This is a genomic window from Sphingomonas sp. CFBP 13603, assembly GCF_014892665.1.
GTDB lineage: Bacteria > Pseudomonadota > Alphaproteobacteria > Sphingomonadales > Sphingomonadaceae > Sphingomonas.
Genome location: NZ_JADBIA010000007.1, coordinates 168,512 through 223,098, shown reverse-complemented (window position 1 = coordinate 223,098; position 54,587 = coordinate 168,512). Strand labels below are relative to the sequence as shown.

General features: G+C 65.2%; 46 protein-coding genes (1 of these 46 cut by a window edge). 19 read left to right on the top strand and 27 right to left on the bottom strand.

Features of this window, described 5'->3' with window-relative positions:
- Positions 1–117: 117 nt before the first annotated feature.
- The 4 genes from IFR23_RS13015 to IFR23_RS13000 all read right to left on the bottom strand — a co-directional run bounded on the left by IFR23_RS13015 (position 118) and on the right by IFR23_RS13000 (position 5,913).
- Positions 118–1,107, bottom strand: coding sequence for a nuclease (locus IFR23_RS13015; RefSeq protein WP_192976271.1), 990 nt, complete (start codon positions 1,105–1,107; stop codon positions 118–120).
- A gap of 17 nt (positions 1,108–1,124) precedes the next feature.
- Entirely contained in the window at positions 1,125–2,306 is a 1,182-nt protein-coding gene (locus IFR23_RS20555) for a YdcF family protein (RefSeq protein WP_342344955.1), read from the bottom strand.
- The gene (locus tag IFR23_RS13005) at positions 2,303–4,822 is read right to left on the bottom strand and encodes a TonB-dependent receptor (protein ID WP_192976270.1); all 2,520 of its coding nucleotides are present in this window, start codon (positions 4,820–4,822) and stop codon (positions 2,303–2,305) included. The genes IFR23_RS20555 and IFR23_RS13005 overlap by 4 nt, the downstream gene beginning before the upstream one ends.
- 287 nt (positions 4,823–5,109) lie before the next feature.
- Positions 5,110–5,913 (bottom strand): LysR substrate-binding domain-containing protein, encoded by an 804-nt coding sequence (locus tag IFR23_RS13000; RefSeq protein WP_192976269.1) that lies wholly within the window; start codon positions 5,911–5,913, stop codon positions 5,110–5,112.
- 146 nt (positions 5,914–6,059) lie between these two features.
- Between IFR23_RS13000 and IFR23_RS12995 the strand changes: the two genes are divergently transcribed.
- A complete protein-coding gene (locus IFR23_RS12995) occupies positions 6,060–6,371 on the top strand; it encodes a TetR/AcrR family transcriptional regulator (protein WP_446740908.1) in 312 nt (103 codons plus the stop codon).
- A gap of 207 nt (positions 6,372–6,578) precedes the next feature.
- Here the strand turns inward: IFR23_RS12995 and IFR23_RS12990 are convergent, their stop codons facing one another.
- Positions 6,579–7,064: a hypothetical protein gene (locus IFR23_RS12990; RefSeq protein ID WP_192976267.1), complete on the bottom strand. Its 486-nt coding sequence runs from the start codon at positions 7,062–7,064 to the stop codon at positions 6,579–6,581.
- A gap of 20 nt (positions 7,065–7,084) precedes the next feature.
- Positions 7,085–7,879: a DUF4198 domain-containing protein gene (locus IFR23_RS12985; RefSeq protein WP_192976266.1), complete on the bottom strand. Its 795-nt coding sequence runs from the start codon at positions 7,877–7,879 to the stop codon at positions 7,085–7,087.
- A gap of 135 nt (positions 7,880–8,014) precedes the next feature.
- Here IFR23_RS12985 and IFR23_RS12980 point away from each other — a divergent pair, with 135 nt between their 5' ends.
- Together IFR23_RS12980 and IFR23_RS12975 are read left to right on the top strand one after the other, a co-directional pair.
- The gene (locus IFR23_RS12980) at positions 8,015–10,099 is read left to right on the top strand and encodes a TonB-dependent receptor domain-containing protein (RefSeq protein WP_192976265.1); all 2,085 of its coding nucleotides are present in this window, start codon (positions 8,015–8,017) and stop codon (positions 10,097–10,099) included.
- A 33-nt stretch (positions 10,100–10,132) separates the two neighbouring features.
- Positions 10,133–10,870, top strand: a complete 738-nt coding sequence (locus tag IFR23_RS12975) for an energy transducer TonB (protein ID WP_192976264.1) — start codon at positions 10,133–10,135, stop codon at positions 10,868–10,870.
- A 229-nt stretch (positions 10,871–11,099) separates the two neighbouring features.
- Here IFR23_RS12975 and IFR23_RS12970 read toward each other — a convergent pair whose 3' ends face one another.
- Both IFR23_RS12970 and IFR23_RS12965 read right to left on the bottom strand, forming a co-directional pair.
- Positions 11,100–11,783, bottom strand: a complete 684-nt coding sequence (locus IFR23_RS12970) for an HD domain-containing protein (RefSeq protein WP_197978424.1) — start codon at positions 11,781–11,783, stop codon at positions 11,100–11,102.
- A gap of 112 nt (positions 11,784–11,895) precedes the next feature.
- Positions 11,896–12,723, bottom strand: a complete 828-nt coding sequence (locus IFR23_RS12965; RefSeq protein ID WP_197978423.1) for an alpha/beta fold hydrolase — start codon at positions 12,721–12,723, stop codon at positions 11,896–11,898.
- Between the two features lie 265 nt (positions 12,724–12,988).
- Here IFR23_RS12965 and IFR23_RS12960 point away from each other — a divergent pair, with 265 nt between their 5' ends.
- Positions 12,989–14,005, top strand: coding sequence for a GlxA family transcriptional regulator (locus IFR23_RS12960; RefSeq protein WP_192976262.1), 1,017 nt, complete (start codon positions 12,989–12,991; stop codon positions 14,003–14,005).
- Positions 14,006–14,146: 141 nt separating this feature from the next.
- Here IFR23_RS12960 and IFR23_RS12955 read toward each other — a convergent pair whose 3' ends face one another.
- Complete coding sequence (locus tag IFR23_RS12955; RefSeq protein ID WP_192976261.1) at positions 14,147–15,091, bottom strand: NAD(P)/FAD-dependent oxidoreductase; 945 nt, start codon at positions 15,089–15,091, stop codon at positions 14,147–14,149.
- Positions 15,092–15,219: 128 nt separating this feature from the next.
- The gene (locus IFR23_RS12950; RefSeq protein ID WP_192976260.1) at positions 15,220–16,323 is read right to left on the bottom strand and encodes an aldo/keto reductase; all 1,104 of its coding nucleotides are present in this window, start codon (positions 16,321–16,323) and stop codon (positions 15,220–15,222) included.
- 95 nt (positions 16,324–16,418) lie between these two features.
- Between IFR23_RS12950 and IFR23_RS12945 the strand changes: the two genes are divergently transcribed.
- The 3 genes from IFR23_RS12945 (at position 16,419) to IFR23_RS12935 (ending at position 19,586) form a co-directional block, all read left to right on the top strand.
- Complete coding sequence (locus tag IFR23_RS12945; RefSeq protein WP_192976259.1) at positions 16,419–17,306, top strand: LysR family transcriptional regulator; 888 nt, start codon at positions 16,419–16,421, stop codon at positions 17,304–17,306.
- 247 nt (positions 17,307–17,553) lie between these two features.
- Entirely contained in the window at positions 17,554–18,171 is a 618-nt protein-coding gene (locus IFR23_RS12940) for a hypothetical protein (protein WP_192976258.1), read from the top strand.
- Positions 18,168–19,586 carry a hypothetical protein gene (locus IFR23_RS12935; RefSeq protein ID WP_192976289.1) on the top strand — a complete coding sequence of 473 codons (1,419 nt, stop codon included), beginning with the start codon at positions 18,168–18,170 and terminating at the stop codon, positions 19,584–19,586. The genes IFR23_RS12940 and IFR23_RS12935 overlap by 4 nt, the downstream gene beginning before the upstream one ends.
- Positions 19,587–19,677: 91 nt before the next feature.
- On the opposite strand, the gene IFR23_RS12930 is transcribed toward IFR23_RS12935, so the two are convergent.
- A complete protein-coding gene (locus tag IFR23_RS12930) occupies positions 19,678–20,571 on the bottom strand; it encodes a LysR family transcriptional regulator (RefSeq protein WP_192976257.1) in 894 nt (297 codons plus the stop codon).
- 100 nt (positions 20,572–20,671) lie between these two features.
- On the opposite strand from IFR23_RS12930, the gene IFR23_RS12925 reads away from it, so the two are divergent.
- The 3 genes from IFR23_RS12925 to IFR23_RS12915 all read left to right on the top strand — a co-directional run bounded on the left by IFR23_RS12925 (position 20,672) and on the right by IFR23_RS12915 (position 23,933).
- Entirely contained in the window at positions 20,672–21,541 is an 870-nt protein-coding gene (locus IFR23_RS12925) for an SDR family oxidoreductase (RefSeq protein ID WP_192976256.1), read from the top strand.
- Between the two features lie 695 nt (positions 21,542–22,236).
- A complete protein-coding gene (locus tag IFR23_RS12920; RefSeq protein WP_197978422.1) occupies positions 22,237–22,461 on the top strand; it encodes a hypothetical protein in 225 nt (74 codons plus the stop codon).
- A complete protein-coding gene (locus IFR23_RS12915; RefSeq protein ID WP_192976255.1) occupies positions 22,458–23,933 on the top strand; it encodes an MFS transporter in 1,476 nt (491 codons plus the stop codon). Before IFR23_RS12920 ends, IFR23_RS12915 begins: the two co-directional genes overlap by 4 nt.
- A 289-nt stretch (positions 23,934–24,222) precedes the next feature.
- Here the strand turns inward: IFR23_RS12915 and IFR23_RS12910 are convergent, their stop codons facing one another.
- Positions 24,223–27,057 (bottom strand): TonB-dependent receptor, encoded by a 2,835-nt coding sequence (locus IFR23_RS12910; RefSeq protein ID WP_192976254.1) that lies wholly within the window; start codon positions 27,055–27,057, stop codon positions 24,223–24,225.
- 637 nt (positions 27,058–27,694) lie between these two features.
- On the opposite strand from IFR23_RS12910, the gene IFR23_RS12905 reads away from it, so the two are divergent.
- The 7 genes from IFR23_RS12905 (at position 27,695) to IFR23_RS12875 (ending at position 35,589) form a co-directional block, all read left to right on the top strand.
- Positions 27,695–28,669, top strand: a complete 975-nt coding sequence (locus IFR23_RS12905; protein WP_342344954.1) for a CobW family GTP-binding protein — start codon at positions 27,695–27,697, stop codon at positions 28,667–28,669.
- Positions 28,666–29,694, top strand: a complete 1,029-nt coding sequence (locus IFR23_RS12900; protein ID WP_192976252.1) for a WD40 repeat domain-containing protein — start codon at positions 28,666–28,668, stop codon at positions 29,692–29,694. Before IFR23_RS12905 ends, IFR23_RS12900 begins: the two co-directional genes overlap by 4 nt.
- Positions 29,691–29,900: a DUF1289 domain-containing protein gene (locus IFR23_RS12895; protein WP_107963680.1), complete on the top strand. Its 210-nt coding sequence runs from the start codon at positions 29,691–29,693 to the stop codon at positions 29,898–29,900. The genes IFR23_RS12900 and IFR23_RS12895 overlap by 4 nt, the downstream gene beginning before the upstream one ends.
- Positions 29,897–30,736 carry a HoxN/HupN/NixA family nickel/cobalt transporter gene (locus tag IFR23_RS12890; protein WP_244655654.1) on the top strand — a complete coding sequence of 280 codons (840 nt, stop codon included), beginning with the start codon at positions 29,897–29,899 and terminating at the stop codon, positions 30,734–30,736. Before IFR23_RS12895 ends, IFR23_RS12890 begins: the two co-directional genes overlap by 4 nt.
- Positions 30,733–31,866, top strand: a complete 1,134-nt coding sequence (locus IFR23_RS12885) for a CobW family GTP-binding protein (RefSeq protein ID WP_192976251.1) — start codon at positions 30,733–30,735, stop codon at positions 31,864–31,866. The genes IFR23_RS12890 and IFR23_RS12885 overlap by 4 nt, the downstream gene beginning before the upstream one ends.
- 62 nt (positions 31,867–31,928) lie before the next feature.
- Positions 31,929–34,136 carry a TonB-dependent receptor gene (locus IFR23_RS12880; protein ID WP_192976250.1) on the top strand — a complete coding sequence of 736 codons (2,208 nt, stop codon included), beginning with the start codon at positions 31,929–31,931 and terminating at the stop codon, positions 34,134–34,136.
- Positions 34,123–35,589, top strand: a complete 1,467-nt coding sequence (locus tag IFR23_RS12875) for a PepSY-associated TM helix domain-containing protein (protein WP_244655653.1) — start codon at positions 34,123–34,125, stop codon at positions 35,587–35,589. The genes IFR23_RS12880 and IFR23_RS12875 overlap by 14 nt, the downstream gene beginning before the upstream one ends.
- A 162-nt stretch (positions 35,590–35,751) precedes the next feature.
- On the opposite strand, the gene IFR23_RS12870 is transcribed toward IFR23_RS12875, so the two are convergent.
- Positions 35,752–36,312: an FMN-dependent NADH-azoreductase gene (locus tag IFR23_RS12870; RefSeq protein WP_192976249.1), complete on the bottom strand. Its 561-nt coding sequence runs from the start codon at positions 36,310–36,312 to the stop codon at positions 35,752–35,754.
- A gap of 88 nt (positions 36,313–36,400) precedes the next feature.
- On the opposite strand from IFR23_RS12870, the gene IFR23_RS12865 reads away from it, so the two are divergent.
- On the top strand, positions 36,401–36,775 hold the full coding sequence (locus IFR23_RS12865; RefSeq protein WP_192976248.1) for a winged helix-turn-helix transcriptional regulator: 375 nt from the start codon (positions 36,401–36,403) through the stop codon (positions 36,773–36,775).
- A gap of 102 nt (positions 36,776–36,877) precedes the next feature.
- On the opposite strand, the gene IFR23_RS12860 is transcribed toward IFR23_RS12865, so the two are convergent.
- The 7 genes from IFR23_RS12860 to IFR23_RS12835 all read right to left on the bottom strand — a co-directional run bounded on the left by IFR23_RS12860 (position 36,878) and on the right by IFR23_RS12835 (position 47,226).
- On the bottom strand, positions 36,878–37,516 hold the full coding sequence (locus IFR23_RS12860; RefSeq protein WP_192976247.1) for a DsbA family protein: 639 nt from the start codon (positions 37,514–37,516) through the stop codon (positions 36,878–36,880).
- 296 nt (positions 37,517–37,812) lie between these two features.
- On the bottom strand, positions 37,813–38,013 hold the full coding sequence (rpsU, locus tag IFR23_RS12855) for a 30S ribosomal protein S21 (protein WP_031393196.1): 201 nt from the start codon (positions 38,011–38,013) through the stop codon (positions 37,813–37,815).
- Between the two features lie 253 nt (positions 38,014–38,266).
- Positions 38,267–40,516, bottom strand: a complete 2,250-nt coding sequence (locus tag IFR23_RS12850; protein ID WP_192976246.1) for a glycosyltransferase family 4 protein — start codon at positions 40,514–40,516, stop codon at positions 38,267–38,269.
- Entirely contained in the window at positions 40,513–41,613 is a 1,101-nt protein-coding gene (locus IFR23_RS20030; RefSeq protein ID WP_197978421.1) for a zinc-dependent alcohol dehydrogenase, read from the bottom strand. Before IFR23_RS20030 ends, IFR23_RS12850 begins: the two co-directional genes overlap by 4 nt.
- The gene (locus IFR23_RS12845; RefSeq protein ID WP_197978420.1) at positions 41,606–43,669 is read right to left on the bottom strand and encodes a glycosyltransferase; all 2,064 of its coding nucleotides are present in this window, start codon (positions 43,667–43,669) and stop codon (positions 41,606–41,608) included. The genes IFR23_RS20030 and IFR23_RS12845 overlap by 8 nt, the downstream gene beginning before the upstream one ends.
- Positions 43,666–45,867: a UDP-galactopyranose mutase gene (gene glf, locus IFR23_RS12840; RefSeq protein ID WP_192976283.1), complete on the bottom strand. Its 2,202-nt coding sequence runs from the start codon at positions 45,865–45,867 to the stop codon at positions 43,666–43,668. Before glf ends, IFR23_RS12845 begins: the two co-directional genes overlap by 4 nt.
- Positions 45,868–46,065: 198 nt before the next feature.
- A complete protein-coding gene (locus tag IFR23_RS12835; RefSeq protein ID WP_244655652.1) occupies positions 46,066–47,226 on the bottom strand; it encodes a glycosyltransferase family 4 protein in 1,161 nt (386 codons plus the stop codon).
- Here IFR23_RS12835 and IFR23_RS12830 point away from each other — a divergent pair.
- A complete protein-coding gene (locus IFR23_RS12830) occupies positions 47,186–47,473 on the top strand; it encodes a hypothetical protein (RefSeq protein WP_192976245.1) in 288 nt (95 codons plus the stop codon). The genes IFR23_RS12835 and IFR23_RS12830 overlap by 41 nt on opposite strands.
- Before the next feature lie 113 nt (positions 47,474–47,586).
- On the opposite strand, the gene katG is transcribed toward IFR23_RS12830, so the two are convergent.
- The 7 genes from katG to IFR23_RS12795 all read right to left on the bottom strand — a co-directional run.
- The gene (katG, locus tag IFR23_RS12825) at positions 47,587–49,812 is read right to left on the bottom strand and encodes a catalase/peroxidase HPI (RefSeq protein WP_192976244.1); all 2,226 of its coding nucleotides are present in this window, start codon (positions 49,810–49,812) and stop codon (positions 47,587–47,589) included.
- Between the two features lie 129 nt (positions 49,813–49,941).
- Positions 49,942–50,349: a hypothetical protein gene (locus tag IFR23_RS12820; protein ID WP_192976243.1), complete on the bottom strand. Its 408-nt coding sequence runs from the start codon at positions 50,347–50,349 to the stop codon at positions 49,942–49,944.
- Entirely contained in the window at positions 50,288–50,440 is a 153-nt protein-coding gene (locus IFR23_RS12815) for a hypothetical protein (RefSeq protein ID WP_192976288.1), read from the bottom strand. Before IFR23_RS12815 ends, IFR23_RS12820 begins: the two co-directional genes overlap by 62 nt.
- A 140-nt stretch (positions 50,441–50,580) precedes the next feature.
- On the bottom strand, positions 50,581–50,826 hold the full coding sequence (locus IFR23_RS12810) for a hypothetical protein (protein ID WP_192976242.1): 246 nt from the start codon (positions 50,824–50,826) through the stop codon (positions 50,581–50,583).
- A gap of 239 nt (positions 50,827–51,065) precedes the next feature.
- Complete coding sequence (locus IFR23_RS12805) at positions 51,066–52,820, bottom strand: tannase/feruloyl esterase family alpha/beta hydrolase (RefSeq protein ID WP_192976241.1); 1,755 nt, start codon at positions 52,818–52,820, stop codon at positions 51,066–51,068.
- A gap of 110 nt (positions 52,821–52,930) precedes the next feature.
- Complete coding sequence (locus tag IFR23_RS12800; RefSeq protein WP_192976240.1) at positions 52,931–53,440, bottom strand: SRPBCC domain-containing protein; 510 nt, start codon at positions 53,438–53,440, stop codon at positions 52,931–52,933.
- Between the two features lie 30 nt (positions 53,441–53,470).
- On the bottom strand, positions 53,471–54,587 hold the 3' portion of the coding sequence (locus IFR23_RS12795; protein ID WP_192976239.1) for an NADH:flavin oxidoreductase/NADH oxidase. 2 nt of this gene lie beyond the right edge of the window; the window shows 1,117 of its 1,119 coding nt (coding positions 3–1,119); only part of the start codon is in view: it crosses the right edge, with 1 base visible at position 54,587; the stop codon is at positions 53,471–53,473.

Below are 54,587 nucleotides of genomic sequence, written 5' to 3'. Positions count from 1 at the left end.
GAAAGACCTTGATGTATCAGACACCGGCTGAAATGTTCGCCCAGCGTGTTGCAGCCACCCGTTGAACCCACCCCGGATAGCGGACGTTGGCAGGTCGATCATTTTCGCTTGCTGCAGTCAGTCAGATGCCGAGCCCGTTTCGGTGTTGAAGCGAGGGTTTTCGAAATCGATCGGTGAGGGACGTGTTTCGGCGGGCGCGGTCGCACTCTCGGACCACGCACGGCAGAGCATGTCACGAAGCATTGCCGCCCCCGCAGTCGTTTGATCGTAAACGAGCGCACGTACGTCCCCATCGGCGAAATTGGAAAAGCCGTCCCGCTTTTCCAATTTATAGACGCGCTCCATCTTGTCGCCGGAGTCGTCGAGAAAGGCGAGTATCCCATCGAACATGTCGCCTTTGCGATGACCGGGCATGCCTATCCGTGGTGCAATGTCCGACGCGGTCAGCTTCATTCCATCGACGAAGCGGCTTTCGAACCGGCCGTGGATCGATCGGTCAGTCGTGTAGCCTTTCGGATTTGGCCCGCGCCAGCCGTCGCTGTTGACCGAGTCATGCAAAGGTTGCGCGCCGTCGCCGATATAGTGACCGAGGCGGATGACGTCGAAGGCGCAGTGCTGTTCGGCGAATGCGGCGTCCCGGCCCGCCGCCTGCGCGGCGCGGACGTCGCGCATGCAGACCACGATTCTCTCATAGGCTTCGATCGCGGCATAGGGGAGCGTGCCGGTCCAGCGCACGTTGGTACGTGCGGCGGTTGCGGGATCGGTGCGCTTGATCTTCTCGTGCTGTTTGAACACCGCGATGACGAACTCATAGCGTGAGCGTGGGATCGGTTTCAGGAAGGTGAACTGCTCGCGGAACCAGCCGTGATTGGGATCCTCCTCGATCTTCGAGAAGTTCTCGGACGAACCGCGCCACGTGTCCGGCAGCGAAGCCGATGCTGCGATGTAGTCGACATGGCGTCGCAGGAAGACCGGGCCGTCATTGGGGATTGCGTCGATCGCCGCGCGGTCGATGACGGCGTGCGCGGTGCCGCCCCAGGCCTGCGCCGAGGAGGGCATCCATGACACGGCAAGTGCGGCGATCGTGGTCAACAGGGCAGGGCGCATCACAGGTTCCAGACGGGTCAGGGATCGAGGGGATCGCGCGGATCGACCCGCAGGGATAGCGGCGAAGGCCGGAACTCCAGTTCAGTCGGCGATAGTCGCCCTCCGACCTGCCCGGGAACGTAGCCGAGTTCTGTAAGGTTTCGCTGCGCGAACGCGGCGCCGGCGATCGTCTCGCTCTGGCCCGGATTGCAGACGATCAGCGCGTCCTTGTCGAGCGGCGCGCCGAGAGCGGCAAGCAAACCGGTCGCGTTGCGTAAGTTGGTCGTGGTGTGCCGCGCATAGGGTTCGATGACGATTGCGTCCGCCGGTATGCCGTAGCGCTCGATCAGCGCGGCGCGCATCTGCTCGGCCTCGGTGAACCGGGTGGCGCGGGGATGGGCGCGTCCGCCGGTCACGATGATCAGCGCGATGTCGCCGCGCGCAAAGCGATCCGCGGCAAGGCGGATGTGATATTTACCGAACGGGCTGAGCGTGGTGTCGGGTGTCTCGGGGCCGACACCGGTAACGATCATTGCTGTGTAATGCCACCGCTTCCAGTCGAGCGACCGCGCGCGGTTTACGGCGGCGGCGTTCAAGCCTCCGGTCAGTGGATCGAAGCCGATCGCGTCGGTGCGGTCGCTGACGTCGAGCAGGGACAATGCGAAGTCCATACTTGGGTCGAGTGCCTGTGCCGATCGCGCACGGGGCGTGCGCGACAGCCAGTCGGCGGCCTGCAATCGCGCGCGCGTTTCCGACGGATCGATCGGGCCGGTGCCATCGATCTGTGGGTAACGTGGTAGCTGGCCAAGACCGAAAGTGCGAAGGACGACGTTGATCCCCTCGATCTCGCGCCTGGTCTGCGCCGCGGCGCCGTCATCGGCGGACGACATGTGCTCCGGCATTCCGGCGGCGAGAGTTGCGGACTCGGACGGCGTCCAGACCAGTGCCTGCGTGATGCAGGTCAAGTCGTCGGCACAGGCGGTCCGCCGCCCGGCGCGCGTCGCCAACATTGCCGCGACGGCAGGGTTCGCTTTCAGCCTGTCGAGCGCCGCCGGATCTGCGCCGATCGCGTCGAACAGCGGGAACAGCCGGCGCGATAATGTGCCGATCAAGCGGTCGCCGACCGGCTTGGCCACCGTTTGCGCAACCACCGGCTCGGCGTCAGCAGGTACGCACGCAAAGCCGACGATCGCCGCGGCAAGCGCCGAGCCGTATCTCACCAGGATTTGCCGACGACGAGCCGGACGTTGCGACCGAAGATCGGACGGCCGTAAATCGCTTCCGAACTACCCTGGCCGCTCAACTGATCGGTACGCGTGTTGCCTTCGGTCAGCCCGTGCGCGTTGAACAGATTGTCGCCGACGACCTGCACCTGCCACGTGCCATGCCGCACGGTCACGCCCGCGCCGGTCGTGCCGTACGCCGGCAGCGCGGTGTTGTTGTACAGATCGACGAAGCGCTTCCCCATATAGGTGTAGCGACCATAGACCGACACCGCGTTGTCGCCGAGATCGAAGTCAAAGCTCGGGCGGATGTTGCCGTAGATCTTCGGCTGGCGGACGATCTGCTTGCCCTCGGCCTGGACGGGATCGGCGCCGGTCGAACTCTGGAAGTTCTTGTATTTGGGGTCGCTGATCGTCAGCGCGCCGTTGAGCGAGAACCATGACGTCAGCGCGAGCGATCCGTCGAACTCGATGCCCTTGACCTGCGCTGCGCCGATGAAGGGGATGTTGACGTCATTGCGCCCCGTGCTCGGGTCGAACGCCAGGAAGGAGGCGTTGAGTGGATCGAAGTTGGTATAGAAACCGGTGACGTACAGGTACGAACGGCCCGCCGCCAGCTTCAGTCCGGCTTCGTACTGATCGGCGATCGTGGTGAGGATGGTCGGGTTGATGCTCATCACCGTCTGCACGCTCGGTGGCGTCTCGAGATGCGAGGCGCGACCGTACACGCCGATATGCCGGTTGAAGTCGTAGTTGGCGCCTGCTGTCCAGTTGGTGACGTGCGGCTTGCCCGTCTGGTTGATGATGTCGCCGGTAAAGGCACGCGTGGTGTCGTCTGCTAATGTCGTCGCGTCGCCAAGATTTGCTTGTCCCGTCAGCGCGGCATAGCCCTTGTAGCTGTAGCGTTCGTGACGGATACCGGCGTCGAACCGGAGCCCGGGGAGTATCTCCCAGGTGTCGTTGGCGAACAGCGCGATCATCTTCGCATCGGAATTGCCGCGGGTCAGCGTCGCGGCGTAGTTGAGTACGCCGTTATCCGTAACGGAGCCGATCCGCGTTCCGGCGGCGTTGTAGGCGATCAGGTCGAGCGTCCGTGGCTTGCCCGCCACCTCGATCAGGTAGTTCTGATAGATCGTCCGGCTGTCCTCGCCGTAGAGGCTGCCGTACACGCCGAGCTTCAGGTCGTGGCTGCCGAAGCCGGTCTCGAACTTCTTGGCGACCGACAGGTTGACCTGGTTCGAATAGAATTTCGAATGAATATCTCGGTACTGGCCCTGCACGACCAAACCGGAGGCGGCGTAGGGATCGTAGACCGTGCTGGTGCCGGCCAACACATAACCGAGCGACGCAACCGGACCGAACGCGGTCGTCGTGCGGGCGCGATAGCCGCTTGCAAAGCTGTTCGCATCGACCGGGTTGGTGGTCGAGTAGAACGCGTTGAAATCGAGCTTGCCCATCGTGAAGCCCGCCTTGGCGGAGACCAGCCAGCCATCGAAATCGGCATCATATTGCGTACCGATGTTGATCATTCGCATATGGCGACCGTCGGCGAGGTCGCTCGACTCGTTCTGGACCACGCCCGCCCCGTCGCGGTAGCGCAAATTGACGTTGCGCAGCGCCGGCGAGTTCATCGTGCCGGAGAAATAGTCGATATATCGATCGAGCGAGACCGCCGGATTGCGCGGATCTGCGGTCGGGATCGGCAGATAGAACACGTTGTGATCGTTGACGTAGTTGACGCTGAGCCGGAGCGAGCCGTTGTCGAGGTCATGCTTGATGTTGGCGCGGAACTGCCCGCCCTTGTCGTTGGGAAAGCCATTGTCGCGGTAACCGTCGTGATAGCGAACGAACCCGCCGACCGCGTAATAGGTCTTTCCGCCGAGGGGCCCCGACTGGACGATGTCTGCGCGGTAGAGGCCGGTGTCGCCGACCGTGACCTGCGCCTTGCCGCGCACCTCGTCGCGTCCCGTCACCTCGATCGCGTTGACGATCGCGCCCGAATAGCTCGCGTAGACGGGGGCGGGACCGCCGCGGACGACTTCGACTCGCTCGGTCATCAGATCGGGCTTCAGGATCGCGTCGCCGCGGAAGAACACGCCGTCATTCTCGTGGAACAGCGGCAGGCCGTCCTGCTGGAAACTGACGAAGCCACCGTCGTTCGGCAGGCCGCGGATACGGTAGATGTTCTGGACTTCGCCGCCGGTGATCTCGGTCTGGAAGCCCGGCAACTGTCCGATCAGGTCTGCGAAGTTTACGGGTGCGATCTTCTCGATGTCAGCCTGCGAGACGACGTTGATCGCATAGGACGCGTCGAAGCGGCGTTGCGCGCGCGTCGAACCGGTGACGATAATGTCGCTCTTGGTGTTCTGCGAGTCCGCGGCGGAGTCACTTGCCTCGACCGGATTGGCTTCGGTCGCTGCGACGGGGTCAGTCGTCTGAGCACATGCCGGCGTGGCGGTTGCGGTGCTCATCGCGATAAACGCGGCACCACATGCGAGAACGGATTTGAGCATGAACCCCCCACAGGAACTCTGATTTGGCAAAATGCCGACCCGGTTCCGTTGGGGGGGAATTGTTACATCTTGAATTAAATGACCAAAAAAAGACCAATTCTACTACGTTCGGCACTCGGGCAGCCGGTCCCCTCGTTATCGGTGCTCGGTCCCGCCGCGGAAATATTGGTTGTCGCTCCGCATTGCTATGCCGGTAACAGCCACCAAACCGCTTCAACCGGTGATGGGATGGAGAGCGCGTTCGCTGCTTGGCCGGTGCTGCACCCGCGACGCTCGGGATCGAGAGGTCACCGCGGCGCAGTGATGATGTGGGGGAGGGGGACGGCGGAGCTTCCCTTTGCACCACCGGGTCCGCAGGCGGATGCCCACAGCGCCTCCGATACCTTCGACAACGCTATCGCCGGCCGGACGAGGGCGATCGCAATCTTGGTCGAATATGTGTCATCGGCTGCCAGTATGACCTTGCCCGCTGCAAGCGCCGACTGGGCTAGTGAGAGCGGCACCCAGGCGACACCGCGCCCGTCGATCGCCATCGATAGCAGCGCGGCCGCAAGCCTCGACTGCAGCACCATTTCGGGAGGGGGGGCGAGGCCGCGGGACGCCCAATCGGCTTTCAGGATTCCCCCCAGGCCGGATTCCGAACTGTAGGCCAGGTATGGCACCACGGGGGCGTCCAGTGTCCATCTTGGTGCGCCGGCCTCATCCGGCTGGCACAGCGGCACGAGCAGATCCTCGCCCACTTCGACGCGCAGGAAATCCTGCGTGTCGAGCGACGTCGGCAGGAGTGGATGATGATGCGAGAGCAGGAAGGAGGCTTCCCCACGCTGCATCATCCGCTCGCACGCCTGCATGCTGTCGGACTTCAGGTTGATCGGCTCGTGCGGCGCGTGCTCGACGATCCAATGCGGGAAGAACGTGAACGATAGTGCATGGGTCGCGGCGACCGTGAGGACCGACGCCGCTTGATCCACGGCCTCCAGCGCTGCGGCACGTGGCCGATACAGGTCGCGTACCGAGACCTGGAACGTCGGTTCGCCGTCGGGCACGCTTTCGAACACGTTGCTGGTCCAGCAGGCCTTCGTCGATGGCACGTGGCAGGTCGGGCAAGTCGACGTCGGCGCCCGCGTCGGTCGGTAGGTCTTTATCGAGGGATCGAACCTGCTGTTGGCGAACCGCGACAACAACGCGGTGCAGACCAGTCTGACCGGCGTGCATCGCCGAAAGCGGCGTGGCGAAGATGATTTTTTACAAGCACTTCCCGTCCAAGGCGCGACTGATCGCCGAGTATCTACGGCACAAGACCGTCGTCCGGTTGGAGATGCTTGCGATCGCGACGGAACGCCCCGGGCTGTCCCCCGTCGAGCGCATCTTGGCGATCTTCGACGCGCTGGACGTATCGTTCCAGAAGCCACCGTTCCGCGGATGTCCGTTCGTGAAAGGGCTCGCCGAGTTCGGTCCGGATGCGGACTCGCCCGAAGTCCACGCCACGATCGCCGCCCATTTCCAGAGCCTGTATGAGCTGGTCGCCGATATCGTCGCTCCCCTATAACCGACGCGATCCCGCTCGTCCTTCCGGCTTGGCCTTATGACGGAATCTCCAACTGGCGTGGGCCAACCATGAACCAGGGCTGCGTAGCTGGAAACGGTGATCGAGCCGCGTCGCGTACGCTTCGGCGCAGCAGATGGGAGCGCTTCGTCGTGCCGAAGCGCTATCCCGCCCGCTTATCGATGCTGGTTGAGGATATTGAGCTCGCGCTCAACTCCCTTCGGCGTTGCGCGCCTTGCGGCGTGCTTCGGTCGCGGCTGTATCGCTTGCGGTGATCACGCCATTCTTGTCGGCATCGTTCATCGCAAAGGCGCGCGCGCCCGATACGTCGTATTCCGCCTTTTCCATGCGCAGGTTCTTGTTCGTGTCGAGTACCCCGAAGCGGACGTGCGTCTGGCGCACCTGGCGTTGGCGTTCCTCCGTCTTCTTCTCGTCGGTCATGTCGGAATGCGCGAGATCGGCTTCGAGCCGCGCCTGATATTCGGAGAGATATTCGGCATCGGAGACCCAGCCGTCGCCGTTCGCGTCGGTCGCCTTGAACCGCGCGTCGCGTGCGGCGTCGAATTCCGCGCGGGGCACCTGTCCGTCATGGTTGGTATCGTGCTCCTGCAGGAACGTCTTGGGGTCGTGCGAGGCGGCGAGGGCGGGGGCGGCAAGCGTGACGGCGCAGGCGACGGCGAGAAGGCGTAAGGTCATCATGGTCTCCGTGGAAAGGCTCACGCCGCGTCGAACGCGAGCGTGTAGGTGTAGCTGCGGTATGGCGTCTCGGCACCCGTCGGCGCGGTCGTCCGGTGGCGGACGAGGATGAGGTAATCGCCGGCGTCGTCGGGTTTCAGCGTGAACTTGCCCGCGGCGTCGGACTTCAGTTGCGCCGCGACCTTGCGGCCGTCGTGGTTGCCCGCGGCGCGGAACAGCGTGACGTCGGTGCCGCCGAGCGGCTTGCCGTCGAACAGCAGCACGAACGCCGCGTTCGACCCGGCGGCAATGCTGCTGGGATGCGTGATCGGCTGTATCTCGAGGCCTTGGTTGCGCGGTTTCAGCGCGGCGTTGCTGGGTTGGCCACGCGTGACATAGGCGTCGGCCAGTGTCGTGCTCTGAACCGCGACGGGCGTGGCGCCGGCGGGTGGCTTGCCGTCTTCGCCGCCCATAACCCACTTGCCGTCCACCTGAAGCATCGTGCCCTTGCGGCCAAGTCGCTGGCCGCTGGTGATCCGATAGGTGCCGGGCGTCTTCAGATCGGCCTCGAAAATCGCGAGATCACGCAGGTAGGTGATCGGGCCGACCGGGCCTGCGCTGCCATCGGGCAGCACGAGCGCGAACGCCGCATCGCGCATGGCGATTTCGGGAACGAACGCATCTTCGCCGAACGTCGCCTGCACCGTGACGTGATCGCGCTGGCCCGTGTCGAACGCGCTCGGCAGCAACTGCGGCATGTGCGCGCCCGCACCGGTCGTGCTGCCAAGCAGCATGACGGCGCCCAACGCTGCGATGCGGTTTCTGATGGTTTTCATGTGATCGCCCCTCTGTTCTGCTGCTCCAATATCGCTAATGAGAATCTGTTGCAATATCAATTTCGGCCGCTATTGAAGCCGCCATCGTTACGGGGGCAGCGAATTCGCTGGCCACCACCACCGGGGGTTATCACCATGCGTCGTCTCACCAGCCTGCTACTCGCCAGCGCGACCCTGCTCACGCTGCCATTGTCTGCCACTGCGCAGACCACGCAGGCCGAGGGCACGCCTGCGGAAGAAACCACGCAGCTATCGCTCGATCGCCTCGTGATCTCGGCCGGTGCGGAGAAGGTCGCGATCGACACTCCGCAGGCGGTGACGGTGCTCGACCAGGACGATATCGACCAGCTTCAGGCCACCACGATCGGCGACATGCTCGAGGGCATTCCGGGCGTGAGCGTGCAGGGGGGCGCGAGTGCACTCGGCCAGGGGTTCAACATCCGCGGCCTTGGCACCGGACTCGCCGATTCCGACAGCCGCATCCTGATGACGGTCGACGGCGTGACCAAATTCTTCGAGCAATACCGGATGGGCGCGTTCTTCAGCGAGCCCGAGCTCTACAAGCGCGTAGAGGTGCTCCGTGGACCCGCCTCGTCGACGCTGTACGGCGCGGGCGCACTAGCCGGCGTCGTCAACTTCACGACCAAGGACGCGTCGGACTTTCTAAGCAACGGTGAGAAGGTCGCGGTCCGCCTCAAGGCCGGCACCGAAACCAACGCCGAAGCCACCGTACTGTCGGGGATCGTCGCGTTCCAGCCGGTCGAGGCGGTCGAACTGCTCGGCACCTACAACCGTCGTCGCGCCGGCAATTACGAGGACGGCAATGGCAATCTGGTGATTCCGTCAAACGCGACATCGGACTCGTGGCTGGTCAAGGCACGCGTGGCGATCGGCGGCAATCGCAAGCACGCCTTCTGGGCGTCGTACCAGGATTGGGTGAGCGACAGCACGCAGATCTACGACCAGTCCGAAGCGCTCGCCACCACACCGGTGCGCCGCGACGTCCACGACAAGACCGCGGTCGTCGGCTATGAAAACGACTTCAACGGCAGCACCTTGTTCAACGTCGAGGCGCAGGCGTCCTACGCGGATTCCAACATCCATCAGACCGAGACGACTTTCCTCGGCGCGCTCGACTATTCCGAATTCTCCTACGCGACCAAGCAGGCCAAGCTGCAGAACCGGTCGAGCTTCGATCTCGGCGGCGACTGGAACGCGTTCCTGTTCCTCGGCGGCCAGTGGAGCGAGCAGAAACGCCGCAATCCCCGGAAAAGCTCGGTGACGGGGATCATCACCCCAGGTGGCCCGACGCATCCCGAAGGCGACATGAGCAAATATGGAGTGTTCGGCCAACTCGAGGTCTTGTGGTCCGACAAGCTGACGATCATCCCCGGCGTGCGCGTCGACTGGACCGACCTGAAACCCGGACAGACGCTGGCGAATGGGGTGCTCGTGCCGATCCCAGGCACTGAACGCGTGAAGGATAGCGGCGTCTCGCCGAAACTCGCGGGGATCTATGCGCTGACCGACTGGTTCTCGCTGTTCGGCTCGGTTGCGCATACCGTGCGCATGCCCGTCCTCGACGAACTCTACAGCCGCACCAGTGCAACCGCGACCAATACCAGCCTCAACCTGCGCCCCGAGGAATCGAACAATTACGAGGGCGGCTTCACCTTGTCGTTCAACGGCGTGCTCGGCGAGCGCGACAAGCTCCGCATCAAGACGACCGCGTTCCAGAACGATATCAAGAACCTGATCACGCGCGGGACGGCCAATTCCGCCTATTTCGTCAATGTCGGACGATCGCGTTTCAAGGGTGTCGAGGTCGAGGCCGAATATGGTGCGGGCGGCTTCTTCGCGCGCGGCAACCTGGCGATCATCGATGGCAAGGACCGGCTCAACGACGTGTATCTGAACACCGTGCCGGCGAACGAATATCGCCTGACGCTCGGTTATGCCGATCCCGTCTCGGGCTTGTCGGGCGGCTGGACCGGCGAGTTCGCGGAGAAGCAGACCAAGGTCTCTAGCGTGGCGCTCGCGACGCCGGGCTATGCGGTGCAGAACCTGTTCTTGGCGTTCAAGCCGCGCATCGGCGACGCGAAAGACTTCGAGTTCCGTATCGGCATCGACAACGTGTTCGACAAATATTTCCAGCGGCATTTGTCGTCGCTGCAGGCCGAAGGGCGGACGTTCAAATTCTCCGTCGCCAATACCTTCTAGGCGACGGAGGTGCGCGCGTCGTTCCGTATCGGTATGCCTGCGCTTGCGGCCTTGCTCGTCAACGGAGCATTGCTCGCCGCGCTGCTGACGCTCGGCGTGGGGCAACGCGCACCACGCAAGGAACGGGCGACGCTCACCGTGATGGACCTTGCCGTGCTGCAGGGGACGGAAGGCGGCGCGGACGAGGCCGAAGCAGCCGATCCGCCGGCCGCGGCAAGCGCGATGAAGCCTGCGCCACACGTCCCGGCGCCTGCGGTCGTCGTGCCGCCGCCGGTATCGGCACCCGCGGCGACCCCGGCGCCGACAGCACCGCCGTCGGCATCGGTGCCGTCGACCGCGCCCTCGACCGCGCCGGCGGCTTCGCCGGCCGATCGCGCGGCAGCCCCCGCGAACTCGGCCGCAAATGCCGCCGCTGCTCCCGCCTCTGCGCCGGCCCGTCGCGGCGCGCGCGACGGGCTCGATGCGAACGCGCCGCCGGGCACCAGCCGTTCCTATGCGGCCAAGGTACGATCCTGGCTGCTCGCGCACAAAACCTATCCCAAACACGCACGGATGCGGCGCGAGGAGGGGGTGGTGCGCGTGTTTTTCGTGATCGATCGTACAGGACGGCTGATCGAGGGCAGGGTGCTTGCCGCCTGCGGGCGGGCGGCGCTAGACGACGAGGCGGCGGCGATGTTGCGTCGCGCGTCGCCCTATCCTCCTGCGCCAAGCGACCTGCCCGGCGAGCGATTCGAAATCACCGCGCCGGTCGACTTCGTCCTGCCGGGTTGAACGACCGATGCGCAAATTGGTGGATCATGGTCGTACCCAGCATTCTCCAGCGTACGTCTCGCGGTTTTCGGCACCGAGATCGCGGTAATCCGGCGCGCCAGCACGCTGTCACGCTTTCCCTGTCACGCTGGAATATGGGTCGGTCCGAAAATGCTCCGGATGCCGTTCACTATCGGCAATTATTCCGTGCTTCGTAGCTGATCGAAAAGATCCCGTTTCCAGGAGCCAGTCATTCCGCGAACGGGCCGGCGGCGATCGCATCGACCCAGGAGGGGGCGCGGTAGCCGGGGACGTAGCGCTCGCCGAAATCGCGGATGAAGGTGTCGTAGGTGGACTCGGGTTGGCGCGTGGCCATAGCGATCGCGCAACCTGCGAATTCGCGCTTGAAATCGAGCCGGGGGACCGCGTCGATGACCGCGGCGATCTCGGCCGGGTCGAGCATCGCATAGCCGCCGACCCCGAAATCCACGCCGATCCCGCGCGAGGACAACGCGACCTCGGTTTCCTTGAACAGGCTGATCGAGTGCGTGACGTGCAGCGCGATACCGTCCCACACGAGTTGCGCGCGGCGATCGTCGAAGCCGAGATCGCGGACGAAGGCGCGCGCGACGTTGGCGCCGTTGACCTCGAACCGGTGCAGTCCTTCGCCGTGCGCCGTGAATCCCATGTCGTGCAGCAACGTCGTCACCGCGACGATTTCCGCATCGAACGGCTCGGCACGCCGCGCGCCGATCTTGGCGGCGAATATCCACGAGCGCGTCACGTGGTTGAACAGGACCGGCGACATCCGCGTGCGGGCGAACTCGAACGCCTTCAGGATCGCCGGCGTTTCGGCAAGGTCGGCGAAGCGATCACGCAACTGCCCGTAGGACAGAGTGACGGATCCGGGCGCGATGACGTCTGCGATGGACATGGCGGATCTCCCGCGCGCTCGCGTATCGCGGCAGCGCGATGGAAGGGTGATGGAAAAGGGGGGAGATGGCGGGCGGACGATCACCGCCCGCCATACTCGTCCGGGGTTCGGTTCAGCTGCGGATGAATGCCAGGATATCGGGATTCAGCACGTCGCCGTGGATCGTCGCCATCCCGTGCGGATAGCCCGGATAGGTCTTGATCGAGCCGTTCTTGAGCAGCTTGACCGCCAGCCGGCCGGTCGTGTCGATCGGACAGACCTGGTCGTCCTCGCCGTGCAGGATCAGCACGGGCTGGTCGATCGATTGCAGGTCGGCGGTGAAATCGGTGTCCGCGAATGCGGTGATGCAGTCATATTGCGCCTTGATGTCGCCGACCATCGCCTGCCGCATCCAGTTGGCCGAGACCGCGGGCATCACCTTGGCGTCGGGGCGGTTGAAGCCGTAGAACGGACCGGTCGCAAAGCCGTTGTAGAAGTCCGCGCGATTGGCGGCGACACCGACGCGGATGCCGTCGATGGCTTCGGGCGGCACGCCGTTGGGATTGTTCGGCGAACGCCCCAGTCGCGGTGGGATCGCGCCGATCAGCACCGCCTTGGCGACGCGACCGTTGCTGCCGTATTTCGCGACGTAGCGGATCGCTTCGCCGCCGCCGGTCGAGTGGCCGATATGGATGGCATTGCGAAGCCCGAGATGCGCGGTGACCGCGGCGACGTCGGCGGCATAGGTGTCCATGTCGTTGCCCTTTGAGGCAGGGCTCGACCGGCCGTGTCCGCGACGATCATGCGCCACGACTCGGTAGCCGCGCTCGGCGAAATACATCATCTGTGCATCCCAATCGTCACCACTCAGCGGCCAGCCGTGATGGAACACGATAGGCTGACCGACGCCCCACTCCTTGTAGAAGATTTCGGTGCCATCCTTGACGGTTATCGTGCTCATGGTCTTGACTCCTGAGTCGTGTTGGACGTTTTTCGGTGAGCCAGCCAAGCTTTCGCCACTAAGCGCGAGTGCGGATATGATCGCGGTTCCCAAGATCATGTCGCGCCGTGAGCCACTGATTAGTGGTTGTATTTCGCAATTCTTGGGCGTTGGCATGGTGTGATCCCCGAATAGTGTCGGCCTTGTTGCCTCCAACGATGTATTAACTTGCATCTAGTGATGCCGTGATCGGCCGATCCGACAAAATGCGAGGGATAAACGACAAATGGTGGCGACCCCCACTCACGCTCCCCCACCCATCGAGATCGCCATCGTCCTGCGTGAAAAGGTGATGCTCGGGATCGTGCACGGTCTGACCGACCTGTTTCGCATTACCGACGACTTGAGCCGGATACGTCTGGCCAGCGACATGCCGGTGATCCGGCTCAGCCATTTTTCCGATACCGGCGGCTCCGGAATCGTGCGGACGTTCGACACGGTTCCGGATGCGACTCCGATGGAGGGGCATGCCGGCCCGGATGTCATCATCATTCCACCCTGCGAAACCGCAGCGCTGGGCATCGAGCACGACAGCAAATGGTCGGACTGGCTGACCGCGCGCCACGCCGAAGGCGCAGTGCTGGGATCGATCTGCGGCGGTACGTTCCTGCTTGCGCAAACCGGCTTGCTCGATGGGCGTCGGGCGACGACCCATCTGATTTGCGCTCCCGATCTGGCGACGATGTTTCCCGCCGTTCACGTCGATTTCGACGCGTTGCTGACCGAGGAGGACGATCTGATCACGGTGGGCGGGGTCATGGCCTGGACGGATCTCGGGCTCGTCGTGGTTCGACGATTGTTAGGCGCTGTTGCGATGATGGAGACCGCGCGCTTCATGATGATCGATCCGCCGGGACGTGAGCAACGCTTCTACAAGACCTTTTCGCCACAGATGGATCACGGCGATGCGGCGATCCTGAAGGCGCAAAATCAGCTTCACGCGTGCGGACCGACCAAGGCAAGCGTCACCGAGATGGCCAATTGGTCGGGACTGGAAATGCGGACGTTCGCGCGCCGCTTTCGTGGCGCGACAGGATTGCGGCCCAGCGAATATCATCAACATCTACGCATCGAAAAAGCGCGCGAGCTTCTCGAGACCTCGAAAACGTCGATAAGCCAGATTGGACAGGATGTCGGCTATGGCGACCCTGCCTCCTTCAGGCTGATCTTTTTCAAGATAACCGGGCTCAGTCCCAGCGACTACAGAAAGAGGTTCGGGCATCACCTGGTTTCGACGGACTGATACCCGAAGCGGCGGTTACGGAGCGCCGGCACGTCGCGCATCCGTTTTAACGCTCGGGATTGGGTAGACCCGTTCGGGGGGCCGACGCGTGGTTGTAGCCTGGTCCTCGGCATCGCGGCGGCGGCGCAACGGATCTCAGCGTCAGCGAGGTTCTTCGGTATCCGCCGATAGTGTACGAATTGCGAGTTCCGCGAGGTGCTGTCCCGACAGCCAGGCGGCCTCGATCCGTGGTCCGAGAAGCCAGTCGCCGCAGGCGCCTAGCCGGATATCCGCGTTCCAGATCGCGCCGTGGTTCAACGCCTCGACTTTCGCATACCGCCAGCGATGGACGCTGGTCGCGATGACGGCAGGCGACCCGGCGCCGATATGCTCCGCGAACGCCGCGAGAAGCGCGCGTTGGACCGTGTCCGGAGCGTCTTCGAGATGCGCTCGCGACCAATCGGCACTGGCCTGGAGTACCCAGGCCTCCGGTCCGGTTCGCGCTGGCTTGGCCGAGTTGCGGGCGGCAGATCCGATGATGCCGAGATCCGTGAGCCGATCGCGATCGATCGGTACGGGGCCGTCGAATGCTGCCATGACGGTCCAGCACGGATCGGAGACGGCAGAGCGGGCTGCATCGGCCAGCGCGACATCGTGGGCGGCGACCAAGGGCGCGACCTGTTCGGCGGGCACCGCGACGATCGCCGCGTCAAACCGTTCGTTGCCGATCCGCCATTCACCGTCATAAGTCAGGGCGTCGATGGCCGTGTTCCAGCGGACGTCGCCGTCGCTCGCCATCGCGCGGATCGGCGCGTTCATCGCCGGCGTCCCGACCCACGCATCGGCGCCGGCGGGCGACCAGCGTGCGACGTGGCCGTCTTTCGCCCAGTGGTCGACCTGCGCCACGAACGCGGGGTCGCGTGCCGTGAGATATTGCGCGCCGTGATCGAACGCGGCTTCACCCAGCGGGGTGTCAATGCGGCGGGTCGACATGCGGCCACCCGGCCCGCGGCCCTTGTCGAACAGGACGACGGTGTGACCCTGATGGCGAAGCGCCTGCGCACAGGACAGGCCCGCCATTCCCGCCCCGATGATTCCGATCCGCATGACTACCCCCGTGCCGGCGTGCAGCAAACGAACGTGCTGCCGACCGGACAGCTTCAAACGCGGAGTTTGTCGATTGGAGCCGACCACGCGTAGATTTCGTCTCGGGCGGGCGGCTCCAGGATGACGCGTCAGCTTCGGACATCTCCGCCGCCGAAGACGACCTGGTTGCGCACGGCAGGGGCGAACAGGCCGTAGAGAAACGGCAGGTGGCCACCGCTCACCGCATCGAGCGCAGCACGGTGCTCCGCCGACAGGGTGAGGCTGAGCGCGGCGACATTGTCGGTTACCTGCCCCGCCCGGCTCACGCCCATCAGCGTCGATGCGACGCCGGGCTGCCCGACCACCCAGGACAGCGCGACGCGCGCCGGCGTCTCGTTCATCTCCGCTGCGACTCGCTTCAGTTCGTCGAGGATCTGCCAGTTGCGCTCGGTGAACAGCGTGTCGCCGAACGGATTGTCGCCATCGAGCCGCTTGTCGTCGACGGGCCGCGCCGCGTAGTCCTGCCCGGCTTGGTTGGGGACGCCGCCCGCGCGCTTCGGACCCGCCTCGACGGTCGCGCGGTCGTATTTGCCGGTGAGCAGGCCATAGGCGAGGGGGCTCCAGGGCACGAGACCCATGCCCGCCGATCGCGCGAGCGGCAGGTGCTCGGCTTCGACCCCGCGTTCGACGAGCGAATAGAAATATTGCAGGCCGATCGGCGCCGGATCGCCCTGGACCCGCGCCAGCGTCGCGAGTTCGGCGACGTACCAGGCCGGGGTATTGGATATGCCCCAGTAGCGTATCTTGCCCGCTGCGACGAGCGCGGTCATCGTCCGCAGAAGTTCCTCGGGCGGCGTGATGCCGTCCCAGACATGCACCCAGTACAGGTCGATGAAGTCCGTCCGGAGTCGGCGGAGCGATCCCTCGACGGACGCCAGGATATGGCGCGCGCCGTTGCCGCCTGCGTGATAGCCGCGGCCGGTCGCAAACCCCGATTTCGTCGCAATGACGATCCGATCGCGCGACGATTGCGCGGCGACGAAACTGCCGACCATCTCTTCCGATCGCCCGCCCGCATAGACGTCGGCGGTGTCGATGAAATTGCCGCCCAGATCGGTGTAGCGATCGAACACCGCGCGGCTGCCGCTTTCATCCAGCCCCCATCGCGGTGTGCCGAAGGTCATCGTGCCGAGCGCCAGCGGGCTGACGAGAAGGCCGGAGCGGCCGAGCGGGCGATAGGTGTCGAGGGTCATGGTGGCGTCCTGCGTTGTGTCGCCTCCAGATGGACGCCGGACCGCCCGAGGATTAGATCATCTGCGGCGCATGGGTTGCTGAAGGAAGTTCAGGAATGGATCGTGATCTCTGGTCCGGTCTCGCGGTGTTCGAAACGATCGTCGAGGCTGGCAGCTTCGCGCGAGCGGCGACGCGGCTTGGATTGTCCGCCTCCGCCTTGAGCCATGCGATGCGGTCGCTGGAGACGAAACTGGGCGTCAGGCTGCTCGACCGTACCACCCGGTCGCTGGCGCCGACGCCCGCAGGCGAGGAACTGCTCGCGCAGTTGAGACCGGCGATCGCTTCGGTCGCCGGCGCGCTGGCTGACTTGGATAACGCCCGCGAACGACCGGCGGGGCGGATTCGGGTCAGCGCGCACCGGGTCGCGGCGATCTACGCCATCCTGCCGCGGCTGGCCGACTTTGCGCGCGCCTATCCCGACATCGCCGTCGAACTGGTGGTCGACGACGGATTCGTCGACATCGTCGCGGACCGTTTCGACTGCGGGGTCCGGCACGCGCAGACGCTGCAGGCCGACATGATATCGGTCCGCATCAGCGCACCGGTGCCGCTCGTCTTCGTCGCCGCCCCGGCCTACCTCGCCGATCATCCCGCTCCGCTCGATCCCGACGATCTCGTCGCGCATCGATGCCTGTGTTACCGGTACACGTCGTCTGGCGTCGTACATCGCTGGGAATTCGAGCGGGACGGCCGGACGGTGGAACGGTCGGTCCGCGGCGGCTTCATCACCAACGACATCGACGTGATGCGCGACGCCGCGGTGGCAGGGCTGGGCGTAACTTGCCTGCCGCTGCCGCACGCCGCGGAGCAACTGGCCGCCGGTACGCTGGTCGAAGTGCTCGCCGGCTGGGCCCCCATACTGGCCCCGAACCACCTCTATTATCCCAGCCGCCGCCAACCGACTGCCGCTTTCCAGGCCTTCGTGGCGGCGATGCGCGTCTGATCGTACGGGAGCGTTCGCCGGCGTAGGAACGGCTTAGCCTAGGTCCCAGGCACGGCTGACTTGCCGCATTCGCCGAGGTTTCGCGTAGTGATGTGCGATCCGACGGCTACGGCATGGGGGTGTGAACAGGACCGGCAGGGGGGCCTGATCACGATGGTAGCGCAGTTCGAACCCTTGTCTTGCGCGTTCCAAGATGTCGCGCGCGGCTGCTGCTGGCAAAAGCCTTCTGCAAGTTTATGACGGGCGGATGGTCATTTTCTACGCCCTGGCGCTGGCGTCACTGCTTCAGCTCGCCGATACTCCGAATATCGGGCCTGCGGAGACTTCGGAAGTCGACGCGATAGACTGCCGCCTCGACGTGCCCAGCTACACGCAGTTCGCCATGGCAATCGACGGCGAAGAGAACGTCGCGCGAAAACGACGCTGGAAGCGGGTCGCCTCGCGCAATGCGTTCATAGCGGAATATGAACTGCCACACGCGATCACCGTCGTCGGCGCGTACAGCACGCGCCGGATCGCCTTCACGAGCAACGCGGTCGTCGCCATCCTCGATCTTCCAGACCCGACGACGCTTGCGCGCTCCGAGCAGGTCGAAAACGCCATGTCCGCCGAACCGATGATCGACGCGCTCGGCGAAACCGGCAGGATGCCCCCCGCGCAGGCGAAGGCCTCGGTCCCGTTCCGCAAGTTCATAGGCGAGCGCATTCTGAAGGACGTCACCGAGCACGCGGGACAGGGAGAAAGCTACGGCAGCCATTTTGTCGTCGCGCGAACCGTCTCCAACGCGACGACGCATCCCGGCAAGACCTTCTACGGCTGCACCTACCGGTTCGAGATGCTCGACAAGGACGGGGCGCCGCTTTGAGCCTGCGCGTGCATCGCATCGCCGCCGCGTTGCTGATGGTCGTCGCGCCGTCGGTCACGGTCGCGGAGGACACCGGGCTGGACAGCTTCACAGGGACGCTGTCGATCGAGAAGGATGAGGTCATCCTCACGCGTTGCGATCTAGCCAGCTCGCGCTATCTGCTCCGCGACGCGGCGGGCGCGACGGCGGTGGCGCGCTATCGTAAGGACGGTACGCCAGCCTATGCGGACGTCATCGCCCGCTTCAGCGAAGAGGGCAGCCGCAATGTTCTAACGGTGACCGGCTTTGCCGACCTCACGCCCGGCAAGAGTTGCCATCTTCTCGACGCGCTGGACGCGCCAAGTCAGCCCGGGGCGCCCAAGCTAAAGGATGCGCCCGCCAATCGACGGATCGAGGGAAGCATGGCGACGCAGGGCTCGCTGGTCGGGCATTATTATCTCATGGGCGTGATGGAAACCGGATCTGAGCTTCTGCTGCGACCTGACGGGCTGTTCGTCTGGTCGTTGAGCTACGGTGCGCTGGATCAGGATGCGCAGGGCGCGTGGCACGTCGAGCATGACGAGGTCGTGCTCGTCACGGCCGCGCCGATCGTGCGAAAGCCGCTGTTTTCCTATCTCTCGACCGGGCCGTGGACGGACGAAGCCGAGCAGGAACGCCGCACACGCAAGCGCAGCGCGATCGAGGCCGCCATCCGCGCGCGCTGCCCCATCTTTCCCGCACCGGAAGTCATGGCGACATCCGGGGAGGCCGGCGTCCCGGCTTTGCGCGTTCGCCGGGAGCGCGCCGCCACGGCCTTGCGCACGGCGATCGCTGCGAGGTCGACCGTCGAAACGCTTGCGGCGAGCTTGATGGCGAAGCCCGCGGCGACGGGCGCGGGTACCGATCGGCCGGGTGCGGACCGCGTGCGACAGGCTGTGCACGACTGGCTGAATGCCCGGCAGGCGGCGCTCGACGCGGCGCACGCCGCTGGTTTACCGGAGCCTGCGCTCGCCGATCCCACACTGCCGGCGGTGTGCACGATGCCGCCTGACGAGCCCGCCGGAAACACGCCCGGCTCGCCCCCCGGGCTTGGTATCCAGATCCTCGACCCGGAGTCCGATACGCCGGCTCGCGGCATTACCGTAGCGCTGCAGTTCGCCGATGGTACCGAGCAACAGCTGGTTACCGATAGGAATGGCTTGGCCCTCGTTCCCGGCGAGGTGTCTGCAAACGCAGTCGGTGCGATGATCCACGCCAAGACAAAGGCGGGCGCCGTCGCGGTCAGCTTTGCACCCGTGCGCAGCGGGATCATCCGCGTCGGCATGGACATGCGACAGTTGATGGCGCGACCATTCGATACGCTGCGCCTGCGCATCGTCGGCGGCGCGCTGGTTCCGGATACCTTCGACAACGGGAGATACGAGCGGCAGCCATAGCTACGACGGGAGCGTGTAGTTGGGGCGGGGGCACGGGAGGAGGGGGGCGCCATCTATTAGAGGGCTGGGGTTTCCGACTGGAGCAGCCGTTTCATAGCTCGATGAACGCGGCAAGCTCGTCTGGCGTCCCTTTGGGGAAAGCTCGTTTCAGATGATCGAGAAACGCTGAAACGCGAGCGTTTAGCAGACGCCGTGAAGGGTAGAGCGCCCACAACGCCGTGTCCGGCGCGTCCACGTCGCCCCAATGCACCAGTCTGCCCGCCGCCAGATCGCGGCTGACCAGCGATACCGGCAGGCGCGCGGCGCCGGCACCCACGAGGACGGCATCGCGGACCATCACGAGCGACGACAGGTTGAGCACCGGGGCGAACGCGATCGTCTTCGGGCCAGCCTCCGACTTCACGATCCACGACGAGCGTCCCTTGTCCAATCCGTGCCCAACCGCAGGCGCCGCATCGCCGTCCTGCGGTCTTGCCACGCCAGGCCCTGCTACGACGACAAGCCGGTCGTGCAGGAAGGCGCGCCCGACGAGGCTTTCGTCGGCATGCGGATTGACGCGGATCGCCAGGTCATAGCCTTCCTCGACCATGTCGACGGAGCGGTCTTCGCTCGTGACCTCCAGGATCATGTCGGGATATTGGAGCGAGAATCCCGCTGCCAGCTTGCCCATCGCGATCTGCGAGAACAGCAGCGGTGCGCTGATCCGCAGCTTTCCGCGCGGTTCGCCCCCGCCCGATGCGATCGCAGCGGTCGTTTCCTCAAGCTCCGTCAGCAGCGCGGCGGAGCGGGCGTGGAGGGTTTTGCCCTCTTGTGTGAGCTTCAGCGTCCGCGCGCCGCGCTCGAACAGGCGCAGGCCTAGCGCAGCCTCGAGCTCGGTGACACGCCGCGACAGTGTCGCCTTGGGCCGGCCGGTCGCCCGTGCGGCCTTGCCGACGCCGCCATGGCGGGCGACCAGGTTGAAATCGGCAAGGGCGAGAAGGTCCATATGATCCACCAGTGAGACGGGGTGTCTAGTATTGGCAGCTATCGGCGCGAATGTGGATCACTAAATAGGAGGTGTCCCAAGCCACTCAGGAGCGTTTCCCATGACCATTCTCGTTACCGGTGCAACCGGCACCGTCGGCCGCAACGTCGTCGATCAGCTTCTCGCGCGCGGCGCCGACGTCCGTGCGCTCGTCCGCGAACCGGCGAAGGCCGATCTTCCGGCGGGCGTTGCCGTCGTCAAGGGCGACCTGCTCGACGTCGATGCGATGCGCGCCGCCTTTTCCGGCGTCTCCACGCTGTTCCTGCTGAACGCCGTGGTTCCCGACGAATTCACCCAGGCGCTGCTCGCGCTCAATCTGGCGCGCGATGCCGGGATCGAGCGGATCGTCTATCTCTCGGTGATCCACAGCGATATCTACGTGAACGTGCCGCACTTCGCCGGCAAGTTCGGTGTCGAGCGGATGCTGGCGCAGATGGGCTTCAACGCGACCATCCTGCGCCCGGCCTATTTCATCGACAATGATCGCGCGATCAAGGACGTGGTGCTCGGTCACGGCGTGTACCCGATGCCGATCGGCGACAAGGGCCTGGCGATGATCGACGCGCGCGACCTCGGCGAGATCGCCGCGATCGAACTCGTCCGCCGGGAGCAGTCCGCCGCGCCGCTGCCGCTCGAGCGTATCAACGTCGTCGGCCCCGATACGCTGACCGGCACCGATGTCGCCGGCATCTGGTCCGAAGCGCTGGGCCGGACGATCCACTATGCCGGCAACGATACCGCCACGTTCGAGCAGAACATGCGGAGCTATGCCCCGGCCTGGATGGCCCTTGATATGCGCCTGATGTGCGAGCGCTTCCTCACCGACGGCATGGTGCCCGAAGCCGGCGACGTCGATCGCCTGACCGCGATGCTGGGCCGCCCGCTGCGGTCGTATCGCGATTTCGCGACCGAGATCGCCGCTTCGGTCTGATCCACTGCACCGCCGATCAGCGACCTGTCGATGTACGTCAGCATCGGCAGGTCGCGTTGCGTCGAGAAGGGGTTTGTCGAGCAAGGATCGTTGCGTGCTCATTTTGCACGGAGTTCCCGCGAGGCATGTCCGATGATCGAGACGACGTTGATCGACATCCTCGTCGAATGGTTCGGCAAGTCCCTGACGTTGGCGAGCAGGTAACCGACCGTCCCTGGTCCGTGCGAAGCACGCGCCCAACATGGTACGGTTTTCATGTAATGAGATATTGTACCTGGAAATCGGTGCCGTTAATGCGCCGCGGGTCCTTGATCGTGAATGGCCGACAATGATGCGTTCCCGCCTCGCTATTGTGTCGTCTCGCCGTTTTGTCGTCGCGCCGTGCCGTAGGCGTCGATCGGGCATCCGGCATTTATCGCAAGCTTGTCACACACCCGCTCTATGAGCCGTGCTGGTCCGGTGCTGCAATGGACCGGACGCTCGCCGGTCCGCCGGCTCAAGGTTCGCACGATGATCGTCGACGGCCTGTGGGATCAGGAGGATAGCTGCGGCGCGCCCGCAGTCCATCGGGCGCTGGAAGTGAAGGACGACGGCAACGACATGGTCTATCGGACGATGGCTCCCTGGTATGACGGGCAGGGGATATTCGACGGCAGCGCAGTGGGTGCGATCGGATGGGATGCCGATACGGCGAAATGGTGGCGCTGGAACGTGCCGCTGAAGTACGGTTTCGCGCTGCCGACGACCAATCCTTCCTGCCGGGGCACAAGATCATGGTACAGGTGCAATCGGGCTGGTTCCCGCTCCACGATCGCAATCCGCACACCTTCGTCCCGAACATCGTCTTCGTGAAGGCGACGCAGAGGATTGCGGTTGCCGGCCCGGATCGAAGCCATGTCAGCCTGCCGGTGGTCAAATGAAGCGCGTGGTCGTGCCCGGTCGGGATCTTCCTCCTACACGTCCACGGGGGCGCCCGGACGACGGCGCATATAGTCCACCTATCGCGACGGACACGCGAGACCCGAACGATGGTGCCGGCATCATCGCGCGGCTCGATCGCCTCCCGGCGACGCGCGGCGTCTGGACCATCGTCGGCTTGCTGAGCCTCGCGTTCTTCTTCGAACTCTACGACATGCTGCTGTCCGCCTATATCGCGCCGGGACTGGTGCGCAGCGGTCTGTTCACCACGACCACCGCCGGTGCCTTCGGCATGACCGGCATCGCGGCGTTCATCGCCGCACTCTTCGCGGGGTTGACGGTCGGCACCTTGGTTGCCGGCGCCCTGAACGACAGGTTCGGGCGACGTGCGATATTCACCTGGGCCCTGCTCGGATACACCGCCGCCTCCGTATCGATGGCGTTTCAACACAGCGCGACCGCGATCAGCCTGCACCGGTTCGCCGCCGGCATCGGACTGGGGATCGAGATGGTCACGATCGATACCTATATCTGCGAGTTCGTACCGAGATCGTTGCGCGGTAGCGCGAACGCCTTGTGCCAGACGATCGGTTTCTGCGCGGTTCCGATCGTCGCCGGCCTGTCGTGGCTATTGGTACCGATAGCCCCGCTGGGCCTCGACGGCTGGCGCTGGGTGGTGCTGATCGGCGCAAGCAGCGCGCTCGCGGCATGGTATATCCGCCTGCGTCTGCCCGAAAGCCCGCGCTGGCTCGTCCAGCGGGGACGCTTGAGCGAAGCCCGCGCGATCGTCGAGCGGCTCGAACGTGGCAGCGAGCAAGGGCAGGGCATGCCGCTTCCCATACCCGCCATGATCGAGCCGGTGGCCGGCGCGGGGCGTTTCGCCGAGCTGTTCCGGCCGCCGTATCGCAGTCGGACAATCATGATGGTGGTGTTCAACATCGCCCAGACGATCGGCTATTTCGGGTTCACGAACTGGGTCCCGACGTTGCTGATCGAACACGGCATCACCGTGACGAAGAGCATGGCATACACCACGATCATCGCGCTGGCTGCGCCGATCGGGCCGATGCTCGGGCTGGTGATCGGCGACCGGTTCGAGCGCAAGTGGATCATCGTATCGGGCGCGGTCACGATCGTGCTGGCGGGCGGGCTGTTCGCGGTCGCTACCGCGCCGCTCTTGCTGGTGCTGATCGGCATCGTGCTGACGGTCGCGGGCAACATCATCTCGTTCGCGTATCACGCCTATCAGGCGGAGATATTTCCCACCCGGATCCGGGCGAAGGCCGTCGGGTTCGTCTATTCGTTCAGTCGCGTCACGGCGATGCTCAACGCGTTCGCGATCGCGTTCCTGCTGCGTCAGGGCGGCGTGACGGGTGTGTTCGCGTTCATCTGCGCCGCCTACGCGGTCGTCATCGTCGTGATCGGCGCATTCGGCCCCCGCACCCGCAACCGGGCTCTGGAATCGATCGCATGACCGTTCGCCGAGCGTACAGGAACCGTCCGATCCTTCCCCGCCAACCACGGTCATCAAGGTGACGTGGATGAATCCCGCTCTGACTCTCCTGCAACCCTACCCGTTCGAACGGTTGCGTATAAAGGTCATTTCCCAGGAAATAGTGTCGTGAGTTTGGAAACTTCCCGCCTTCGACTGTCCGGGTTCGATCCCTGATGATCGCCGCTAACCGGGCGGGGCTATTGCCAGTGGCGCTTGGGCGACCGCGCCATCCGGCAACGGGAGGCGGTCGGCGCGACGGATCGGATCATCACATTCGCCACCGCACGCCGGCCATCAGCTGCCGGCCGCTCTTCGAGTAGCTGTTGACGCGGTCGGAGCTGTCGACGAACTGGTCCTCGGCCTGATTGGTCAGATTGACCCCCTCGAGCGTCATCGTGACGCGATCGGTGACGTTCCAGAACAGCGACGCGTCGACATAGGTCGCGGCGTTCACCCCGGCGACGTCGTTGCCGTTCGCGCCCGGCACCGCGGTCAGATATCGTCCGCGATAATTCGCCGACACGCGGCCGCCATAGTGTTTCGTCTCGTAATAGAGCGTCGCGTTGGCGGATTGCTTGGACAGGCCGATCAGCGGTTTTCGCATGCTGGTCGTCGCGGTCAGCGCGTAATCCGTGTCGGAACTGGTCCGCGTGTAATTGACGATTCCGCCGAAATTTCGAAGCGGGCCGGGCAGGAAGGTGAACGCCTGCTGCGCGATTACCTCGATCCCCTTCAACGACGTGCCCGGGCCGTTCACCGGCTGCGTGAAGAAGAAGATGTCCTCCGGTCGCGCGATCCGCTGGTCGCCGAGGAACGCGAGCGGATAGCCCGAGGCGGCATAGCTCTGCTCGACCGTCTGGCTGGTGATGAAGCTCTTGATGCGCTTGAAGAACGGCCCGATCGCGAAGAACCCGTCGCGCGTCGGATACCATTCGAGCGACAGGTCGACCGAGTCCGCGCGGAACGGATCGAGTTCGGGATTGCCGACCGACACGGTCCGCGTGTTGACCTGAACCTGCCCGCCGGGCGTCAGCGAGGTCAGCGTCGGCCGGGTGATGTTGCGGTTGGCGCTGAACCGCAGCTGCACCTTGGGCGCCATCTCGAGCACGAAATTGGCCGATGGCAGCCAGTCGGTATAGCGGCGCTCGAACGTCACCGGCTGAGCCACGCCGCCGACGATCACCGCGCCCGTCGCGGTCGTCTGCGTGCGGGCCACGCGAACGCCGACGTCGCCCCTGAGCGGCATGCCCGCGATCTCGCTCTTCAGATCGACCTGCGCATAGCCGGCGACGACCTCTTCCTTGACGCGTCGATCATTCTCGCGGTTCTGCGTCAGCGGCGTGCCATTCGGATCGATCAGCGGCAGCGCTTTGTCGAAATCCACGAACAGCCACTGCCGCGGCGTTGCCGCGGAAACGCCGAGCGCCTTGCCGAAACTGTACGGCGAGTCGGTGTAGACGAGATCGCCAACCGCGCGACCGCGCGACGCGGTGCTGTCCTGCCCGAAATCGACGGTGTCGAAGACATAGCGCGTGTACGCCGCGCCCGCCTTCAGGATCGCCCAGTCGGTCGCCTCATAGGCGATGTTCAGCTTGCCGATCCGGTAGTCGTTCTTCACGATATTGACGCGCGGGCGATAGACGTCGAGCCGCCACGCCGTCGGATCGGTAAGCGACACGCCGTAGCCCATCGTCGGCACGCGGTCGTTGTCGCGGTAATCATACGAAAAGTCGTGATTGTCGGTCAGCAACTGGAACGTCCGCGTATCGACGGTGTAGTTCGAGCCCTCGACGCCGACGAGCGCGTCGATCGTCAGCCGGTCGGCCGGTTTCCAAATGGTGGTCAGCGCGATCTGGTGGAATTTGGTGTCGTTGGTGTCGAGCCGGTTGTCGGATCGATTGTCGACATTGCCGAAATCGGCGGCGACGATGTCGTTGCCCTCGACGGTCATCCTGCGGATCGTGGTCTGGGGGAGCCCGGTCGCATCGGTGCGGCTGAACGACTGCGCGTCGAGCGAATGTTCGATCCGCGTCGAATGGAGCTTGGCGTAGAGGAGGTCGAGATCGATATGGAACGCATCGCTCGGCCGAAACTGGAACGCGCCGGTCAGGCCCAGCCGCTTCTGATCGTTGTCGAAAATGAAATACCGTGGCGTGCGGGGATAGAACAGCGCGTCGCTGCCCGTTCCGTTCAGCCGCGCGCGCAGGGCGGGGTCGATCGACGACGAGACGTTGGCGAGATTCCAGCCGCCGCTTTGCCAGCGGAGCGTCTGATGGCCGTCCTCGATCACCTGGCGACGCGAATAGGCGGCGGAGATCAGCCCGCCCCACACACCGTCCTCGGTCGTATCCGATATCACCAGCGCCGCGCGCGGCGCGACCTTGTCCGCGCGGGTCGCGTAGAACGCCTGCGCCGAGGTGACGACGTGCAGGCCGGGGTTGTCGAACGGGCGCAGCGTATGCAGGTCAACGGTCGCGGCGATACCGCCCTCGTCCAGCGAGGCGGAACGCGCCTTGACGACATCGACGCGGCTGAACAGTTCGGAGGCGAAGATGTTGAGATCGAACGACCGCGATCGGTTGACGCCACCGCGCTGATCGCTCGATCCCGTGGTCGCGAGCGCCTCCATGCCGTTCAGCCGGACGCGCGTGAAATCGCCGTTCAGGCCGCGCACTGCGATCTGCCGCCCTTCGCCTGCGTCGCGCGTGATCTGCACGCCGGGGATGCGCTGGATGCTCTCGGCGAGGTTGGTGTCCGGGAACGCTGCGATGTCCTTGGCGAAGATGCTGTCGGTCAGCCCGTTGGCGGCGCGCCGCGCATTGATCGCGCTCTCCAGGCTGCCGCGCAGGCCGGTTACGACGATGTCGCGATCCTCGGGTTTCGTATCGGCCTGCGTCGGCGCGGCCGAACCGGCCGTCGAAGCCGAACGGGTCTGACCGTCAGTAGCGCGCGCGCGTGTTGCGGGGTTCGGAGCCGTCGCGATGGCTGTATCGGTGTTGGTCCTCGCATCGGCCTGTGCCAGCGCCGATACAGGGGACAGAATCGCGACCATGACGCAGGCCGACGGCAAGGGGCAGTATAATGCTCTCGCAAAACTGGTCATACATTGGGCTTCCCTGACGGAGCGCGGCTGGTCTGAAGCCGCTCGCGATCGTCGCCCTAGTTGTGGCGAATGACTGTTTCGTGACGCCGGCGATATATTCTCGACCTGTCATCTACTGAACGTAAGAGTCATGTTTCGCAGCGAAATAACCGTCTTATTATTTAAGGAAAATTCGATAGAACTGCTATTTCAGATAAAACGGAATGTATATTTGCGATATAAGGCGAACCTTATCACCGCTTATCTTGCAGCAACGTACAAGGAGGACGGGAGAGACGTTCTACTGTACAGTTGAACGGTGTATATCTTGGTTGGCGAATGAAGGGGCTGATTCGGCCGAGCGAGATGTGGCCTTGCGATCGAATATGCGGCCGCTCGCCGCCGAACCTCTGGCGCACCGACCGAGGCAATACCAATATGTTATGGGGCACGGTCAAAACGGCGGAGACATGAAAGCGATCGATCATGCCGCCGCGTGTCTTTGCCGTGTCTGGAAGCCCTGCGCGGGGCCCAGATCCTGCATGGTTCCACAAGGCGCCGAGTGTCGGTCAGCGCCAAAAAACTCCGCTCTCGGACCATTGCAGCCACCCGCAATTTCGCCTATCGAGAGATGATATACCATTGCATTGGACCTGCCGTGCCATCACCTCTCATTCCCGTCACCGTTCTCACCGGCTATCTGGGGGCGGGCAAGACGACGCTGCTGAACCGCATCCTCAGCGAGAACCATGGCCGGAAATACGCCGTCATCGTCAACGAGTTCGGCGAGATCGGCATCGACAACGACCTGATCGTCGATGCCGACGAGGAGGTGTTCGAGATGAACAACGGGTGCATCTGCTGCACCGTCCGCGGCGATCTGATCCGCATCATCGAAGGGCTGATGAAGCGCAAGGACGGCTTCGACGCGATCATCATCGAAACCACCGGTCTCGCCGATCCCGCCCCGGTCGCGCAGACGTTTTTCATGGATGATGACGTTCGTGCACGCGCGAGCCTCGATGCGATCGTCACGGTCGTCGACGCGCGCCACGTCCTCGCGCGGCTCGACGACAGCCATGAGGCCGAGGAGCAGATCGCCTTTGCCGACGTGATCCTGCTCAACAAGATCGATCTGGTCACGACGCAGGAACTCGAGACGGTGCGGCATCGCATCCGCGCGATCAACGGGCAGGCCCGGGTGCACGAGACCCAGAACTGCGTCGTCCCGCTCGAGGAGGTGCTGGAACGCGGCGCGTTCGACCTCGATCGCATACTCCAGATCGAACCCGATTTCCTGTCGGAGAACGATCACGAGCATGACGATTCGATCACCTCGGTATCGCTGCGTTCGGCAACGGCGATCCGGCCGGAATTGTTCATGCCCTGGCTGCGTCGGCTGACGGCCGTGCAGGGGCAGGACATCCTGCGATTGAAGGGCGTGCTGTCCTTCCCCGACGAGGACCAGCGCTACGTCGTGCAGGGCGTTCACATGCTGCTCGACGGCGACCATCAGCGCGACTGGAAGCCGGACGAGGTGCGCACCAGCCGGATGGTGTTTATCGGTCGCAACCTCGATCCCGTCGCGTTGCGGGCCGGGTTCGAGGCCTGTGCGGTTCCTGCCACCGCATGATCGACACGATGAATGCACCGTTGGTGAGAAGCCATGGCCGGCGTGTCGCGGTCGGCGCGGAGGCAACTTCGATCCTCTGGCTCGGGGACGACGCGCTGCTGACGCTTGGCGACGGCAGCGTGCGGCGCATGACCGATGCGGGCGAGGTTGCCGCGCATCCGGTGCACCGCGGCGCGATTCTGGCGGCGTGCCGTCATCCCGACGGATGCGCCATCGTCACCGGCGGCGACGATGGCCGGGTGTGTCGCGTCACGCCGGATGGCGATAGTCTGGAGCTGGGACGGTTTGAGCGGCGCTGGGTCGAGCATCTGGTCGCGAGCCCGGCGTCGGGGCTGATCGTCGCCGGCGTCGGCCCCGAGGCGGTCGTCTGGAAGCGCGGCGCGACCGCACCGTCGCATCGCTATGCGACCGGCTCGACGATCGGCGGGCTCGCGCTCGACGGCAAGGGCAAGCGGCTGGCCGTCGCGCATTACAACGGTGCGACGCTGTTCCATGCCTCGACCGCGGGCAGCGGACGGGTTGCGCTCGATTGGATCGGCGCGCACCTCGCCTGCACGATGAGCGCGGACGGTCGCCATGTCGTCACCGCGTTGCAGGAGACCGGACTGCATGGCTGGCGGCTGCCCGATCTGCGCGACATGCGGATGTCGGGCTATGCGGCCAAGACGCGCAGCTTCTCGTGGGATCGGCGTGGCGCGTGGCTGGCGACGAGCGGCAACGCGTGCGCGATCCTGTGGCCGTTCGACGGCGAGGACGGCCCGATGGACAAGCCGGCGCTGCTGCTGGCCGAGCGGCGAGGCACGATCGCAACGCGCGTCGCCTTCCATCCCCGTGGCGATTTGCTGGCCGTTGGTTACGACGATGGCGTCGTCGTCCTGACCCAGACCGGCGACGATCGCCCGCTGCTGGTCGATGACGACGGTGCGGCGATCACCGCGCTGTGCTGGAACGACGCGGGTACCCGGCTCGGCTGGGGCGACCGGGACGGCCGGATCGGCATCCTCGACATGGCCGCACGCGCGTGAAGAGCCCGTGCATCGATATCTGCCGCTTCGACGGCCGGACCGGCTGGTGCGTCGCCTGCGGTCGGACTCAGGTCGAATGTCGCGGCTGGCGCAAGGCAGCGCGACCGACCTTGCTGGGTATCCAGGCCGACCTGCCCCGGCGCCTCGCCAAGCTGGCCGCGCGGGGCATCGTTGCCGCCCACCCGGATCTGGAAGACCCATCATGATAGACTCCACGTTTGCGATGCCCACGCTGGGCCTGATGTTCGTCCTCGGGCTGCGCCACGGGCTCGATCCCGATCATGTCGCGGTGATCGACAATATCGTCTTTCGCATGGTCGAGGAGCGGCCGCGGCTGTCGCCCTGGACCGGCACGCTGTTTGCGCTCGGCCACAGTCTGGCGGTGGCGAGCGTGGCGATCGGCGTTTCGCTGTTCGCGCACTGGATCGTGGTCCCGCGCTGGACCGCGCTGCTGGTCGATACGATGGTGATCGCGTTGCTGATCCTCGTCGGCACACTCAATCTTGCCGCGCTGTTGCGGCATCGTGACTATGCGCCGGTCGGGTGGCGCGCGGGTCTGGTGCCGCGATCGCTCCGGTCCAGCACGCACCCCGCCGCGGTCGTCGCCATCGGCATGGTGTTCGGGCTGGTGTTCGATACCGCGACGCAGGCTGCGGCCTGGGGCGCGGCGGCGACGACCCGGGGCGGGCCGGCCGCCGCCGCCGGCATCGCGCTGGCGTTCACGGTCGGCATGGTGCTCGCCGATACGCTCGACAGCCAGATCGTCAGCCGCCTGCTGCGATCGAGCCAGGGGGCAGGCCGGGGCGCGGGCAGTTCGGTGATGCGGTATCGCCGCGGGGTCGGCTGGCTGATCGTCGGCCTGTCGTACGGCATGGCAATGTTCGCGGCGTTCGAGGCGGCGGGCTTTGCCGTGGCCATCGACGATCGGACCTTTACCGCGATCGGTGTCGGCGCAGCGACGCTCGTCGCGCTATCGCTCGCACGGGGCGCGTGGATCGCGCGCAGAATCGATCTTCGGCCCGCGCCGGGAGGTTCGGCATGACGCGCCTGCTCAGCGGACCGGGGGCGCTGATCCCCGTCTCGGTCCTGACGGGCTTCCTCGGCAGCGGCAAGACGACGGTGCTCAATCGGCTGGTGCGCGATCCGCGGATGGCGCGGGCGCTGGTCATCATCAATGAATTCGGGTCGATCGGCCTCGACCACGACCTGATCGTCCGCAGCCAGGACGACATGGTCGTCGAGATGATGGGCGGCTGTTTGTGCTGCACCATCCGCGGCGACCTGTTGCGGACGTTGCGCGAGGCGCCCTGGCGGTTCGCGCGTGGCGGCAAGTGCTGGTTCGACCGGGTGGTGATCGAGACGACGGGGCTCGCCGATCCCGCACCGATCCTGCACACGCTGACGACCGACGAGCGGCTGCAGACGCTGTACCGGCTGGACGGAGTCATCACCACGGTCGATGCGGCAACGGGAATGGCGACGCTCGACTCACAGGAGGAGTCGATCAAGCAAGCCGCGGTCGCGGACCGGCTGCTGCTGACCAAGACCGATCTCGTCGGTGCGGCGGAGCGGGCGACGCTGGAAGCGCGCCTGCATGCGCTCAACCCCGCGGCGCCGATCACGATATCGGTCGATGGCGCGGTCGATCCGGCGCTGCTGTTCGAGGCCGGGCTGTACGATCCGACGACCAAGAGCCACGACGTCCGTCGCTGGCTCAACGCCGAAGCCTATGCGAGCGCCGATCACGGGCACGATCACGATCACGGTCATCATTATGGGCACCATCACGACGTCGATCGCCACGGCGACCGGATCCGGGCCGTCTGCCTGACGTTCGACGCCCCGCTGCCGGCGCTCGCGTTCGAGCGCTGGCTGGGAATCCTGACGATGTTCAAGGGCGCCGATATCCTGCGCGTGAAGGGCATCGTCAACGTCGAGGGCGTCGATCGACCGATGGTGATCCACGGCGTCCAGCACATCTTCCACCCGCCGGTCCGGCTCGACGCATGGCCGAGCGACGATCGCCGGAGCCGGATCGTGTTCATCACGCGCGATCTCGATGAGGCCGATCTGCGCGGCACCCTGACCCTGATGACGCTTGGGCTGGAGCATTTCGGCCTGGTCGGACGGGACGGCACGATCCCGGGGCCAGGCGATGGACTGATCGCGTAAGCGACCGACGCACATCACGATCGCTGCGACGCCGGCGACGACCACAGGGGCGAGAAGACGACATGAAACGGGGAACAACGGTGCGCGCGACGATCGGATACTCATGGGCGCGCGGGGCCGCGGCCGCCACGGCGTTGTGCTGGGCGACGACCGGACTCGCCCAGGACCGCGAGCCGGCGACACCGCGATCCGCAACGGGCGCGGGCGAGGACATCACGGTTACCGGCTGGCGGCTGCGGCAGCTCGACGTCGCAGCGCCGACGGGAAGCCGCCTCGGCCTGTCGAACCGCAAGACGCCTGCAACGATCGACCGGATCGGCGCCGACGAGATCCTGACCCGCGGGTTTCGGACCGTCGAGGAGGCGACGGTCAGCCTGCCGGGCGTCACCTCGGGCGGTTCGCCGGGCGATCCCTCGCTGTTCTCGATGCGCGGCTTTACCGGCGAGCAGATCACGGTGCTGCACAACGGGCTGTATCTCGGGCCCGCGAACATGATCAACCGGCCGAGCAACACCTTCAACATTGCCGGCATCGACGTGCTCAAGGGGCCCGCCTCGGTGTTGTACGGGCAGGGCGCGATCGGCGGCGCCGTCAACATCGTCAACAAGAGCCCGGATTTCACCGCCGACAGCCTCCAGGCGCTCGCCTCCTATGCGTCGTTCGACACCGCAAGCATCGGGCTGGGCGGCAATCACCGCCTCGGCGATACGCTCGCCGCCCGCGCCGACGTCAGCTATCATCGCACCGACGGCTTCGTCGATCGCGCCGGTTCCACCTCGTTCAACGCCACCGGTGCGTTGCTGTTCAAGCCGCGCGACACGCTGTCGATCGCGTTCAGCGTCGATTATCTCAAGGACACCCTGTCCACCTATTTCGGCACGCCGCTGGTCCCGGCATCGTTTGCCGCCGATCCGATCGGTGGAATCCTGTCGGCGGCCAACGGCGATGTCGTCGATCGCCGGACACGCTTCATCAATTACAACGTGTCGGACAACCGCGCGAAGAGCTGGCAGGTGTGGCCGCGGCTCGTGATCGACTGGTCGCCTTCCGACCATCTCAGCCTGTCGAATACGGCGTATTATTTCCACGCGGACCGGCAATGGATCAACGCCGAGAACTATGTCTTCGACACCGCCACCAAGCTCATCGACCGCGACCGCTTCTTCGTGTTCCACAATCAGGACCTGTTCGGCGATCGGTTCAGCCTGACGCACAAGGGCACGGTGTTCGGACTTGCGAACACGCTGGTCGTCGGCATCGACTACAGCCATCTCGATTTCGTCCGCAGCCGTGGCTTTCCCGACGGCGACAGCGTCGATCCGCTGAACCCCAGCCCCGGTCTTTTCGGTGCGATCGACAAGCGCGTGTCGCCGACCCGCTGGGACCAGATCGCGCTGTTCGGCGAGGATGCGCTCGATCTCACGCCGTCGCTCAAGCTGGTGACCGGCGTGCGCGCCGAACGCCTGTATCTGACGCGCGAGAATTTCAACGTCGATGGCAGCTTCAGCGCCGCGTCGAGCTTCGACCGCACCTACCGGCTGTTCAACTGGCGCGCGGGCCTCGTCTACGACGTCGCGCCGAGCGTCACCGCCTACGCCTCGTACAGCACCGGCAAGGACCCGGTCGGCGCCAACATCTTCCTGGTCAACGCCGGCCAGAATTTCCAGCTGAGCGCGTCTCGCCAGATCGAGGCCGGGCTGAAAGCCGATCTGATGAAGGGCAGGGGATCGCTCACGCTCGCGGTGTACGACATCAAGCGCGAGAATATCCTCACCCAGGTCGCGATCGACACCGTCGGCAACGTCGGCCGCCAGACGTCGCGCGGGATCGAGGTGTCGGGCGAGATGCGTGTGACACCCGCGTGGGCGGTGATCGCGAATGGCACCTATGTTGATGCGGCCTACGGCAACTTCGTCGATCCGAACTACGGGATCGCGGCGTCGGGCTATACCCCGCCCAACGTGCCGCGGTGGGTTGGCAACATCTGGACGACGGTGCAGCACATCGCCGGACTGCCGCTCGAGGCGGGCGGGGGCGTCAAATATGTCGGCAAGCGCTATGGCAATACCGCCAACGATCTCGTGCTGAAGCCGTATGCGACGGGCATCGTCTACGCGACCTATGCCTTGACGCCGCGCTGGTCGTTGACCGGGCGCGTCAACAATGTCTGGAACACGACCTTCGTACAGTGGGCGGACATCTATTATCCCGCGCAGGTCATGCTGGGCGAGCCGCGCCGGTTCGAGGTGAGCGTGCTTGCCCGGTTCTAGCGCGAAGGTGTGGCGGGGCAAGAAGGCGGTGCGGCGCGAGGCGATGCGCAAGCTCGTCTGGTTCCACCGCTGGCTCGGCGTCGCCACCTGTCTGATCTTCGCACTCTGGTTCGCGAGCGGGGCGGTCTTGCTGTTCAAGCCGTTCCCGTCGTTGTCGCATGCCGATCAATCGCGGCTGGAGCCACCGATCGACCTTCGCGCAGTGACGATATCACCGCGTGCGGCGGCGATGGCGGCAGGACGGCCGACGGCGTTGCGGCTCGTCCAGCGCGGCGGGGCGCCGGCGTACATCGCTACGACGCCGGAAGGGACGATCGCGATCGATGCGCGATCGGGGCGACGGCTGCGCGATCTTGGTCCCGATCAGGTTGCGGCGAACCGGCCTGCCCCCTTCGGCCTGACCTCGCGCGTCGCGATCGCTTACGACCAGTGGGTCGTTCACGATCGGTTCGATCCGCTTCGTCCGTTCTACCGACTTGCGGTTGCCGACGGGCGGGGCACGAACGTCTATCTTTCCGCGAAGACCGGCGAACTGGTGCAACGCACCAACGCCGCCGATCGCGGGTGGAACTGGGTCGGCGCGGTACTGCACTGGGCGTATTTCACGCCGCTGCGGTCGAGCTTCACGGCGTGGGACCGGACGGTCTGGATCGTGTCGTTCGTGGCGCTGCTGGTGGTGATCGCCGGTACGATCCTGGGGATCGTGCGGATGCTGGCGGGACGACGTCGGCACACGCCGTCGCTGACCCCGTACCGCAGACGGTGGATGCGGTGGCATCATCTGCTCGGTTTGTTCGCAAGCGGATTCGTCCTGAGCTGGACGCTGAGCGGCTGGCTGTCGATGGACCATGGCCGTCTGTTCTCGCGCGGGCAGCCGACCGCCGAACAGATGAGCCGCTATGCTGGCGTCGCACTTCGCGACGTAATGCCCACGGAGGTTCCGGCTGGAGTCCCGGCAGACACCAGGCAGATCGACCTGACGGCGGTGGGCGGTCGGAGTCTGCTGGTCGCTTGGCAACCGGACGGTACGGCGCGGACCTACGATCGCGATTATGCCCCGATAGCGCCCGCGGCCGTCCGTCAAAGGATCGGCAACGCCTTGCTCGATGCGTTTCCTCTTGCCTCGGGTTATAGCCTTGCCCCGATCGATCCGACCACGACCTATGCCATGGCGGAAGGGTGGCCCGAGACGGCAGTGCGCGTCACTCTGACGGGTGGGAAATATCCAGACGTCTATGCGGACGGGGTCGACGGTCGCTTGCTGACGGTGATGGATGACAGCCGCGCGCGTTACGCCTGGATGTATTACGCGCTCCACACCTTCAACTTTCCAGGCTTCGCTACGCACCCGCTTCTCCGCCGGGTGGTGGTGTCGATCCTGTTGCTGTTCGGCTTCCTGTTCAGTCTCACGGGCATGGTCTTGGGCGTCCAGCGACTTCGCAGGATCAACTGAGACACAGGGTTGGATGGTGACCGTGGCAATATCCGAATGCGGCCATGCGCCGGGCCGGCAGCCAAAAGCCACCGGCCCGCGCAAGACAGGGAGCACGAAGCGTTTGCGATATGCCGTATCGATTTCTCAAACGGGAGACTTCGCCGAATTTTGGTGGAGAGATCAGGCGGCGATCGTACCGGCCTGCTGCTCGGCCTGCTGGATCGAAGCGTCGCGCATGGTGGGGATCGCGGTGCCATCGGCGTTGATGATCTGGACGTGGTCGACCCCGATGAACGCGAAGACGCCCCGCAGATACGTCTCCGCATGTTCCAGTGCAGCAGCGGGTGAGTCGGGCGCGTAGAAGCCGCCGCGCGCAAGCACGATGATCACGCGCTTGCCCCCGACGAGTCCTTGCGGCCCTGCTTCAGTATAGTGGAACGTCTGGCCGGCGACGAGAATGCGGTCGATCCAGGCTTTCAACTGGGTCGGTACGGTGAAATTGTACATGCCGGTGCCGATTACCACCACGTCCGCCGTCTTGAATTCGGCCAGCGCCTCTTGCGACGCATCGGTAGCGAACTCGGCCAGCGTCAGATGCGGCAACGGTGTCGCGGCGAGATCACGGTAGACCGTAGTGGCATCCTGGGCTTTTGCGACGAGACTGCGGACGACTTCGGCGGAGATCCGCCGGCTCGCCGAGTTTGCGCCGTTGATGCTCGTATCGAGATGAAGGATCTTCATGCTGACCTCAGGTCTGGATTAATGACCTGCACCAGCTATGTGACCTGCATGCCTTCGCCAAGAACGCATATTTTGAGGACCAGGTCACATGAGTGAGACTATGCGGCCTGTGAATCAGGACGAATGCCAGCGCATCAGCGGCGTACTTTCGCGGATCGGCGACAAATGGACGGTGCAAATCATCATGACGCTCCAGGAGCGGCCGCATCGATTCAACGACATCAAGCGCGCTGTCGAAGGTATCTCCCAGCAAATGCTGACGCGGACGCTGAAAAACCTCACTCGCGACGGGATGATCAGCAGGACGGTGCATCCGACCGTGCCACCCCAAGTCGAATATGCGCTGACCGATCTCGGACGTTCCCTATCGAAGCCAGTGGTCGCACTGGGCCTGTGGGCCCGGGCTAACCTGTCCCAGATTGCCGAAAAACGTGCTCGATATGACGAGGCGCAAGACTATTGAACGGACCTGGCCACCGCCTTTGGTCTTTCAATGGACGTACCGTTACGGATTCGACCAACCGCCGCGTCGTGGCGCGAAGACGGCGCGCTTCCGTGGGGCCGATCACGCAAGGCGGTGGGACGAAGCCAGCGATAGCGGATCCCGGTACAGGGTCGACGCATCGACGGGCGTCAATGCGGTGCCGTCGACACGGAGCAGCGCGGGGACGCCGCCGATCCCGAAATGCTGCATCACCGATCGCGCGCGCTCCAGTCGTTGCGCGTTCGCCTTGCGCACCCCCGGATCGGGATTGGCGAGCATGACCGCAGCAGCGTCGAACCCGGCTTCGACCAGCAGGTCGATCAGCACGAAGACGTCGGGGATATCGCGCCCCTCGATGTAGCGTGCACGCTGGATTGTGTGGAAGGCGTCCAGTTCACGGTCCGGCACGGTCTGGGCGACGGTGGTAAGGGCAAGGGTCGCGTGACTGCTGTCGAGCGTCAGGCCAGCGCCACCGACGATGCGCTCGCGATAGGGATCGCCGAACACGGCGCCGGTCAGCGCCGCGATGCGGCGATCGCTGGCAAGGATATGGTCGCGCATCTCGCTGCCGAGCGTCCGGACGCGATCGCCGGCGAACAGGCCGGTCGGCAGGGTCTCGACAGTGACGCCCGGATGCTTCGCCAGCGCAGCGATTCCGGCGGATGCGCCGTAGCACCAGCCACACAGCGGATCGAACAGATAGAGGAAGTGAGCCGTCATCGTCGGCGCCTCCGGAACGTGTAGGCGAGAAACCCAGGCGTGCCGTATGTCGCAGGAACGCAGGGGACGCGAGGTTGCGGACGCAGGGGCGCCGGGCCCTCGGCGTCGACGAGAGCCGGGCCGACCAGCGTGCCGGCGAGTCGACCTCATGTATCCACGAGGTCCACTGGCGGGCGATTCAAATCCAGTTCTCAGCGACCGCCGAGGTCCCGACGAAGGTAAGGGCACCTTCGTCGGGGATCAGCGGACCGGTCTCAGCTATCCGCGACCTATCACCGGTACGACGGCGTCACCGTTCAATTATCGCGTTCGGCGCGCTTGCGATCCGCCTTGCGCGCACGGCTGACGGCCGCGGCATGTTCACGCGCCCGCTTCTCGGACGGCTTCTCGTAATGCCGGCGCAGCTTCATTTCGCGATATACACCCTCACGCTGCAGCTTCTTTTTCAGGGCGCGGAGGGCTTGGTCGACGTTGTTGTCGCGGACGATGATCTGCATGGTGGTTAACTCGTGGCGGGGGGTTGTTCGAATCTCAGACGCTTTATGATCGTGAACGGACATTGCCAAGTGCTCGCGTAGTGCCGACCGACTCCTTTTGAAGGAGGGTGGGCGACGGGAACTTCCGTTTACACGGGACGTAAGCGACCAAAATGCCATTTGCGACGGAATGGAAACGGCGTTCGATACGATCAGGCGATAGCCATTACCGGCGGTTTTTGTTGGCCGCCGATACGGAAATGGGTTGCGGAGATCATACTCCGAGCGTCGCAGCCCGGATGACGTCGGCGAGTGCGGCGTCCGGTACGCGGTCTGCGAGCACCGGTGAGCAGGCGAGCAGGCCGTTGGGGCAGTAGCGATCGTCGTCCCAGCCGGGATGGTCGAGGATCGGGTAGAGGCAGACGCCCTCGACGGGCACGCCGAGCGACTGGGCGATCTTCACCTCGCGCAGGATCATCCGGAGCCAGGCGGGGCGGGCGCTGCCCTCGATGCCGGTTTCCGCGATGAAGATCGGGCGGCCGTAGCGCGCATAGGCGTCGGCGAGGATCGCGTGGAGCGGGCGACTGAGGGGGTGGTCGTACGACAACGGCGGGCCGCCGTGGATCCACTGGTTGTTGTGGTAGAAATTGACGCCGACGATATCCAGCAATGGCGCGCGGCCGCCGATCTGGGGCCATGCTTTCCCAGCGATCATGTCCCACGCCTGGTATTGCGCGAGGCGATGGCCTTCGGCGGCGGGGGCATCATTGGGGCGGGCGGGGTCGGTGATGACGTTGATGACCGGGTCGGCGTGGACGAACCTTGCGGCGGGGTCGATCGTGAGGATCGCCTCCATTGCGGCGATCGAGGCGCGGGCGAGTTGGACCTTGAGTTCGTAGCCGCGACCCCGTGCGAAGGGGTTGAGATAGGCTGCGTCGCCGCCGCCCCAGGCAAAGAACGAGATCTCGTTGACGGGGGCGTAGAAGCGGGTCTCGCCGGAAGCGGCTGGGCCGATGTGGCGCGCGGCGGCGGCGGCGAAGGCGGCGAAGCGGGTGACGAAGGCGGGCGTCCAGATGTCGATGTCGTCGGGCCAGCCATAATGGAGCAGGTCCCAGATGACTTCGGTACCGATCGCCTTGGCAGCTTCCAGCTGGCGATCGAGGCTGGACCAGTCGTAGATGCCGGGTTCGCGCTCGATCAGATGCCAGCGCAGGCCGTCGCGGACCGTCAGGATGCCGAGCTTGGCGAGTTCGCTATAATCATGCGCCGCGAGAGTGTCGTGGTGGCTGGCGGCGATGACGTCGACTCGCTTGCGGTCGTGCGCGCGGCGGTGCGTGGAGGATTCGAAGCCGCCTTGCAGGACGCTGCGGAAAAGTCCGGTCGGGCGGGGGAGAGGTGGCCGGTCGGTCAGGACTTCGGCGAACAGGGTTTCCCAGCGGGGGACGACGGCGGCGACGGCGTACTCGCTGTCGACCTTGGCGCGGAGGGCAGTGCCGAGGCGGGTCCGCAGTGCCGGGTTTTCGATGAGTTTCGTGATCGCAGTAGCGACCGCGGGCGGGGCTTCGTGGGGCACGAACAGGCCGCTGATCCCGTCGACGATCTGTTGTTCGGAGCCGTTGTCGCGCGTTGCTATGACGGGGAGGCGTGCGGCGCCGGCTTCGGCGATGACGTGCGGCATGCCTTCGCCGCGCGAGAGCCAGACGAAGATGTCGAGTGCGGCGAGCAGGTCGGGCACGTCGTCGCGATCACCGAGGAAGGTTAGTGCGCCGTCCAGGCCGAGCGCGTGCGCGCGGTTGCGGAGTGCGGCGGCGTATTCGGGGATGAAGGCGTCCGGTCCGCCGATGATGACGAAACGCGCCCGGGGGTGGCGGGCGTGGACGAGGGCCGCGGCCTCGATGAAGTCTTCAACGCGCTTCTTCGGATCGAGCCGGCCTAGCCAGCCGATCAGCGGTACGTCTTCGGCGATCCCTAGCGTCGCACGCACGAGAGCGCGGCGGGCGGGGTCGAAGGCGCGCGTGTCGACCATCGACGGGATCTCGATCGCGTGGTGTTCGCGGCCGGGCATGCGGCTGGCGGCGGCGTCGCGGATCGAGGCGCAGACGCCGACGTAGCGCGCGGTGAAATGCTTGGGGCCGGCAAGCGCTTCGGAGACGAGGCCGCCATGCTCGATCAGCGGCGGGCGGAGGTGCATGCGTTCTAGTGCGGGATAGATGTCCGCGACGTTCTGGCATGAGACGACGACGTCGTACGCGGGCAGCTTGCTCGCGAGGTAGGCGACGGTCTCGTCGAAGCCGAGCGCGTAGGGCGTGCGGTCGACGGGGACGCCGATCGCTTCCAACTGCGCGTGCGTCTGCTCGGGCATGCCGTCTTTTCGGAAGCAGGCGACGACCTCGATCCGGTAGCGTGTCGGGTCGAGCGCCTGGGCGAGCAGGCGCACCTCCGTCTCCTCGCCGCCGACCACGAGCCAGGCGAAGACGAACAGGATGCGGATCGGGCGGGCGTCGACAGTGAGTACGGTACTCAATCGCCGACCTTGAACACGATCTGGAGGAATTCGGGGCGCTCGCCGACCAGCCGCGCGATGAAGGCGGGGGCGTCGTCATAGGGCACGACATGCGTGATAAGCTGCGCGCGGATCTCGGGGCCGCGGGCGAGGAGCAGCTTCACCGTTTCGTTGGCGAGGCGGCGGCGATCCCATTGGAAGCCGAGCCCGCGCGGGACGCGGTTGATCTGCGCGCAGCGTAAGGAGAGGCCGTTGTGGTGGAATTCCTCGCCGAGCCGCAGCCGGTCGGCGCCGCCCTGATAGAAAGCGAGGTCGATCACCGTGCCCTGCGGCCTCAGCGCGCGCATCGCGGCGTGGAGGCTGGCGGCGTCGGCGCGGGTCTGGAACACGACGTCCGCGCCGCGATCGTCGCCGCCGTGGAGCCAGCGTGCCTTGGCGTAGGCCCAGGCCTGGTCCTCGGTCATCGCGGTGATGCCGAGGCATTCGGCACGCAGGCGGCGGAAGGGGGAGGGGTCGGCGATCACGATTTCGCTGGCGCCGGCGGCTTGCGCGAACAGCGCGGTCAGCATGCCGACGATGCCTGCGCCTATCACCAGTGCGGGGCGGCCGCGAATGCCGTCGCCGAGGTTGACGACGTTGGGTCCCAGCAATTCGACGTCCGCGTGGAGTATGCCGTTGGCGGCGATCGGACCCATCTGGCCGATATAGATGCCGAGGATCGGATCGAGTTCGGGCGGGAGCTTGGTCAGCAGGTCGTTGAACGGATCCGCGGTGTGGCCGGTCTTGTGTCCGAAGACGGTGCCGACGATGTCGCCGTTGGCGAAATCGTCGACCCGGCTGTGGCTGACGCGCGCGCATTCCATGTAGCCGAGGAACGGCACGGGGTATTGCGCGCTCGGTTCGCCGGGGACGAAGACGCCACGCCCTGCGTCCCAGCGCGAGTGGAGATACGGGTTGCTGTTCTTGACGAAGGTCAGTTCCGTGCCGGCGGAGAACCCGGTGTAAAGCAGGTCGAGGCGGACCTGACCGTCGCCCGGGGGCGCTTCGTCATAGCCGAAGAAATAGGCCTGGCCGGGACGTTCGACGCCGAGCGAGCGGACGTGGCGCCACTCAGACATGCGCCACCTCCCGTTCGCGGACGTCGATCGCGCGGCCTTCGACGGCGGAGCGTTCGATCGCCAGCGCCAGGCGGAGCGTTTCGAGCGCGGCGGGATAGGGGCAGCGGATGCGGTTCTCGCCCCCGCGGACTGCATCGATAAAGTCGCGATCCTCCAGCACGACCGGATCGCTGCCGGTGCCGCGGACCGGGCGGCCGCGGCCGATGTCGATCATCACGTCGCGGTCGGTCAGTTCGATCGCGAGGCCTTCGCCGAACAAGTGCAGGCCGACGCGGTGGTTCCAGTTGAGCAGGCAGGTGGACGCGAAATTGGCGATCGCGCCGCTGGCGAAGGTAAGCATCGCGGTGCTGGTGGTGGCGACGTCGAGGCCGGGGAAGGCGGCGCGGTCGATATGGCCCGACTGACCGTAGACGCGGACGACGTCGCCGACGAGGTAGCGTGCGAGATCGACCAGGTGCGTCGTCTGTTCGTGCATCTGGCCGCCCGATGCGTCCTTCTTCCACCACCAGCGCGGCGGCGGCGTGGAATCGAGCCAATAGCCGGAGAGAAGGCGGGCGGGGGTTGCCGAAAGCAGCGCCTTCACCTCGTCCACGGTATCGAGATAGCGCCAGTGATAGCCGACCGCGGTGACGAGACCGAGCCGGTCGACTGCGGCGGCGACGTCCTCCGCGGTGCCGAGGTCTAGCGCGACGGGCTTCTCGACGAAGAACGGGAGCTTGTGCTCGATCGCGAGGCGTTCGGGTTCGCCGTGCGCGAAGGGGGGCACGCAAATGTAGAGCGCGTCGAGATCGACCGCGGCCAGCATCGCGGCGGCATCGTCGAACGCGCGCGCGCCGAAGCGGGCGGCGGCGTCTGTCGCGCGCGCCATGTCGACATCGGCGACCGCGACGATCGCGACGTCGTCGAACTGCTCCAGCACGCCGAAATGGCGATTGGCGATGCCGCCCGCGCCGATGAACCCGATCCGTGTCCGCTCCACGCTGTTTCCCTTTGTGTTTTGGTCTTGCACGGCGGCGTAGACCGCGCGCGTGTCGGCGATCATGCGATCGGCCGAGAACAGGTCTTGCTGGCGTTCGATCGCGGCGCTGGCCATTGTTTTCAGGCTGTCGCGATCAGCGAGCAACGTGACGATCGCTTCGGCGAAACTGGCCGGGTCGGCGGCGGTCAGGCGACCGGTGATGCCGTCCTCGATTGCTTCGGCATTGCCGGGCGCGACGGTGGCAACGACGGGGAGGCCGGCGGCCATCGCCTCCAGCGCGACCAGCGGCAGGCCTTCGAACGCGGATGGCAGGACTAGCAGGTCGGCGAGCGTCATCAGGTCGGCGACGTCGCTGCGCGTGCCGAGCATGCGGACGGTGCCGGCCAGCCCCTTGGCTGCGATCGCGCGTGCGGTCTGGGTGAGGAGGGGGCCTTCGCCGGCGAGCAGCACGATCACGTCCGGATGTGCGGCGCGGATTGCTGGCAACGCGTCGAGCAGGAGTGCGTGGCCCTTTTGCTCGGCGAAGCGCGCGACCATCAGGAGGACAGGGGCATTGCCGACGCCCCATTCGCTGCGGAGGGCTTCGCGCGAGCGCGAGGGTTTGTGCGCGCCGACGCCGTTGTGGATCGTCGCGACGAGAGCCGGATCGATACCGGCTGCGCGGTGGCTGTCGCCGACCGCGTCCGAGACGCAGATCAGGCGTGCGAGCGCGGCCGAGGTTTCGCGGTGTTCGTCGCACTGCGCGGTGTCGGTGAGGAGATAGGGGAGGTGTTCGGTGCGGATCACGGGGACGCCAGCGGCGTGCGCGGCGCGGACGGCGGCGTGGCCTTCCCAGCCGATACCGGCGTGGACGTGGACGATGTCGGGCGCGGCGCGGTCGAGCCAGCGCACGAGGTTGGCATCGTCGTCGAGCGCTTTCACCGCATAGCCCTTGGCGGCGGCGTGTTCGAGCAGGCCGGTGCCGGGACGCGCGGCGACGACGATCTCGTCCCCGCCCAATCCTTCGGCGAGCGTCATCATGTGCGCGCCGACGCCGGACGGGGCGAGGCTGTCGGTCAACAGGCAGATGCGGGTCATTCGGCGGCCATCACGGGGGTCTCGAGAACGGCGGACTTCGCGACCATGCGGCGATACGTCGCGAGTGCCTGCCCGACGACCTGGTCCATATTGTAGTAGCGATACGTCGCGAGCCGACCGACGAAGGTCACGCCTTCCTCCGCATCGGCGAGCGCCTCGTAGTGTTTGAACAGGGCTTGGTTCTCGGGGCGGGGGATCGGGTAATAAGGATCGCCCTCCGCGCTCGGGAACTCGTAGCTGATGCTGGTCTTCGCGTGGAGTTGGCCGGTGAGGTGCTTGTATTCGGTGATGCGGGTCTGCAGCACGGCTTCGTCCGGGTAGTTGACGACCGCGACCGGCTGGAACTGCGCGACGTCGTGCGTCTCGTGGCGGAACTGGAGACTGCGATAGGGCAGCTTGCCGAAGCGGAAGTCGAAATATTCGTCGATCGGGCCGGTGAAGACGATGTGGTCGACGTCGATGCGGTCGATCACGTCGCGATATTCGACGCCGAGATCGAGCGTGATGCCGGGGTGATCGAGCATCGCCTCGAACATCCGGGTGTAGCCGTTCGCCGGCATCGCCTGGAATGTATCGGTGAAATAGCGGTCGTCGGTCGAGGTGCGGGTCGGGACGCGGGCGGTGACGGCGCGGTCGAGTTCGGACGGGTCTAGGCCCCATTGTTTCCGCGTGTAGCCGCGGAAGAACGTCTCGTAGAGATCGCGGCCGACCGCTGCGACGACGACGTCCTCGGAAGTGCGGATGTCCTCGACCGATTCCGCGCGGCTGGCGAGGAACGCGGCGGCTTCCGCGTCATCACTGAGCGACAGGCCGTAGAGTTCGTTGAGCGTGGTGCGGTTGATCGGCATCGGGACGAGCTTGTCGTCGACGTTCGCCAGCACCCGGTGTTCGTAGGGGCGCCACTCGGTGAAGCGCGACAGATAGTCGAACACGTCGGCGGAGTTGGTGTGGAAGATGTGCGGGCCATAGCGGTGGATTAGCACGCCCGCCGCATCATGCTCGTCATAGGCGTTGCCGCCGATGTGCGGGCGGCGGTCGACGACGAGGACGCGCTGGCCGCTGTCCGCCGCGAGCCGCTCGGCTAGGACCGCGCCGGCGAACCCTGCGCCGACGATCAGCGTGTCGTAGCGTTCGCGTTTCGGCGCGGGGCGGAAGGTGCGTTTCGCCTGGAGGATGCGGTCGATCTCGGTGGCCATGGCGGTTTGCGTGCGGTCCCAGGATTGCGTTGCGAGTAGGCGGTCGGCGTCGTCGCGCCACGCCCCCTCGCGGGGGAGGGCGAGCGCGGTCTCGCAGGCGGCGACGAACGCGGTCGCGTCGGCGGCGATCGCGACGGCTGCTGCGTCGCCGTAATGGCGGATCACGTCGACGATCGGGGTCGAGACGACTGGCAGGCCGCCAGCGAGATATTCGGGGGTCTTGGTCGGGCTGATGAAGCGCGTCGCGGCGTTGATCGCGAACGGCATCAGCGCGACGTTCCAGCCCGAGAGATAGGCGGGGAGTTCGTTGTAGCCGCGGCCGCCGAGCCAGTGGATGTTGGCGCGGCGTGGCAGGTGCGCGGGGTCGATCTTCACGACCGGGCCGATCATCACGAACGACCACTCGGGCCGCTGAGCGGCGACAGCGTCGAGTAACGCGAGGTCGATACGCTCGTCGATGACGCCGAAGAAACCGAGCTTCGGGCCGGGAATGTGGCGCTGGTCTTCGGGTTCGACATTGCCGGTGCGGGCTTGTGCGAAGTGCGCGACGTCGACCGCCGAGGGGAAGGCGTGGACGTCACGGTGACGGCCGCGCTTGGCTTCATAGAGGCTGTAGCCGCCGGTGAAGACGAGGTCGGCGCGGGCGAGCAACCGCGCTTCGCGGTCGAGCAAGGCGGGATCGGCGAAGCGGAACGCGGACAGTTCGTCCATGCAGTCGTAGACGACCGCGGCGGCGTCGAGATGCTCGGCGAACGGGAGCATCATTGGGGTGTAGAACCAGAGGACAGGCTTCGCGCGAACGCTCGTCGCGACCAGCATGTCGAGCAGTTGCCGCAAGCCTGCCTCGACCTGCTCCGCGTTCCACCAATGCGGCAGGCGTGGGCGCAATGCGATTACGTTGTCGGCGGGAAACGGGTGATGTTCGAGGAACGGCAGCGGGTGATCGCAGGGGATGTGTTCTTCCCAGACGAACACCCTTTGGGTTTGCGCGAACCGCTTCATCAGATGTTGCGGGCGCTGCGTGACGAAATCCCAGCGCAGGTGCGAGAAGCAGATCAGCGGCGGCGGGGCGGCATCGTCGGACTTCGAGGGCGTGAGAATAGGTCCGATACCGTGCACGCTCTTCCAATCCGCAAATCCGCGGTTATCCGCGTTGTCGATCGAACCTAATCCCACACCTCAAACCTTACTATGTAAATGTCATTGCTTTGCATCATGTATTTGCTGGATAATTGCCCTCAAACGCACGATGCTATGCTGCCAAGTCCAACGTTCCAACACGGCCTGGCGGGGCCGATATTCTTCGTAGGTTTCGCGCATTGTAAGAATTGCATCGGCAAACCCGTTCGTCGAAACCGTCATGCCGGTCTCGGGCAGGATGAACTGCAATCCGCAGCGTAATTCCGCGTTGGCGAGCACGGGCAGGCCCGCGAGCATGTATTCGGTTAGGATCGCGGGCGCGCCGTCGTCGATGCCGCAGACGACGCCGAACTTCGCGCGGTTCATCAGGCGGTTGACCTCTACGATCGGTACGCCTGGTGGCCCGACGAACTCGATCGAGAGGTTCTGCTCTTGCGCGCGGTAGCGGAGTGCGTCGGCATCCTCGCCGTAGCCGAATACGCAAAGCGCGCGGACGTCGCGTGGAAGTTGCGCGAGGGCGTCGAACAGGATGTCGTGGCGCTTGTACGGCTGCGCGGCGGCGACGTAGATCAGGTCGACATCCTTGGGCGTCCCAAGCGGACGGAACTGGTCGACCGCCGCGAACTCGGGACCGACCGGCAGGATCGCGGTGCGCATGCCGGGGTGGCGCGCCTCGACTTCGTCCGACTGCCACTGCGCGCCGGTAATGACGAGATCGAAATGCTCGCTGACCTCGGGCGGCACGCGCAGCGACGGCGCATCGATCGAATTGTAGAGGATGATGCTGTTCGCGCAGAGTTCGAGCAGGTCGGGTGCGACACCCAGGCCGAACACAACGAGGATATGTGGCGCGCCGAACGCCTCGACGAACGCATGCATCTGCAACGAGGAAAAGGGGGCATGCTCGTCGTCGATCCGGAAGGCGCGGCGCGCCAGAACCGCGTTGTCCCTGCGGAATGGAGGCTCGTCCTCGCCGCGCCAATGATGCCAGATCTCGGCTTGATCGACGATGCCGGCAGCGATCAGCGCGAGGGGTAACCGCTCCAGATACCCGCCCGTCACGTCAACGGGGGCGAGATCGCCGATCCACGGCTGGCTTTCCGGATTGGTCGCGTGTGCTGGCAGCAGGGTAGAGGACGGGCGATCGTGTCCAGGATGTTGGCCATCGACCCAGTCGCTGATGACGACGACCGATCGCCGAGCCGTCAACGGTGCCGCCATCTGTGACCTCCCCTTCGCCGACGGTATCCGCATCGTCGTTCACCTGATCCGAGTACGCGATGATAGCGGGTTGGATCAGGGCTGGAAACGCACCGAACGTCGCAAGGCCCTCTGGCGACGTGACAATCGGTTTCCGGCGCTGCCGGGCTTGGCCATCTTCCGACGCCGTTCGGCGAGAACGCCTTGGACCTTTGTCAGCCAACACGACAAGTACCGCCGTCGAGGGCGGTGGCTGGAGACCGTGTAACGATCGGAGTTCATGCCATCGTTCACGGCAATCATAACGGGTAATGGCGGACAAGCCGTGCTCGCCTGGAACGTCGCCCAGACCAGCACGGCTTGTCCGCCTGTCACCGAAGCTCAGGTCGCCTGGTTGGACGACACAGGCTTGGCCGTCACGTCGAAACGATCGGCGTTCATGACCTTGACCCACGCCTTGACGAAGTCGCGAACGAACTTCTGTTCGTGGCCGTTCTCGGCATAGACTTCGGCCGTCGCGCGCAGCTGCGAGTTCGAGCCGAAGACGAGGTCGGTACGGGTCGCCTGCCACTTCTTCTCGCGACCGCCACGATCGTAGCCGATGAACTTCTCGTCGCTCGACGTGTCGACCAGATCCCAGAACGTGTCGTTGTCGAGCAGGTTGACGAAGAAGTCGTTGGTCAGCTGGCCCGGACGCGTGGTGAGTACGCCCTCGGGCGCATCGCCGAAGTTCGCGCCGAGCACGCGCAGGCCACCGACCAGCACGGTCATCTCCGGCGCGGACAGGCCGAGCAGCGAAGCCTTGTCGAGCAGCAGCTCCTCGGTCTTCACCGGATGACGCGTCTTCAGGTAGTTGCGGAAGCCATCGGCCTGCGGCTCCATCCACACGAAGCTCTCGACATCGGTCCACTCCTGCGTGGCATCGCCGCGTCCACCGAGGAACGGCACCGACACGTCGTGACCGGCATCGCGCGCCGCCTTCTCGACCGCTGCCGAACCGGCCAGCACGATCGCGTCGGCCAGCGACATGTCGCCGCGCAGCTCGTTGAGCTTGGCCAGGACCTTGCTCAGCTGCTCGGGCTCGTTGACCGGCCAGTCCTTCTGCGGGGCGAGCGCGATGCGCGCACCGTTCGCACCACCGCGGTGGTCCGACCGGCGATAGCTCGATGCCGACGCCCAGGCGGTCTTGACCAGCTGGCCGATCGTCAGCCCGCTCGACAGGACGGCGTCCTTGAACGCAGCGGCGTCGGCGTCCGACGGCGCGGTGCCCTCGGGAACCGGATCCTGCCAGATCAGCGTCTCTTCCGGAACCTCAGGCCCGAGATAGCGAACGCGTGGGCCCATGTCGCGGTGCGTCAGCTTGAACCAGGCGCGTGCAAACGCGTCGTCGAGTGCCGACTGATCGTCACGGAAACGCAGCGCGATCTCGCGGAACTCGGGGTCCATCTTCAGCGCCATGTCGGCGGTGGTCATCATCGTCGGCACGCGCTTGTTGGGATCGCGCGCGTCGGGTGCCATGTCCTCCGGTGCCGGGTTGACCGGCTGCCACTGCTTCGCGCCGGCCGGGCTCTCGGTCAGCTCATAGTCGTACTTGAACAGCAGGCGCAGGTAATCGCCGGTCCACTTGGTCGGGTTGTTCGACCATGCGCCCTCGATGCCCGAGGTCGTGATGTGGCCCTGGCCAATCTCCTCGCTGTCGGTCAGCCAGCCAAGACCCTGCATGTGCACCGATTCGGAAGACGGGGCCTTGAAATGCGGGGCAGGCTTGGCGCCATGCGACTTGCCAAAAGCGTGACCGCCGGCGGTCAGCGCAACGGTTTCCTCGGAGTTCATCGCCATCCGCAGGAACGTCGCCTTCATGTCGCGTGCCGACAGGAGCGGGTTCGGATCACCGCCCGGACCTTCCGGATTGACGTAGATGAGACCCATCTGGATCGCGGCCAGCGGCCCCTCGAGCTCGGGCATGTCCTCGCTGATGCGCGTCTGCGCACCCTCGTTGACCCACAGCTCCTCGGCGCCCCAGAACGTGTCGCCCTCGGAGGCGAAGACGTCCTTGCGGCCGCCAGCGAAACCGAAGATCGGTCCGCCCATGCTCTCGATCGCGACGTTGCCGGCGAGGATGAACAGGTCAGCCCAGCTGATGTTCTTGCCGTACTTCTGCTTCAGCGGCCACAACAGGCGACGCGCCTTGTCGAGGTTGCCGTTGTCCGGCCACGAGTTGAGCGGCTCGAAACGCTGCTGGCCCGACGACGACCCACCACGGCCGTCGGTCACGCGGTAGGTGCCGGCGGCGTGCCACGCCATGCGGATCATGAACGGGCCGTAGTGACCGTAATCGGCAGGCCACCAGGATTTGCTGTCGGTCATCAGCGCGGTCAGGTCAGCCTTGAGCGCGGCATAGTCGAGCTGTTGGAACGACTCGGCATAGTCGAATTCTTCGCCCATCGGGTCGGGCGAAACGCCGTGCTGGTGCAGCATGTCGATCGGCAGCGCATCTGGCCACCAATCCTTGTTCGTACGACCGAGCAGCGAGCGGGCCTTGACCTCGCCGCCGCCGTTGGGGCCCATGGGGCAACCGCTGCTCTTGGGCTGTTCGTAATCGGCCATCTTGGCGTCCTCTCTCGATGAGTATTCCGTGCTTGGGCCTAAGATGCAGGATTTGATGGACATTTGTCCAATCGATTATTCGGGCAGGATAGATCATGACAGTCGATCACAGATCAGCTGATGGCGAGCTTATCGGTCGTTGTCGTGCGGCAGACTGTTCTGGATCTTCCGAGCGGCGGACGGACTGACCCATGCGTGTAACCTGCTCGATATCAGCGAAAGAAATTCGACGGGCACGACCAGTGTCAGCGTTGCGCCCGCCTTTTCCGGTTGCGTCTTGGGTAGGGGCTGGGCGCGCTTCGGAAGCGAGACGGCCTCGCGATCCTGCGTGGCGTCGGCGTGCGAATAGCTCGGGTTGATGTGGACGCCGATGCCGTCGCGATCGGGCGCACCGTAATAGGCGGCAAGGTCATAGCCGCCGCGGGCGTTGGACGAGCGGTTGTACGCCGCCTGGAAATGCCAGCCATTGGCGAGATCATGATCTGCTGGCGGTAACGACGCTGACCGACTGCGGCGTGTCGCGGATCGGCAGTGCAAGCCCGGTGGCCGAACTCATCCGGCGCGTCGTGTAGGACCCGCTGCCCTCGGTCGCGATCGCGTCGGTGTCCCTGGCACTGGTCTTCGGCATCGGCGAGCAACCCCTGCAGGCACGATCATGTGCCCGACGCGTCCTGCTAGAGTGGATGCGAGCCGTTCCCAAGAAGGTGCCGGCCGCATATCATACGCCGGTCTCAATGCGGCTCGTCTCGGTGGCCATTCGGTCGGCCTTCACAGCGAACAGACGATTTCTATCGTCGCGGGGGTGCCCGTTAACGAGCGGTTCCACGTGCGTGACACGGTAACCTTCGCGCCCTTGTCGAACGTCAGGACGGTTTGCTGGCTGCCGCCTTGCGGGGACGCGCCTCCGGTAATGATGCCCGACACGGGGTGCTGGTTCAGCGGACACGGTACGCCATCGGAAACGAGCAGGGGCCGGATCGACCGGTAGAAGCTTGCCACCTGCTTGGGCTTCATTCGGACGGGAATATCTCCGACGGCCCAAGCCGAGGTAGAGCCAACCAGCGCTACGATCGACAGGGCGACAAGGACGTTTCGCTGCATTGTTATGAGCTCCGATCGTTAGGCACGTGTGGCGTTCAGCATGCCGATAAACGGCTCGGTATATATGATGACGAGCAGATGCATCGATATCTTGATGATCGATGCGACCTCAACGCCGTCCACGAAGCGTCTCGCGTATCCGTTTTGCCAATTCAGCGGTCGGCGACGAGCGCATTATCGCGAACGCTGTAAGCGCGCTGAAACCCCGGTCGAAACAGGTCGGCACCGTACCAGTCGATCTCGGGCTGTTCGATGACGACGCTTTTCCCCGCAACGTTACCGCTGCGTCCCGGGCGCGGGATGGCGGGGAAGGGGTAGATCGTGCGTCTGGCCAGGGCGGTGGCCGCGGGGCTGGGGAGCGGTAACTGCTTCCCCGACTGGTCGGCCCCTGGCAACCCGCCCCGGGGACCTTTGGCAAGGTCCGCCACTTTGTCGGCGGTCAACTGCGCCGGCGCATGACCAGCTTCGACCCATGCCATCAGCGGAGTCAGCGTATCGACCTGCGCAAAGCCGTCACCACCGCCGCAATGGCCCGTGCCGGGAAGCATGAACAATCGCAGCGTGGCATCTGCGGACCGCGCGCCCATCAACTGCTGCACCGCTTTGTAATACGCGATCGATGTCATCGGGGAAATCGAGGTGTCCGACCAGCCATGCCACAAGATCATCCGCCCACCGTGGCGCGCGAAGGGACGCAGATCTGGATTGGTGGCATCGTTCAGTCCGTGCAGCTTCGTCACCTCGGCAAAGGTCCTGGCATCGAACGAGAAGTCGTCGACCAGTGCATTGGGGGCAGGCGATTGCGGGAAGATCATGTAGCGCCGCATCGCTGCGCCCAGCATCGCGCTCATCGACCGATCGGTCGCACTGGCAGGAATAAAGTCCCATTGCAGCTCGGACCCGGGCTGCGGACCGCCAATAAGAAAGCTGCGACCATCCGGCGCGCGTGGGCCGTCATAGATGCGACGGACGATCGCCGCTTCGCGCGCGGTCAGGCAGGCATCGGTAGCAGTGGCGCCGGGCTTGCAGGCAACCCAATCGGTATCCACCCGGCAGGCGCGGGGATCCGACAGCAGCCCGTCCTTCAGCCCATCCATCGCGTCGCAATGCGCCAGCACCGCAGCATGAAGCACCGGTATCTTGGCGGCGAGCAGGATTGGCTTGCCCGCCGCGTCGAGGTTCGCCGACGCCATCCATGCATGGTAGAAGCTGTTTTGTACCTGGAAGTTCATTGCAGGCGCGCCTGCGGACACGTCGTCGAAATCGTCGGGGTAACGCTGCGCTTCCATCAATCCTTCGCGCCCGCCGTCCGAGCAACCGGTGAAGTAGGCGTAGCGTTGCTGTCGGCCGTAGAAGGCGCGGATGAGCGACTTCGCGACGAGCGCCGTGACGTGGTTGCCGCGGTAGGCGAAATCGATGCGCTTCTCAGGATCGGTCGCGAAGCTGCCCATTGGGCCGCCCTCCGGTACTTTTGCGCCCATGTCGTTGGCGGCGACGACGAATTCGCCGTTCAGCGCAGGCGCGCAGCCGCTGGCGTTGTCGATCGCGACGTTGACGTTCCCGCAAAGGCCGCCGCAGCCGACCTGTACATAGCGCTGCGTCCATTTGGTCAGCGGCAAATGAACCTGAAAATTGATCGCCGAGCTGGGCGCTGGGGCGATCGTGCCGCGGACTTGGCAGAATTGTCCGGCGGTGGTGGTGGTAACGGTTGCGGCGGCAATCGTTACCTTGCCCGTATCCATGGTCGACACATTCAAATCGGCCAGCGATGCGCAGCTGCGTTGGGCGGGCACCGCGGCGAGCGACGTGGTGGTTCGTGCCACGACCGGCTGCGCCCCTGCGACAAGCGCGAACGTCGCCGCTGCTGCGCCCAACGCCCGTAGCGTCACATGCATGCGCCTGACCATCTCTCGTTCCTCAATACTTCGTTATGCAGCGTTGGTATCCGACGCAACGTGCCCATCAAGCTCGCATCTGCGCCAGGAAGCATCCCGACGCCGATATCTTTCTGACAGGCTCAGCCGGTGACGCCGCGAACCGCGGCGACCAGCCCGACAAGCCAGTCCTGATGGCCGTTGATCATCGGGTTGGGGTTCGCCTTTGCGAGTTCCTTTGCCGGCGCACCGTTCTGGGTCTCCTGCGTCAGGATACGCACGCGGCCACCCGACAGGTCCTCGATCAGCCATGCATGGTGGACGTCGAGGCGATCCACGCCTTCGCCGGACCAGCCGTGCCAGGCCACGCGTGCGGGCTGGCCGACGACCGGCGCGACATGCTCGACGACCTGCGCTTCGACTGGAAAGCCGAACGTCGAGAAGAAGAAGCGTACGTCCGCCTCGAGCTCGGGGCCCTTGCCGTCATGGAACCGTACATCGGCCGAATTCGGATAATAGGTCGGCCAGCGCGTCGGGATGTTGAGGAACGGCCAGATGTCGGCAGCGGTCAGGCCGGTGACGATCATCTCGTTGGAACAGAAATTGTCGGTGAAGCCGGGCACGTATCCCGCCGGCCAGATGATGTCGCTCATGCGTCTTGTCCTTGATCCCGGTGAACGGAGTTAATCGATCGGGTCGCCGTTTTGCGGTCCCGGATAGCGTGCCAGCCAATAGGCGTATTGATCGGGCAATACCGACGACGCCTTTGGCACCCCCAGTTCGCGCGCGACGCGGAACGGATAATGCGGATCGGCGAGATGAGCGCGCGCCATCATCGGTATGTCGAGCTGACCATCGACGATCGACCGCTCTGCGTCGGCGGGGATGTCCATGCCCCATGCCGTGCCGACCGGCAGCCCGGTTTCAGCACGGACGCGCGCAGCGATCGGCGCCATGAAGGCAGGGCCCCACGGAATGTTCGCGTCGGGTGTCGAAAAGCCCATGCTGACGCTCAGGAAATCGAGGCCATTGTCCTTGAACCGACGGACGAGGGCGATCGCTTCGGCCATCGTCTCCTCATCGCGCCCGTCGAACTCGAGCACGCCGAACCGCGCGGTGAGCGGCAGGTTTTCCGGCCACACCGCACGCACCGCCTGCAATGTCTCGAGCAGGAAGCGGCTGCGGTTCTCCGCGCTGCCGCCATATTGGTCGGTGCGCGTATTGGCGTGGACGGAGAAAAAGCTCTGCGCGAGATAGCCATGCGCGAAATGCAGTTCGAGCCATTCGAACCCGGCGTCGCGCGCGCGCTCGGCCGCGGACACGAAGTCCGCCTTTACGCGCGCGATATCGTCGAGCGACATCTCGGTCGGGACCTTCGGCAAGCCACCCCCGAACGCGATCGCGGATGGCGAAATCGTCTGCCAGCCGCCAGGAGCGTCGTTCGCGATATGGTCGTCGCCTTCCCAGGGCTTGTTGGCGCTCGCCTTGCGGCCGGCATGACCGATCTGGATGCCCGCGACCGCGCCCGCCGTCTTGATCGCCTTGGCAATCGCCGCCATGCCCGGCACCTGGTCGTCGTTCCACAACCCTGTGCAACCAGGCGTGATCCGACCCTCCGGCGACACCGCGGTAGCCTCGACGATCACCAGCCCCGCGCCGCCCCGCGCCATGCCGGTGTAGTGCGCGAGGTGCCAGTCGGTGGTGACGCCGTTGACGGCGCTATACTGGCACATGGGCGGAATGCCGATGCGGTTGCGAAGGGTGACGTCCTTCAGCGTGAAGGGCGTAAAAAGCGCTGCC

Bases quoted from the DNA above. Each gene is read 5' to 3' on its own strand.
- IFR23_RS13015 (WP_192976271.1), bottom strand. From the start codon at position 1,107: ATGCGCCCTGCCCTGTTGACCACGATCGCCGCACTTGCCGTGTCATGG.
- IFR23_RS13005 (WP_192976270.1), bottom strand. From the start codon at position 4,822: ATGCTCAAATCCGTTCTCGCATGTGGTGCCGCGTTTATCGCGATGAGC.
- IFR23_RS12995 (WP_446740908.1), top strand. From the start codon at position 6,060: ATGATTTTTTACAAGCACTTCCCGTCCAAGGCGCGACTGATCGCCGAG.
- IFR23_RS12990 (WP_192976267.1), bottom strand. From the start codon at position 7,064: ATGACCTTACGCCTTCTCGCCGTCGCCTGCGCCGTCACGCTTGCCGCC.
- IFR23_RS12985 (WP_192976266.1), bottom strand. From the start codon at position 7,879: ATGAAAACCATCAGAAACCGCATCGCAGCGTTGGGCGCCGTCATGCTG.
- IFR23_RS12980 (WP_192976265.1), top strand. From the start codon at position 8,015: ATGCGTCGTCTCACCAGCCTGCTACTCGCCAGCGCGACCCTGCTCACG.
- IFR23_RS12975 (WP_192976264.1), top strand. From the start codon at position 10,133: ATGCCTGCGCTTGCGGCCTTGCTCGTCAACGGAGCATTGCTCGCCGCG.
- IFR23_RS12970 (WP_197978424.1), bottom strand. From the start codon at position 11,783: ATGTCCATCGCAGACGTCATCGCGCCCGGATCCGTCACTCTGTCCTAC.
- IFR23_RS12965 (WP_197978423.1), bottom strand. From the start codon at position 12,723: ATGAGCACGATAACCGTCAAGGATGGCACCGAAATCTTCTACAAGGAG.
- IFR23_RS12960 (WP_192976262.1), top strand. From the start codon at position 12,989: ATGGTGGCGACCCCCACTCACGCTCCCCCACCCATCGAGATCGCCATC.
- IFR23_RS12955 (WP_192976261.1), bottom strand. From the start codon at position 15,091: ATGCGGATCGGAATCATCGGGGCGGGAATGGCGGGCCTGTCCTGTGCG.
- IFR23_RS12950 (WP_192976260.1), bottom strand. From the start codon at position 16,323: ATGACCCTCGACACCTATCGCCCGCTCGGCCGCTCCGGCCTTCTCGTC.
- IFR23_RS12945 (WP_192976259.1), top strand. From the start codon at position 16,419: ATGGATCGTGATCTCTGGTCCGGTCTCGCGGTGTTCGAAACGATCGTC.
- IFR23_RS12940 (WP_192976258.1), top strand. From the start codon at position 17,554: ATGGTCATTTTCTACGCCCTGGCGCTGGCGTCACTGCTTCAGCTCGCC.
- IFR23_RS12930 (WP_192976257.1), bottom strand. From the start codon at position 20,571: ATGGACCTTCTCGCCCTTGCCGATTTCAACCTGGTCGCCCGCCATGGC.
- IFR23_RS12925 (WP_192976256.1), top strand. From the start codon at position 20,672: ATGACCATTCTCGTTACCGGTGCAACCGGCACCGTCGGCCGCAACGTC.
- IFR23_RS12920 (WP_197978422.1), top strand. From the start codon at position 22,237: ATGGTGGCGCTGGAACGTGCCGCTGAAGTACGGTTTCGCGCTGCCGAC.
- IFR23_RS12915 (WP_192976255.1), top strand. From the start codon at position 22,458: ATGAAGCGCGTGGTCGTGCCCGGTCGGGATCTTCCTCCTACACGTCCA.
- IFR23_RS12910 (WP_192976254.1), bottom strand. From the start codon at position 27,057: ATGACCAGTTTTGCGAGAGCATTATACTGCCCCTTGCCGTCGGCCTGC.
- IFR23_RS12900 (WP_192976252.1), top strand. From the start codon at position 28,666: ATGATCGACACGATGAATGCACCGTTGGTGAGAAGCCATGGCCGGCGT.
- IFR23_RS12890 (WP_244655654.1), top strand. From the start codon at position 29,897: ATGATAGACTCCACGTTTGCGATGCCCACGCTGGGCCTGATGTTCGTC.
- IFR23_RS12885 (WP_192976251.1), top strand. From the start codon at position 30,733: ATGACGCGCCTGCTCAGCGGACCGGGGGCGCTGATCCCCGTCTCGGTC.
- IFR23_RS12880 (WP_192976250.1), top strand. From the start codon at position 31,929: ATGAAACGGGGAACAACGGTGCGCGCGACGATCGGATACTCATGGGCG.
- IFR23_RS12870 (WP_192976249.1), bottom strand. From the start codon at position 36,312: ATGAAGATCCTTCATCTCGATACGAGCATCAACGGCGCAAACTCGGCG.
- IFR23_RS12865 (WP_192976248.1), top strand. From the start codon at position 36,401: ATGAGTGAGACTATGCGGCCTGTGAATCAGGACGAATGCCAGCGCATC.
- IFR23_RS12860 (WP_192976247.1), bottom strand. From the start codon at position 37,516: ATGACGGCTCACTTCCTCTATCTGTTCGATCCGCTGTGTGGCTGGTGC.
- rpsU (WP_031393196.1), bottom strand. From the start codon at position 38,013: ATGCAGATCATCGTCCGCGACAACAACGTCGACCAAGCCCTCCGCGCC.
- IFR23_RS20030 (WP_197978421.1), bottom strand. From the start codon at position 41,613: ATGTCTGAGTGGCGCCACGTCCGCTCGCTCGGCGTCGAACGTCCCGGC.
- IFR23_RS12845 (WP_197978420.1), bottom strand. From the start codon at position 43,669: ATGACCCGCATCTGCCTGTTGACCGACAGCCTCGCCCCGTCCGGCGTC.
- glf (WP_192976283.1), bottom strand. From the start codon at position 45,867: ATGAAGCGGTTCGCGCAAACCCAAAGGGTGTTCGTCTGGGAAGAACAC.
- IFR23_RS12830 (WP_192976245.1), top strand. From the start codon at position 47,186: ATGACGACGACCGATCGCCGAGCCGTCAACGGTGCCGCCATCTGTGAC.
- IFR23_RS12835 (WP_244655652.1), bottom strand. From the start codon at position 47,226: ATGGCGGCACCGTTGACGGCTCGGCGATCGGTCGTCGTCATCAGCGAC.
- katG (WP_192976244.1), bottom strand. From the start codon at position 49,812: ATGGCCGATTACGAACAGCCCAAGAGCAGCGGTTGCCCCATGGGCCCC.
- IFR23_RS12815 (WP_192976288.1), bottom strand. From the start codon at position 50,440: ATGCCGAAGACCAGTGCCAGGGACACCGACGCGATCGCGACCGAGGGC.
- IFR23_RS12810 (WP_192976242.1), bottom strand. From the start codon at position 50,826: ATGAAGCCCAAGCAGGTGGCAAGCTTCTACCGGTCGATCCGGCCCCTG.
- IFR23_RS12805 (WP_192976241.1), bottom strand. From the start codon at position 52,820: ATGGTCAGGCGCATGCATGTGACGCTACGGGCGTTGGGCGCAGCAGCG.
- IFR23_RS12800 (WP_192976240.1), bottom strand. From the start codon at position 53,440: ATGAGCGACATCATCTGGCCGGCGGGATACGTGCCCGGCTTCACCGAC.